The organism is Burkholderia anthina (assembly GCF_902498995.1).
Classification (GTDB): domain Bacteria; phylum Pseudomonadota; class Gammaproteobacteria; order Burkholderiales; family Burkholderiaceae; genus Burkholderia; species Burkholderia anthina.
The window spans coordinates 1-42,272 of the sequence record NZ_CABVLY010000042.1 but is presented as its reverse complement, the minus strand read 5'-3'; the positions used below and the strand labels follow the sequence as shown (position 1 = coordinate 42,272).

Genomic DNA, 42,272 nt, shown 5'->3' with positions numbered 1-42,272 from the left:
ACGGTGAACAAGAACGCGATCCCGAACGATCCGGAAAAGCCGTTCGTCACCAGCGGCATCCGCCTCGGTTCGCCGGCGATGACGACGCGCGGCTTCGGCCCGGCGCAAGCCGAGACGGTCGGCAACCTGATTGCCGACGTGCTGGAAGCGCCGGAAGACGCAGCGACGATCGAGCGCGTGCGCGCGCAAGTGGCCGAGCTGACCAAGCGTTTCCCGGTCTACGGCTGATCGCGTCACACGCGACGCGCGACGCACGCGGCCGGTTTCGAAAGCGCCACCGCGTATCGCGCCGCCTCGTTCGCTGCTTCATCCGGTTGCGGCGCGAGCGCATGAAAAACGGGCTGCCGTTCATTCGGCAGCCCGTTTTTTCATCATCGCGCGAGGTCGAGCCTTGTACGACCCGCACACGCCCGACGCCGCACCGCTACACCGTCACTCCTGCTGTTCCTGCTGCGCCTGCACCTGCCGCTGCTGGATGAACTGCTTCACATCGCTCATCGTCACGCGGCCGGTGTGTTTCGCATCGATCTCGTCGAAGTGCTTCGCGACGAAACCCAGCCCGTTGCTCTGCGCCTGCGCCTTCGTCACGGCCGCGCCGTTGCTCAACACCGTATTGCCGCCGAGCCTGGCGTCGACGCGCTTTTGCGCCTGCTGCTGCAACGTCGCGCCGGTCGACGGCAACACCGGCGCCACGCGGGTCGAAGGGAAGAACGGACCGTCGACGCCGTGCCCGCCGTGCGGCAGCTTCACCGGCGCCACCGCCTGCGGCGGCAATGCGTAGGCGCTGCTCATCACGGCACCGACGACGATCAACGGAGACATACGCCGCATCAATTGGATTAGGGACATGATCGCTCGCATTCAATGGATGAATAGAGGGTTCCTTTGATAAGGAGTCCGTCGTTTACGGCGCCGTTGCCAGCGTCGTCGCAGCCGTCGCGTCCGGAACGCTGCCGGTCGGCGTGCCGGCCGGGTTCTCGTCCGGCCACGGCGGCGGCAGCGTGCGCAGCGTCAGCGCGGTCGGAATCCGGCTGCCCTGGTAGAACGTCTTCAGGTCGCGCTTCATCTGCGGACGCGCCACGTCATCCAGATAAATCATATGCCCGCCCTGGAAGAAGTTCACTTGCAGCTTCGGGTTCAGGCCCTTCACCGTTTGCAGCCGCGCGAGTTGCTTCTCCGTGTTGAAGAACGGCGTCGCCAGATCGTGGAAGCCGTTTTCCGCGAGCACCTGCAGCTTCGGATTCAACTGCAGCGCGCCGAGCAGATCGGGGATCGTGTCGGGCATCGGCTGGCCGTCATGCGAGAAGTCCCACACCTCGATGATGGCGTCGTTCAACGGCATGTACGTGGCGTTCGGCGCGGTGTAGCCGAGGTAATCGGGCATCTGCGTCGCGAGCGCGTTCGTGAACGGCTGCGAGATCAGGATGTCCGACGGGTCGCCGTCCGTTTGCAGCCGCGGATCGGCGTTCGGCAACGACACGCGTCCGTCGTACCGGCCGATCGTCGTGCCGGGCAGCAGGCTCGTGCCGAACGGATTCGCGTTGAAGTAGCCGCGCAGCGCCTGCAGGGTCATGCTCGACGGCAACGACCAGAGCTTCAGCGTCGCATCGCTCGGGAAGACCGGCGTGCCGAGCGCATCCGGAATGCCGAGCTGGCTCAACACCCACGACTGCGAGTACTTCTGCAACTGGTGGTAGATCAGCGTCGTGAACAACTCGGTCTGCAGTGCATACAGATCCTGGTTGACCGGCGCCGGCGACACCTGGTTGAAGTACGCCGCGACCGCCGCATAGCCGGGCAGATAGCCGGCCACGGTATCGGTGTCGAGCAGCAGCCCTTCGGTCGACTGCGTGATCGCCACCGCTTCCGTTGCGTCCGCGAAGTAGTTCAGGATCGACGATTGCAGCACGATCCCCGTCAGATGCACGCCGGCCGATTCGAGCGCCAGCGCGAGCATGTCGGTACGCGGCGTGCCGTACGACTCGCCGTACAGGTAGATCGGCGACGTACCGCGGCTGTTGACGTTCAGGTAGCGCTGGATGAAGTCGCGCATGATGTTGACGTCCGCATCCGTACTCCAGTACTTCTGGTTGGTGTTCGGCGCGACCGCTTCCGACAGCCCGGTGCCCGGCGGGTCGATGAACACCAGGTCGGTCGTGTCGATCAGGCTTTCGGCGTTGTCGACGAGCGGATAGTTCGGCCAGTTGTTGCCGAACAGCGGATCGGGCGTGGCGACGCGCGTCGGCGCGAACGAGCCGAGCCGCAGCCAGATCGACGACGAGCCGGGGCCGCCGTTATAGACGAACGTGACGGGGCGCGGCTTGCCGTTCTTGCCCGGCGCGGTGTACGCGACGTACGACATCGACGCTTCCGCATTGCCGCTCGCGTCCTGCGCGGTCAGGTGGCCCGTGGTCGTCGTGTAGTTGACCGTCGTGCCGCCGGACTTCCACGAGTAATGCATCACGGCCGCCTTCTCCGAGACCTGCGCGGCCGTGAGACTGTCGGCCGCATTCATCGAATAGGCGACGGGATCGACGTAAGGCTGGTTGGCCGACGGCGTCTGGCCGCCGGCCGCCTGCGCGCTCGCCTGCTGGCTGGCGGTGGTCTGCGCGAGACTCGACGCGCCGACGGACGACGAATCGTCGCCGCCGCAGCCCGCGAGCACCAGCGTGACGACGGTCAATGCGCCTAGCCCGGCCAGCCGGCCGCGACGTTCGCGGCGGCTGCCGGTCCTGCTCCTGTCTGGTTTCATGCCTCTATCCTTGTGTTGGGTCGGATACCGCTTCACACAGGCCGCCATCGCCGGCGCGAAACGCGCAGGCGTACCCGCCACTCGCGTTGCACGGTCGGCAGACGGCGGTTGGGGATGGGACTGCTTCGAGAGACCGAACTTGATACAGACACAGCAAACTGCTGGCGGAGAATGATGCGTGGACGCCGCCCCCTTGCAGTTCTGACGATTTTTTTATTACCAAAATTTACGACATGACAAAAATAGGCGGTGCTGCGCCGCGTTGTCAAAGATCATTCCGATATTAAAAATTCTCTTATGATGCAAACGGCGGCCAGTGTATTGAATTTGAAAGAAAACGATAGTTCGAATTAGATACGTGATATCCGTCCCGCTCGCTGGAATCCACGCGCTTTCCCGCATGCCGCGCAATGCTTTGCGAGCCCTGACGCCACGCGTACACCCGTATCGAATCGAATGGCTTTTCTTTCATTTTAATTATCGCAATTCGATTGATGCGTCACGGCGAATAAAACCACCGCCACCCACAAAATACCGACCCGAATAATTCACTGAATCGAAATACGGAATTATTTACATGCACCTCGAATAAATCGGCCGTCCGGTCCGGACGGCATCGATAGGCAATACGCGCGGTATTGCAATGAAGAAGCGATCATTCGTTCCGCGCATGCCGGATTGCGCTCGGGCAATCGTGCGCCGGACACGTGATGCATGGGGAGAGGCGCCGCGCGAGCGGCAGTGCGCGATGCTGCGTCATCGCCACCGCTCGCGCGACGACGTGCGGCTTCGCCGCACGCGTTGCTTCGCGTCGTGTTCGGCCGGCGGTCAGTTCCCGCCGCCCGGCAGCGCGATATCGATCAGCACCGGATCGTGATCCGACGAACGATAAGCGTCCGGCGCGTAGTACGTCTTCTGCTGATCCGCCGACTTGTACGCGAGCGTGTACTGCAGCGCGAGCGGCTCGTCCGCGTTGATGTGCCATTCGTGCACGGCCTTCACGTGCGATGCGAGCGGCAGCGACGCGAGTGCGTGATCGAGATAGCCGGCTTCGCCGTTGTACACGTAGCTGTACGCGTTCGCGCCGATCCAGCGCGACACGAGGTTGCGATAGCCGCGCGATTCGAGCAGGCGGATCGGGTCTTCATGCGTGTAGCTGTTGAAGTCGCCGATCAGCAGCACGCCCTGCCCCGCGACGCCCGTCGGCGTGCCGGCGAGCCAGTCGGCCAGCTTCGCGGCCGCGCGCGTGCGCGTCGGGTTCCAGCAGCCCTGGCCGTCGCCCTGGTCGAGATCGTCGTTCGTCGCGTCCGGGCAGTTCTTCGACTTCAGGTGGTTGACCGCGATCGTCAGCGCCTGCTTGTTGCCGCCGACGCGGCGGAACGACTGCGCGAGCGGCTGGCGGTTCTTGTCGTCGATCGCGAGCGTCGACGCGCGGCCGACGGGTTCGACCGCGCGGCTGTCGTAGATCATCGCGACGGTGATCGCATCGCCGCCGAGACGCGACACGCCCGGATCGACGACGCGCCAGTTGCCGCCGAGCTTCGCCGCGAGCTGGCGCACCGCGCTCAGTTCGCCGTAGCCGTTGTTCTGGATTTCCATCAGGCCGATCACGTCGGCGTTCAGCGCCTTCAGCGCGCTGACGATCTTCGCTTCCTGACGCCGGAATTCTTCGTAGTTCTTCGCACCGCGGTTGTTCGGATCGTCGAAGCCGCCGCCGAGGCCGTTACCGTTGAAGTAGTTCAGCACGTTGAACGACGCGACGCGCAGGTTCGATTTCGGATCGCGCGCGGGCGCGTTGGTGCGCGGGTTCTCGCGCTTGTCGAACGCCGGCACGGCCGCGCCGGGCAGCGGCTGCACGCGCCACGCGCCGTAGCGCACCTCGAGCACGCCTTCGACGTTGCGCACGGTGTAGCCCGAGCGCAGCGTGTTCGCGGCGGACAGCTCCGGCGCCGGATACGGCACGGTTGCCGGGTTCTGCTTGTTCGAGCCGTCGTCGAGGATCAGCTGGTTGCGCGCGTTCGCATCGATCTGCGTCTGCGCCTGCGACGGCAGCACCACGCTCGTCGGCGTGCGCAGACGGCCGTTGCTCAGCATCACGCTGCCGTAGCGGCCGAGCTCGTAGTTGTCGGTGACGGTCAGCGTCTGCGGCAGGCGCACGAGCATCCCTTCATAGGCGGCGAACGCGTTCACATCGTTGACCGGCAGCGCGAGCGTCGCGGGCGTGACCGTCTGGCCGTTCGCGCACACCGCGATCGCGCCGGCCAGCGTGAGCTGCGTCTGCCCGTACTTTTCCTCGACCTTGCCCGTCACGTGCACGAGATCGCCGGCCTTCGCGCGCGCTTTCGGCGCATAGACGAACAGCCCCTCCGATACGCCCGGCTGGTTGCGGCGCTGCGCGTCCGCCTGCTGGACGAAGAAGCCGCCGAAGCCGTCCGTGCCGCCGAAATCGGCGGTGACGACGGCTTCGATCGACGCGTTCTGGCCGGCGAGCGGCGACGGTGCGCCCGGCCCCTGGATGTCGGCGATCGGCGTCGTGCTGCCGCCGCAGTTCGGGCTGACGGGCGCGGCCGTGGCCGCGAATACCGGTGCGGCGAGCGTGGGTAGCAGCAATAGCGGGGCAAACAGGCGGATTGTGGCGCGCATGACGGGAAATCCCGGTTGTGAGGGTGGCGAAAGCTTAGCGGCGCTTAATGACAGTTTCCGGTAATGAACGGACAGTCGGATGTAATTTGCACCGTGCTTGCCGGACGCCGGCGTACCCGCCGCGCCGAGCACGCCGCAGCGTGCCTGTGCGGGTCGCGGCCATCGTGCGGCACATTGCGGCGGCGCGACGCGCGAACGTGGATGCGCATCGCGGCGTCGGCCGCCGCGCCGGATTCGCGATCGCATTCGCATGCTTGCCGAAAGCATCCGGCTCGATTAGACTGCCCTTCGTCTTTGGGGAGTAGCCTGCTTTCCATCCCCGGAAAGCGAACGCGTCAACACACTCGGCCTGCGGCCGTGGCGCGTTCGGCCGAATCGGTCTGGCGAGACCATCGACGCATCGCGTCGTTCCAGGTCGGACGTCGGCAGATGCGTCATGGTTCGTCCACGTCCGACCACGGAGTCCCCATGTTCCTCCCGGTCTTCCCCTCACGTATCGCCCCAGCCCGCGCGCTTGCCTGCGGAGGTGCCGCATGACGTTGATGCTCGTCGAACTGGCGTTCATGCTGATCGTCATCCTGGTCGCCGCCGAACTCTTCACGAATGCGCTCGAACATCTCGGCGAACGGCTGAAGATTTCCGAAGGCGTGACGGGGTCGCTGTTCGCGGCCGTCGGCACTGCGCTGCCCGAAACGATGGTGCCGCTGCTCGCGCTCGCGGGCGGCACGTCGAACGCGGCGGTGAACGAGGAAATCGGCGTCGGCGCGATTCTCGGCGCGCCGCTGATGCTCGCGACGCTGACGACCTTCCTGATGACGCTCGCCGTGATCCGCTCGCGCGGACTGACCGGCGCGATCGCGCCCGAGCGGACCGGCTTCGTGCGCGACCTGAACTACTTCATCGCCGCGTTCGCGCTCGCCACCGTCGCGATGTTCGTCCCGCATCACGTGTGGGCGGTTCGCGCGCTGCTCGGCGCGATGCTGGTCGGCATCTACGTGCTGTACGTCGTGATGACGTTCCGCGCGTCGACGCAACTCGTCGATGCCGGGCACGGCACCGAAGCGCCGCACGCGATGTTCCTGTCGCGCGTCGGGCTGCCGACCAACCTGGCGACCATCGCGCTGCAGCTCGCGCTCGGCGTCGCGCTGCTCGTCGGCGGCGCGAAGGGCTTCATTCACGGCGTCGAAGGCGTGTCGCACCTGCTCGGCATCTCCGCGCTGCTGCTGTCGCTGATCATCGTGCCGATCGCAACCGAATTGCCGGAGAAGGTCAACAGCGTGCTGTGGATCCGCCGCGGCAAGGACACGCTCGCATTCGGCAACATCACCGGCGCGATGGTGTTCCAGGGCACGCTGCTGCCGGCGATCGGCATCATGCTGACGCCGTGGGAGCCGCGCCCCGAAGTGCTGACCGGCGTGGTCATCACGCTCGCGGCGGCGGTCTGGCTGCGCGTCAATGCGCGTGCGCGCGGGCTCGCGATCGGGGCGTTGCTGGCGAACGGGGTTGCGTATGCCGGCTATCTGTTCGTGACGCTGACGCGCTGAATGCGCTGAATCCCGTCGAGCGTGTCCGGCGCATCAGGACGCGTTCGGTCGCGCGTCGGCCTGCAGCACATGCTGCACGGCCGGCCGCGCCCGCACGCGCTCGTACCATGCGCGCAGGTTCGCATGCCGGCTCAGGTCGATATCCGCGTTGTACACCGAGCGCATCCAGTCGGCCTTGCCCCAGCCCGTCAGCGCGAACAGATACGCATCGGCGATCGTGAACGTCTCGCCCGCGAGGTACAGGTTGCCGTCGAGTTGCCGGTCGATCCACACGAAGCGGCCGTCGAGCTTTTGCCGCGCCGGCTCGACGTACTGCCCTGCCTGCACCGCATACAGCAGCGGAATGAAGCCCTTGTGGATTTCGGTGCCGAGGAAGTTCAGCCATTCCATCAGCCGGTAGCGGGCGAGCGTGCCGTACGCGGGCGCGAGCCCCGCTTCCGGGCGCCGATCCGCGAGATACTGCGCGATCACCGGGCCTTCGCGCAGCATCGTGCCGTCGTCGAGTTCGAGCAGCGGCACGTAGCCGAGTGCGTTGACGTCGTAGTAGTCGCGGCCGTCGTCGATCCGATGCTTGCGCGCATCGACCGTGACGATCCGCGCGTCGAGATTCACTTCGCGCAGCACGATGCGAATCGCCTGCGAACAGCTGCCGGGAGCGTGGTAGAGCTTCATGCGTTTCCTTCGTTGGAGGTTCGTATCTCGATTCGCCGCGACGCGGGCGCTAATATCTCGCATCGACGCAGCGATGAGAAGACGGCAGTCGTTTGTGCCGTAGCCACAAAAAAGTTACCGACCAGGGTCAGCAGCATGAAAACGAGTGCGACAGGATGTTCCGTGGAAGAAGCGATGCGCATGCTCGGCGGTCGCTGGCGGCTGCTGCTCGTGTCGTACCTGCTCGACGGGCCGAAGCGCTTCAGCGACCTGCGCCGCGACATGCCGGGCATCTCGCAGCGGATGCTGACACTCGATCTGCGCGCGCTCGAAGACGCCGGCTTCGTGCGGCGCACCGTGTATCCGGAAGTGCCGGTGCGCGTCGAGTACGATCTGACCGCGGACGGCGACCGGCTGCGGCCCGTCGTCGAAGTCATGCGCGAATTCGGGCTGTGGCTGAAGGCGCGCGATGCGCAATGCGATGCGCGCGCGACGCCCGACGCGATCGAAGCCGAAGCCGGCCTGCTCCGATAACCCCCATGCCTGGAGACACATCATGGAACTACACGCCACCGTCGGCGCGGCCACCTCCGACATCGACGACGACGAAAGCTGCGCGAACATCTATTGCCACGACGCGCGGCAAGACTATTGCTTCTCGCTGCTGCGCTTTCCGGAGGAAGCGTCGATCGAGGTGATGGTGCACGACCAGCTCACCGCGCACGTGAAGGATCTGGCGGTACGCCTGACGGGCGACACGATCGAAGTCGAGCTCGATGAGCGCACCGCCGCGCAGCTGGACGGCAATACGCATTACGTGATCCATCTCGCGCCCGGCGAGCACGACCCCGTCGTGCTGCGCGCCGCGCTGAAGGAAATCTTCGACGGCAAGCGCGGCTATCGCGACGACAGCGCAAGCGCGTAAGCCGGCCACTCCCTCCACGCGCCGGCACGCCGCTCATGACACCCATCTTGCGAATCCAACCGCTTCTCCGCCATTGCGCGCTGCTGATCGCGTGCTGCGCGTCGATTGCCGCCGCGCATGCGGCCAAACCGCTGCTCACGTTCAAGGTCGACGACACCGTCACGGCCCGCGTCGAACACGCGGACGGCACGCGCGTCACGATCCGCTTCCTGCCGGGCGGGAAAACGCAGACGCTCGACGTCGGCGTCACCGACGAGGAAGGCCATTACCGGCTCGCGTCGGACGACTACAACTTCGACGGCCACCGCGATCTCGCCGCGCACGCGCTGCTCGGAATGGTCAACGAGCGCTACGGCATCTTTCCGTACGACGCCGCACGCCAGCAGTTCGAGCCGCTGAAAATGCCGGCCGCCGACATGCCGCACGGCAACTGCGACGACCTGATCAACGTGCAGGCGAAACCGAAGGAGCGCACGCTGTACAGTTCGTGCCGCGGCGGCCCGATCTGGTACACCGATGCGTATCGTTTCGACGGCAACGGCAGGATGTATCTCTATCAGGCAAGCGAAGCGATTCCCGACGATCTTCGCGACCTGCTCGACGGCGACTCGGGCCCGTCGTCGATGCTGCTGACCTACGACGAGCACGGCAAGCGCGTCTCGCGCCGCCCCGATGCGTACGGCGGCGGCAAGGTCACGTTCAAGGTGCGCCCGGCGCGCCTGCCGCTGCACGACGCGATGAACGATGCGCCGACGCGCCGCTACGTCGTCGCGGGCGATACGCTGGAACTGGTCGATGCGAGTGCCGATTTCCAGTGGCTGAAGGTGCTGTACCGCAATCCGCGCGGCGGCACGGCGCAGGGGTGGGTCGCGGCGAAGGAGGCAGTCCGCTAGCTTTACGGGCGGGTCCGGACGAGCGCCATCGCCGAAGGCATTCAGGAATTTTCCATGTGGGCTACATCTTCGCTGACGAAGTGGTGCGTCTGCGCCGCCACCATCGCCGTTGCCGCGAGCGCATTCGCCGACACCGACGCGCCTGCGTCGGTCCGGCTATCCAGCGGGCACGAACTGCAACAGGACGGAAAACGCCTGGTGGAGATCGATGCCGCACATCACCGCACGTCCACGGTGCGCTTGCCAACAGCCCTGCGTCGGGCCGTCGCGTCGGCGTCGAGCATCGGCTTCCCGTCGGCGAGCTCGAAAGTCATCGACGGGAAAGAGTTCGTCCTGGTCGTCGTCAATCAATCGTCGAGCGACAACCCGATGGGTTACTGCGGCGCCGGCGAGGAAGGCACGCTGTACGCACTCCAGGTCAGCGGGAACGTCGCGACCTCGCGCTACGCGATGCCGGTGCAAAGCTGCCTGAACGACATATCGCTCGACACCGACGTGAACAACCGGTCGCCGTACGGCGCGATCGCGTGGCGCGACGATCCGCCGGGTTTCAGAATCGCGTGGACTTACATCGGCCATGCGGGCCCCGCGACGCGCGAATATCGCTACGACGGCGCCACGTTCGTCGAACGCGGCAAATAGCGCACGGCAGTCCGGACGGCAAAATCCCACACGCTCACGCGGCTTTCCCACATATTGAGTGCAAAGCGTCCCATTAATAGGGATGCCTGTCCAAATGTTGACGCGCTTCGTTGCACGGCTCTAACGTTCGCCCCAATGCCATTGGATACGGCCGCCCCGCCACGCGGGTGCAGGCCGGCACAGAACACAGGAGACGACCGTGGCCCAATCCGCGTCACGCACCCACGCCAATCCGCCGGAACAGCCGCGCACGCGCGGCGGCGCCGCAGATTCCGCCGCCCGCGCGACCGCTGCCGCCTTTACCGCGCCGCCGAGCCGCAAGCGCCTGCTGATCCTGATCCTGCTGTTCGTCACGGTCGTGATCAACTATCTCGACCGCAGCAACCTGTCGATCGCCGCGCCCGCGCTGTTCAAGGAGCTGAACATCGATCCGGTTCGCGCGGGCCTCGTGTTCTCCGCGTTCGGCTGGACCTATGCATTGATGCAGATCCCCGGCGGCTGGCTCGTCGACAAGGTGTCGCCGCGCGTGCTGTATGCCGGCGCGCTCGCCCTGTGGTCGGCCGCGACGCTGCTGCTCGGCTTCGCCGGTTCGTTCGTCGGGCTGATCGTGTTGCGTCTCGCGGTGGGTGCGCTCGAAGCGCCGGCCTACCCGATCAACAACCGCGTGGTGACGACGTGGTTCCCGACCCGCGAGCGCGCCAGCGCGATCGGCGGCTATACGTCCGGGCAGTTCGTCGGCCTCGCGTTCCTCACGCCCGTGCTCGCGTGGCTGCAGGTGCATCTCGGCTGGCACATGGTGTTCGTCGCGACCGGCATCGTGGGCATCGCGTGGGCCGCGATCTGGTATGCGGTGTATCGCGAGCCACGTGCGTTCCCCGGCGTCAACGCCGCGGAGATCGCGCTGATCCGCGACGGTGGCGGCCTCGTCGATCTCGAGGACCGCATCGCCGCGCGCAGCGAACGCACGCCGTCGACGTGGCGCGACCTCGGCGTCGTGCTCGGCCGGCGCAAGCTGTGGGGCATCTATCTCGGGCAGTTCGCGCTGAACTCGACGCTGTGGTTCTTCCTCACGTGGTTCCCGACCTATCTCGTGAAGTATCGCGGAATGGACTTCATCAAGTCGGGCTTTCTCGCGTCGCTGCCGTTTCTCGCCGCGTTCGTCGGCGTGCTGTGCTCGGGCCTGCTGTCGGACTGGCTGATGCGCCGCGGCGCATCGCAGGGTTTCGCGCGCAAGCTGCCGATCATCTCGGGGCTGCTGATCTCGACCTGCATCATCGGTGCGAACTACGTGAGCTCGACCGGCTGGGTGATCGCGTTCATGACGATCGCGTTCTTCGGCAACGGCTTCGCGTCGATCACGTGGTCGCTCGTGTCGGGGCTCGCGCCCGCGCGGCTGCTCGGCCTCACGGGCGGCATGTTCAACCTGATCGGCAACCTGTCCGCGATCGCGACGCCGATCGTGATCGGGCTGCTCGTCGACGGCGCCGACTTCTCGCGCGCGATCACCTACATCGCCGCGATGGCGCTCGCCGGCAGCCTGTCGTACGGGCTGCTGGTCGGCAAGGTCGAGCGCATCGACGCCTGAGTGCAAACCGGTGCGGCACGCGCGTGCCGCACCGTTCTCCCCACCATCCGCGAATCAGAACCGCTGGAACCCGTCGCGCGCGAGGTCGTGCGGATTGCCCGCCGCGTAGTCGAGCGCGCAGGCGTCGGTATCGATACCGACCGTCAGCAGCGTTTCCCAGCGCTCGGTGTCGGGCATCGACAGGTCCGGATGGAAACACACCACCGCCTGGTCGCCGGCCGCGCCGCACATCGCCGCCGCACGCTCGCGCACGTCGGCGCTCGTCATCCCCGTCACCACATCGTTCAGGTGCGCGAAACGCTCGTGCGTCGTCGAGCTGTCCGGCATGCATTCGCCGCCGCTCAACGCACGATCGAGGAAGTGGTTCGTATGCAGCAGCCAGCCGTCCGGACGCGGCACGACCACACCGACACCCGACGGGCTCAGCTCGATGCTCGCCGCGCGCGGATGCCCGTCCTGTCGCGTGAACACCGTCAGCACCGTCGACGCGCTCACGCGCGCGCTGCGCGCGAGGTCGATCGCGTCCTGTACCGTCGTCGCTTCTTCGAGCATGCGCCGCGCGATCGCGTGCACCGGCACGCCCGCACTGTCGTTGTCGCTCGCGTGGTGCAGGATGTTGAAGTGCAGCCCCAGCCCCGCGCTGTTCACGCCGAGCTTCGCGAGCATCCCGAATTCGGAGAACAGCTTCACGGTGCGGCCGTGCCGCGTGCCGAACTGCATCAGCAAACCTTGCGGCGCGAGGCTGTCGTGCCAGTCCCACGTCTGCAGCGTGCGCGGCGCGTCGGGGCCGGCCGGTGCGTAGACGGTCGTCGAGCATTCGCCTTCGGCCGATGCGGGCGCCGTGGCGAGAATCTCGGTGCGCGCGTTCAGGCACGCGAACTGCCAGCGCGGCAGGTCGACGCCGTCCGCGATCGCATCGATCTCGTCGGCCAGCGCGGGGCACCACGCCCCGAGCGACGCGAGGCTCGCCTCGCCGATCTCCCGCGCGCGCTGCGGCGCGATGCCGAGCTTCGGAAAGAACGCGAGGTAGCGCGCGACCGTCTCGCGGATCTCCGCCGCGAACTGCTCGCCGATGCGGCGGCCGCGCGCGCGCGGATCAGTGAGGTCGGTCGCGAAAGTGTGCAGCTTCAAGATGAATTCTCCTGGATTGAATAGGGTCCGAGCGCATCCGGCCCGGACCGGGTTGCCTCGCGCGGCGACGGCAGGCGCTGGCAGGCGACGGCCTCGATCAGAACGCGTAGATGAACTGCATCCCGGCCAGATCGTTGCTGCGCCCGTAGGTGCCGTTGCTCCTCAGGAACACCGGATGGTTCGCCGCGTCGTGGCGATACTCGACCTTCACGGTGATCTGCTGCGTCGGATAGAACAGCAGGTCGGTCGTGATCGCATAGCGCTGCGCGCCCTTGCACTCGGTGCCGTTCGCCGCCGAGCCCTGGAAGCACGACGGATCGATGCCGAAGCCGCTCGACCCGTTCACCGACGGATTGCCGCCCGCGAGCCCGTACTGGATATTCGTGCCGCCGCCGCCGTTCGCCGTGTTGTTCAGGTAGTCGACGCGCAGCGTCGCGCCCATCCGGCCGACCCACGCCGACGTCCACTTCGTATGGCCGAGCAGCGACATCCCGTACCAGCGCGCGGTGCCGCCGTTCCACGCGCCCTTCTGCAGTTCGCCGTAGTCGACCTGCGCGTTGATCTGCGTCTTGTCGTGCGTGTAGGTCATGTCGGCTTCCACGTACTTGTAGAGGCCCGTCGGCGACGATCCGTTGCACTGGTAGCCGTAGCCGCCCGCATCCGCGCACGGCGAGAACAGCGACTGCCGTCCGAGCATGCCGGAAATCCCGAAGTCGAATGCGGTCGACGTCGCGTTGTCGAAGCGCGCGGTGAGGGTCGGCGTCCAGTTGGTCTTGGTCGTGTTGTTCGCCGCGTTCGCGATCGCGCCGGCCGTGCGCAGCACCTCGTTGCCGACGATCACCTGCCAGAAGCGCGTCATCGCGTCGTTCGAGCCCTTCAGCCCGATGCCGACCAGGTTGCCCGGTTCGCTGAAGTCGTACAGCAAACCATGCGTGAGCGTGAGCATCTGGTTCGACGGCTGCACCTCGTAGCCGGCGAGGCTCGTCATCATCCCGGCCTCGAAGGTCTTCGTCGTGCCGAGCGGCACGTTGACCTGCGCCTGCGTGACGATGTTGTTGCCGATGCCGCCGTGCGCGTTGCTGAACACGTTGCCGAAGCCGCGGTTCGGCTGGATCACGATCTCGGCCGACGGCGCCATCGGGCCGACGCCGAAGGTCTTCTTGATGTCGAGGTAGACGTCGCCGATCGTGCTGTTGAAGTAGTCGTACGCGCCCGGATCGTGGTTCAGGAACTGGAACCCGGACGTGCGTTGCGCGCGGTTGAACAGGTACACCGGATCGATGTAGCCGGTGATGCTCAGGCCCGCAAGCGGGCCGGTCGTCGCGGCTTCCTGCAGCGAGTCGACCTTCAGCGACGCGTTCGCGATCTGCTCGCGCATCTGCTGCAGGTCGTCGTTCGTGAACGCGGGCGCGGCATCCGCTGCCGGGGTGGCGGCCGCCGCCGTGTCGATCGTGCCGATCGGCGCGCCGCCGGCCGATGCCGGGGCAGCGCTTGCGGTCGCCGGCGCCTTCGCCGCGAGCATGCTCGCGCGCAGCTCGCTCACCTGCTGCTGTAGTGCCGTGACCTGCGCCTGCAGTACCTTCATCTTGCTCGAGTCGGTCGCGTCGCGCGGCGTGTGTGCGAATGCCGATGCCGCGTCGAACGCGAGCAGGCACAGCGCCGTCATGTGTTTGATTTTCATGTCGTGTGGGAATCGTCGGGACGAGCGCGCCCCCGCCCGCCGCGAGGGGCGGCGGGGCACGCGCAAACGAAAGCGGGGAACGGGGCCGGCTTACTCGGTCTTCAGCTTGGTCCAGAGCCGGTTCTGCAGGCGCATCAGCTCGGGCGGAACCGGCTTGCTGAGGCTCAGCTTGCGGATCACGTCGGCCGGCGGGAACACGGACGGATCGCTCGTCACTTCCGCACGCACGAGACGCTTCGACGACGGCACCGCGGACGGATACGACGTGTCGTTGGTCAGGTTCGCGCTCTCCTTCTCCGACAGCACGAAGTTGACGAACTTCTGCGCGGCGTCCGGATGCGGCGCGTCCTTCGGGATCGCCATCATGTCGAACCACATCGCGCTGCCTTCGCTCGGGATCACGTACTTGATGTGATACGGCTTCTTCGCGGCGGCGGCCGCGATGCGCGCGGAGTTCACGTCGCCCGACCAGCCGAGCGCGAAACAGATGTCGCCGCCCGCAAGATCGTTGATGTAGCTCGTCGAGTTGAACTGCGTGATGTACGGCCGCACCGTCTTCAGCAGCGCGTACGCGGCCTGGTAGTCGGCCGGGTTCGTCGTGTTCGGATCCTTCTTCAGATAGACGAACGCCATCCCGAACGCGTCGACCGGCGAATCGAGCACCGACACCCCGCAGCTTTTCAGCTTGCTCGCGTACTTCGGATCGAACAGCAGCGACCAGCTATCGAGCGGCGCGTCGTTGCCGAGCACGGCCTTCACCTTCTCGACGTTCATCCCGAGCCCGTCGGTGCCCCACGTCCACGGAATGCCGTACTGGTTGCCCGGATCGTCCTTCGACAGCACCTTCATGATTTCAGGGTCGAGCAGCCCGTAGTTCGGCACCTGGGCCTTGTCGATCTTGCGATAGATGCCGGCCTGCAGCTGCCGCGCCCAGAAGATGTCGGACGGCACGACGACGTCGTAGCCCGACGTGCCCGACAGCAGCTTCGCCTGCAGCGTCTCGTTCGAATCGAACTCCTGGTAGACGACCTTGATGCCGGTCGCCTTCTCGAAGTTCGCGACCGTCTGCTTGCCGATCGAGTTGCCCCAGTTGTACACGTTGACGACATCCGCCGCGTGCGCGGACGGCGCCCCGAGCCCCGCGAGCCCGCCGAGCGCGAGCGCCGCGCAGGCCGTTCGCAGCGTGTGGTTCCAGTCTCCTGCCATGTTTTCCTCCGTCGATATCATGAGCCGTTCATCGCGAACGGTGTTTCGTTCGGTCAGGAAAATGTAGCCAGAGGAAATTGGCCGGTCTGCCCTGCCAACAGGGGGACACGCTACACAATCGGCATGCGGCGCAAGCATTTTGAAAGCGATTCCGTCACCGCTTCGCCGCGCCGCGCCGCTGCCGCTTCGCCCGCTCAGCGAACGCCGATGCCCGTGCGCGCGCCGAACGCCTCGCCCACGTGCGTGACGCCGCCGTCCATCATCGTCAGCGCGACGTCGATGCGGCCGATGTCGTACTGGCCGACTTCGAACAGGTCGTTCTCCAGCACGACCAGATCCGCGCGCTTGCCGGGCGTCAGCGAGCCGACCTCGTGCTCCATCCCGAGCTGGTACGCGCCGTGGATCGTGTACGCGGCGATCAGCTGCGGAATGCTCAGGCGCTCGGCGATGTCCGGGAACACCGGCGCATCGGGCTCGCCCGCGAGCTGGCGCGTGTGGCCCGATTCGATGTGTTCGAGCGGCTTGTGCTGGCAGCGGCACTGGCACGCGAGGCCATCCATCCCGATCGACACCGTCACGCCCGCCTCGACGAACGTGCGGAACTTGTACATGTTGCTCCAGCGTTCATGCCCGTAGTGGTCGCGCAACTGCTCGGTGTATGCGTCGACCACGCCCCATTGCAGCTGCGTGTTCGCCATCACGCCCGCGCGGCGGAAGCGCGGAATGTCGTCCGGATGCGTGAGGAACGCGTGCGTGATCACGTGGCGGCGATCGCGCGGCGGGTTGTCCCGATTGACCGTTTCGAAGCCCTCCAGCGCCATCCGCACGGCCGCGTCGCCCACGCAGTGCACCATCACGTTCGCGTTCGCGCGATCGGCTTCGACGAGGTAGCGGTTGAACGTGTCGGCCGGCATCGTCGGCGCGCCGCAGGTGTCGGGGCGGTCCGCGTACGGCTCCAGCAGATACGCGGTGTGGTTCGCCTCGGTGCCGTCGAGGAACAGCTTCAGCGCGCGCGCCTTCACGAGCGGCGAATCGTATTGCTCGCGATATTTCACCAGCGTGCCGACCGGATCGTCGATCTCGCCGATCACCGCGACGCTGCCGACCACGCGCAGCTTCAGGTCGCCCGCGCGCTCCATCGTCTGCAGCGTCTCGTACAGCAGCGACTGGTCGCCGCTCGCATCGAAGAAGCCCGCATCGAACACGGTTGTCACGCCCGCCGCGCACAGCTTCTTCTGCCACGGCGGAATCGACTTCAGGTACAGGTCGATGCCGGTCGGCAGCAGCCCGGCCGCGCTGATCCGCTGCATCAGGATCGAATACGCGGCGCCGTCGACCACCAGCCCGGTCGGCTCGCCCGTCACCGCGTCCTTCTCGAACCAGCTCGCGCCTTCCTGCACCGGCGGCGTCGACGCGTCGATGCCCGCGATCTCCAGCGCCTTCGAGTTGACCCACATCGAATGGAAGTCGGTCGACAGCAGGCACACCGGGCGATCCGCGCAGATCGCATCGAGCGTTTCCTTGCGCAGCAGCGCGGGCGGAATCGTCGCCTGCACCCAGCCCATTCCGGTGATCGCCGGCTCGTCCGGATGCGACTCGACGTACGCGCGCAGCGCGCCGAGCACCTTCCGCGGATCCTCGTAGTTGACGAACGCCTGGAACGCGAACGCGGTCGTCTCGAAGTGCCAGTGCGACTCGACGAAGCCCGGCAGCACGAGCCGCCCGCCCGCATCGACGACCTGCGTCGCCGCGCCGACATGCGCGTGCACGCCCGCGGTATCGCCGACATAGACGATCCGGCCGTCGCGCACCGCGACGGCCTGCGCCCACGGCCGATGCGGATCGACGGTGTAGACCTTCGCGTGCGTCAGCACGAAATCCGCCGGCGCCGCGGCCGGGTGCGTCGATGGGTTCTGCATTGCCTGTCCTTTCCGGTTTTCGAAGTGCTTTCACTATAGGCAGACGATACGCACGGGTCTGCCCCCCCGGCGCCGGGGCTTGCGCGGAATCGGGCGGTGCGCGGCGGGTTGCTTGTCGTCAATGTGAGGACAACGCGCGACACGGGCTGCAAAATCCGGTGAATTCCCGGCAGACGCGCACGCGGGCTTCGCGTAACGTCGCGCTGTCATCCGCTCGACTCCGCCCACCATGCGACTTCTCCATCCCGATCCCGGCGCGCCAGGCCACTATCTGGTCGGCGTGCGGCCCGGCTCGCTCGGCGCGACGCTGCGCGCGGTCGGCACGCCCGATTTCATCGGCGCGATCACCGCGTTCGTGAACGACAGCATCGCGGCGGACGCCGTGCATCTCGAACGCTGGCGCGCCGACACGGGCAGCGCGTCCGGTCACGTCGTCGAGTGGCTGGGCAGCGGCAGCACGCGTTATGCGTCGGACACGCTGCGCGTGATGGATGCGTACTACCAGGACTACTGCCACGTCGATCCGCTGTTCGCGCCGCTGCGCGGCAAGGCCGGCACGCTGCTCGTGCAGCGTCATATCGACGGGCTCGCGCAGGGCGACTTCCGCCGCCGCATCTTCGACGAGCCCCGCATCGCGCAGGAATGCGTGCTGGTGCACGGCACCGCGCACATGCAGTACGCGCTCGGGCTCGCGCGCACCGACGGGCAGGCCGCGTTCACGACCGACGAGCTGTTCCACTTCCGGCAGATGGTCGACCTGCTGTTCCCGATGTTCGAGCTGCATGCGCGCTCGTGCGCCGCACGGCGGGTCACGTCGATGTCGGCGAGCGCGGTGTCGTATGCGGGTTTCGATGCGCGTCTCGAACGGCAGCAGGTGCAGTTGTCGCGCCGCGAGCGCGAGATCTGCAAGCTGCTGCTGTGCGGACGTTCGGTGCCCGAGGCCGCGCAGCAGCTCGACGTGAAGCTGTCGACCGCCGAGTCGTACGTGAAACGCGCGTTCGCGAAGCTCGGCGTGCGCACGCGCCGCGAGCTGTTCGACTGGGTGATGGTGGACTGCTGACGCGACGCGGCGCGCACGCCGCCCGCGCTATGCGGCCAGCGCGACCGACTTGATGTTGAACGCGCGCAGCAGGTCGTCGCAGAACGCATCGACGATCGGCTTGTCGCTCGTGCTGCGCTTCATCGCGAGATGCAGCGGCACGTCGAAGCTGAACGTCGAGCGGCCGACCGCCTTCACGAGCCCGCGCTGCTCGAACGGCTCCGCGTAGTGCGCGGGCAGATAGCCGAGATGGCCGCCCGACAGGATCAGGATCGTCGCGGCCTCGATGCTGTCCGCGCTCGCGGTCACGCGCCGCTCCGGCAGCGGATACTGCTCCTCCGGCACCGGATAGGTGCGCCATACCCAGTCGTGCGCCTGCAGATCGTCGGCCGACACCGGCCGCGACGCATGAAACAGCGGATGCCCGCGCCCGCAGTAGATCACCTGCTCCTCGGTAAACAGCGGCGTGTAGTCGAGCCCCGGCACGCGATGCCAGAAATAGCCGATCGCGAGATCGAGCTGGTTGTTGACGAGGCTTTCCTCCAGCTCCTGCGGCGACGCGACCTTCATCGCGAACGTGACGGCCTGGTCGCGCTTGCGGAACGCGCCGATCGCGTCGGCGAGGCGCGCATTCTCGACGAGCGGCGCCTGGCCGATCAGCCCGATCGACAGCGTGCCGACCAGCTTGCGGTCGATGTCGCGCACGCGCGCGACGAACTCGGACGTCGCCGCGACCAGCGTGCGCGCGGTCGCCGCGAAGCGCTCGCCCTTCGACGTCAGGCGAAAGCCGCCGCGGCCGCGATCGCACAGCTTGAAGCCGACGCGCGCTTCGAGCGCGGACAGCTGCGTGCTGATGGTCGACTGCCGCACGCCGAGCGACGCCTCGGCGGCCGTGATGCCGCGTGCGTCGACGACGGCCAGAAAGACCCGGATGAGCCGGAGATCGAGATCGGTGGTATTCGAGAACATGCTTCAAGCCGCTGCGCATGCGCGCGTTGCCGGGCCGGCACGGCACGACGCGCATCGCGCGCCCCGCCGGCCGCCTTCGCCGATGAACCGAATCGGTCGCGCGCCGCCATCGGCAGCGACGCGCGCCGCGTCCGTCACTCGGGTGTCGCCACGAGTGCGCGTTCCATGCCGAACACCGCGGGCCGCAGCCGCACGTAGCAGAGGAACGCCACCGCGCACAGCACGATCGCCGCGATCAGCGCCGACTGCGTGCCGACGCGCTCGATCAGCGAGCCGCCCGTGACCGAGCCGACGCCGTAGCCGAGCGCGACACAGCCCGGCGACAACGCGGCCGACTTGCCGATCAGGTCGTACTGCGGAATCGTCGCGTAGATCAGCAGCGCGCCGCCCGTCCAGCAGCCGATGAACACGATCGCGCCGAGCGTGAAGGTCGCGACCGACGCCGGCATCGCGAGCAGCACGGCCGCGACCGCGCAGCCGCCGAGGTTCACGAGCGTCCAGCGGCGCAGCCCCGCGCCGGCGCCGAGCTTCGGCATCGCCGCGCAGATCACGAGGCTCGCGACGTTCGCGATGCCGAGCACGAGCGAGACCGCCTTGCCGCTCAGGCCCGCATCGGTGCCGATCTTCTCGAGGAAGGTCCACACAACGCCCACGCCGCCGTACAGCGCGAGCTGCGCACACAGCACCAGCATCGCGCCGTTGCGGTCGATGCCGCCGCTCGCGCCATCCGGCGTCGGCGCGGCCAGCGTCTCGCCGCGGCGAAACAGCGGCGTCGCGAGCACGAACGCGCCGAGCACCATCGCGACGAAGCCGAACACGCCATGCGCGCCCCACGTGTCGCTCAGCATCGGGAAGATGTAGGCGAGCAGCACCATGCTCCACAGCACCTGCCCCATCAGCATCATCCCGAGATTGCGCTCCGGCGCGCGCGAATACGACAGGTAGCGCAGCGCGATGCCGTTCAGCCCGCCCGAGCCGACGCCCGCGATGAACTGCAGCGCCGAATACGCGACGAGCCCGTGCGTCGCGAGCGTGCCGAGGTTCGCGCCGGCCGCGAGCGCGACCGCCCCCGCGAGCACGAGCCGCACCGGCTGGCGGCCGAGCACGAACGCGACGAGCAGCGTGCCGGTCGATTCGCCGAGCACCTCGACGAAGCTCGACAGCCCGAGCGCCGCTTCGCCGAAGCCCCAATGACGTTCGACCTGCCCGACGATCGCGGGCAGGCCGAGAAATACCGTCGGCCCGAGAATACCGAGCAGCAGCATCACGACGACGAACAGCGCGCTTTCCCGTCGCGCTTCATCCTGCAGATTCACACCAGTCATTCCGTGTCTCTCTCCGTGTCCGCGGTGCGGACCGTCCCCTCGAGGGGTTGTTGTCGTGCGGCGGCCGGACCCGCGCCGCCGCGGCGCTTACATCGGGAAACCCATCGCCTTGATGCCGTTGATCCACGCGCGCTTCCAGCCGCCCTCTTCATCGGCGCCGTCGAACGCATGAAACGTGATCTTCGCGGCGACCCAGCGCATCGGTTCGGGCGGGATGTAGCTCGGGCTCTGGTTCGCGATGTCGAGCTTGCGCTCGGGGCTGTCGCGATCGAACAGGATGTTCAGGCCCATGAACGCGCCGAACCGGCTCGCCGCGACGCCGAAGCCCGTATAGCCGGCGACGAACACGGCCTTGTCGCCGAGATAGCGCTTCGCGAACACCGAGCCGCGCGAACAGTAGTCGATCGGGCCGCCCCACGCGTGCGAAAAGCGCACGTCGCTCAGTTGCGGGAACGTGCGGTAGAACGCCTCCGCGAGCCGGAGGTAGGTGTCGCGCTGGCCGTCCTGATGCGGTTCGGGATCGCCGTCGAAGTGATAGCTGACCAGCCCGCCGAAGATGATGTTGTTGTTCTTCGTCAGCCGGAAATAGTTGAGCTGCGTGCGCGTGTCGTACACGCCCTGGCGATTCTTCCAGCCGATCCGCGCAAGCTGTTCGTCGGTGAGCGGTTCCGTTGCGAGCACGTGGTCGCGCACCTGCATCACGCGGCGGTTGATGTCGGGAATGCCGACCTTCGCGGTGCCGCTGCCGAACACGACGCGCGGTGCGCGTATGCTGCCCTTCGGCGTCTTCACGAACACCGTGCTGCCTTCGTCGGTCACGGTCGTGAGCGGCGTGTGCTCGTACAGCTTCACGCCGAGCTGCAGCGCCGCGCGCTTGAGCCCCCACGCGAGCTTCGCCGGGTGCACGATGCCGCTGCGATTGCGCGACCACAGCGCGCCCGCGAACAGCGGCGAGTTCAGTTGCTCGAGCGTTTCCTCGCGGTTGAGCAGCACGACGTTGTGCCCGTATTCGCGATGCAGGTCGTAGTCGCCTTTCAGGTGCGCGATGTGCTCGGGGTCGACCGCCACCGTCATTTCGCCGTTCCACTCGATGTCGGCGTCGATGTCGTAGCGCTTCAGCGTTTCCTCGAAACCGTCGAGGTTGTGATGGCCGAATTCCTCGAGCTGCGCGATGTCGTTCGGGAACACCCGCACCGCGTTCGGCAGCCCGTGCATCACCGACGTCGAGATGATCCCGCCCGCGCGGCCCGATGCGCCGTGCGCGACCTTGCCGGCCTCGATCAGCACCACGTTCAGGTGCGGCATCTGCTCCTTCGCCTGCACGGCCGTCCACAGCCCGGTGAAGCCGCCGCCGACGATCAGCAGATCGGCCGTCACGTCGCCGACGAGCGCCGGCTCGGTGGCCGGCGCGGCCGGGTTGTCGAGCCAGTACGGGAACAGCTTCGTATTCGCGAGCGCGTCGGCGGCGCTCAGTGCGACCGGTGCGCCGCGCGAGGCGTGCGCGTGAGCCGGTGCGGCTCGTGTTGCTTCGTTGACTTCCATTTCCATGATCCCAGCCATCCCACGTGAACGCGGCCCGCGCCTGTCATGCATGCGCGGCGTGCCGATTTCGCCGATTTCGCCGATCGGCGCAAGCACCGCAAGCCGCGACGCGTTCCGCCGGAACGCGCGCAACGGACGTCGCTTGCGGTCGATCGAAAACACGACCGCCGCCGGGCCCGCGTCAACCTGACGACATCGCCGCGGCGGCGGTGGCTCACATCACGACTTCTCGAGCAGCACGTAGAACTTCTTCGCGTCCTCGATCGTCTCCCAGCGGCCCGCGAAGCCGGCCGGCAGCAGGTAGCCCTGGCCCGGCGTGAATTCCTTGCGGTTGCCTTCGACGTCGGTCAGCGCGATCCGGCCCTCGACCAGCCACACAGCTTCGTCGGCGGCGGTTTCCGGGAATTCCACCGAGCCGACCTTGCCTTCCCACCAGCCGATGAGGTAGTTGCCGCTCTTGCCTTCGGCCGCGCGCCAGTCGCTTTCGTCCATCCCGAAGTCGAGCTTCGTGAATTCGCCGATGCCTGCGCCGAGCGGCAGGATGTCCTTGATCAATTTGGTCATTTGAATCTTTCGTCTCTCGATTGAAAAAAGCAGAGACAAAGTTACTCATTTACACTGCCCCGGTATGCCCCCCTTCGGGGGGGACAAACCGCGTTTTCCGAGTACGCAGGGGTGGCAGGACTCCGTACCGTATTTCTCCTTAATGACGTTTTCGGCGTTGAACGCTAAAATCGCGCCGCTTTTTACCCGGGGAACCGCATGCTGCTCAACGTGAACCCCTTCCACCGCGACACCGACCGCTTCAACGTGTCGTTCAAGGCGCTGGGCGAGCTGATCGAGACGGTCGGCACGCCGCACTTCGTGCCGCGCCTCACGCAATTGCTGAACGACGTGGTGCCGCTCGACGTCGCGCACGTCGAACGTTCGCGCGTCGACGGCTCGATGCCCACCGGCTACCGCTGCGAATGGATCGGCAGCAGCGGCATCGGCACCGAGGCCGCCGAAATCTCCGACGTGATGACGCTCTACTACGAGCGCTTTCTCGACAGTGACCCGCTGTTCGCGGGGCTGCGCGGCAAGACGGGCACGATGCTGGTCGTGCGCGACATCGCGGCGATTCCACCCGGCGAATTCCGCCAGCGAATCTACGACGACGTGCATATCGGCCACGAATGCGTGCTCGCGCGCGGCACCCGCTATGCGCAGCATTCGATCGCGCTGGAGCGCGGCCGCGACCGCCCGCCGTTCACGCTCGCCGAGATGAACCGCTTTCGCAGCATCAGCGACGTGCTGTTCCCGCTGCTCGAACTGCACGCGTCCACCACCGCCGCGCGGCGCGTCGCGCATCCGACGCCTGAAGTGCATCCGCTCGCGCAGTTCGATGCGCGGATCGCGGCCGACGGCGTGAAGCTGTCCAGGCGCGAATACGAGACCTGCAAGCACCTGATCTCCGGCAAGACCGTGCCGGAAGCCGCCGACATCCTCGGCGTGCGCGTCGCGACGGCCGAGTCGTACGTGAAGCGCGCATTCCAGAAGCTCGGCGTGCGCACCAAGCGCGAGCTCGCCGCATGGGGCTCGGCCGTGCCGGCGTTCCCCGCCTCCGCTTCGCACCACGCCGCCACCGACGACGACGCGCCGCCCGCGATCGCCGGCTGATCGCTCGCGCCCCCAAATCGCTTACGGTTGCGCCGCGTCGATGCGGCAGCGCCGCTCGCATCGAGACCCGTCGATGTAAACGTTGCGACTTCAAAATCTTCGGGCCTGCGTTCTCCTCTACCATCGGCCGATCGTTTTTCACCAGAAAGAGGAGACGGCCCCATGCACCGCGAACTGAACCAACCGATGGGCGGCAACGAGATGCCGCGCTTTGGCGGCATCGCCACGATGATGCGCCTGCCGCAGGCCGACACGACCGACGGCCTCGACGTGTGCTTCGTCGGCGTGCCGCTCGATCTCGGCACGTCGAACCGCTCGGGCTCGCGCTTCGGCCCGCGCCAGATCCGCACCGAATCCGTGCTGCTGCGCCCGTACAACATGGCCACCCGCGCAGCACCCTTCGATTCGCTGCAGGTCGCCGACATCGGCGACGTCGCGACCAACCCGTACGACCTGAAGGATTCGGTCCGCCGCATCGAAGAGGCGTACGACGAGATCGTCGCGACCGGCTGCCGGCCGATCACGCTCGGCGGCGACCACACGATCGCATGGCCGATCCTGCGCGCGCTGCACAAGAAATACGGCAAGGTCGCCGTGGTCCACATCGACGCGCACGCGGACGTGAACGACACGATGTTCGGCGAGAAGATCGCGCACGGCACGCCGTTCCGCCGCGCGGTGGAAGACGGCCTGCTGCAATGCGACAAGGTCACGCAGATCGGCCTGCGCGGCACCGGCTACCACGCCGAAGACTTCGACTGGTGCCGCCAGCAGGGCTTCACCGTCGTGCAGGCGGAGGAATGCTGGAACAAGTCGCTCGCGCCGCTGATGGCGCACGTGCGCGAACGCGTCGGCGACACGCCGGTGTATCTCAGCTTCGACATCGACGGGCTCGATCCGTCGTTCGCGCCCGGCACCGGCACGCCGGAAATCGGCGGGCTGTCGGTGCAGCAAGGGCTGGAGATCATTCGCGGGATGAAGGGGCTGAACATCGTCGGCGCGGATCTCGTCGAAGTGTCGCCGCCGTACGATCCGACCGGCACCACCGCGCTCGTCGGCGCGAACCTCGCGTTCGAAATGCTCTGCGTGATGCCGGGCGTCGCCTACCGCTGATCCGCCCATCCGACCGACAGGAAAACCGTCATGTCCACCGCTGAGCTTTCCCCTTCCGCCGCGACGCGCGTGCTGCCCGCCGCGCATATCGCCGGCCGGCCCGTGCGCACGCATTCCGACGAAGCCGGGGCGCCGATCTTCAACGCATCGACCGGCGAGACGATCGGCTGGCAGGAATTCGCGACGGCCGCGCACGTCGACGCCGCGGTTCGCGCCGCGCATGACGCGTTCGCCGGCTGGCGCGACACGCCGCCCGCCGAGCGCGGCCGCCTGCTCGCGAAAATCGCCGAGCGCGTCGAAGCCGGCCGCGAGCGCCTCGCGGCGCTGCAGATGCAGGTGAGCGGCAAGCCGCCGTTCGAAGCCGACGCCGACGTCGGCGATGTCGTCGCGACGTTCGCGTATTACGCGCAGCTGTGCGACAACCCGGCGCTGTTCGCCGCCGAGCCCGTCGCGCTGCCGAGCGATGCCGTCGAAGCCGAGCGCTTCCACGACGCGGTCGGCGTCGCCGCGCTGATCATGCCGTGGAACTTCCCGATGGTCACGACCGCGTGGAAGCTCGCGCCCGCGCTCGCGGCCGGCTGCACGGTCGTGCTGAAGCCGTCCGAGCTGACGTCGCCGGCCGAGCACGCGTTGATCGACCTGATCGCCGAAGCCGGCGTGCCGGACGGCGTCGTCAACGTCGTGAACGGCGGCGCCGACGTCGGCGCGGCGCTGACCACGCATCCGCTGATCGACAAGATCTCGTTTACCGGCAGCACGGCCGCCGGCCGCAAGGTCATGCAGGCCGCGGCCGAGGACATGAAGCGCGTGACGCTCGAGCTCGGCGGCAAGTCGTCGCTGATCGTGCGCGACGACGCCGATCTCGACGTCGCGGTGTCGCTCGCCGTCGCGGGCGCATTCACCAACGCGGGCCAGATGTGCTCGGCCACCGCGCGCATCCTCGTGCACGACAGCCTCTATCGCAGCTTCATGGCCGCGTTCGAGACGGCCGTGCGCGCGCTCGTCGTCGCGCCGCCGGATACCGGACAGGTCGCGATGGGGCCGATGATCTCGGCCGCGCAGCGCACCCGCGTCGACGCGATGCTCGAACGCGGCATCGCCGCGGGCGCGCGCGTCGCGTTCAGCGGCCGCGTGGCCGATAGCGGCGGCGACGGCTTCTTCATGGCACCCGTCGTGATCGCGGAACCGGCCGCCGACAACCTGCTGTGGACCGACGAGGTGTTCGGCCCGGTCGCGTGCGTGAAGTCGTTCCGCACCGACGACGAGGCGATCGCGCTCGCGAACGACACCCGCTACGGGCTCGTCGCAACGATCGTCACGCAAGACGCGGACGTCGCGAAGCAGTTCCAGGCGCGCGTGCGTGCCGGGCTCGTGTGGATCAACGCGCCGCAGCTCATCTATCCGCACGTGTGCTGGGGCGGCTTCGGGTTGAGCGGGATCGGCCGCGAACTCGGCGTCACGGGCCTGCGCAGCTATCAGGAACTGCGCCACGCGATGCGCGCGACCGGTTGACCAGGGCGGCCTTTCGGGCCATTGGCGGCGCCGTGCCCGGTGGGGCTGCGCCGCTTTTTTTGCACTATCGATATATTCCGTAGAATATATCGCTATCAGCACCACCGGAGAACCGCCATGCCCCGCCCGCCGACGGATCGCGCCCTGTTGCGCGCCGCGCGCGCCCACGCGCCCGCGTCGCCCCTGACGCGCAGCATCAGCACGCTCAGACCGTTGCCGAGCGACGGACGCGCGCAGCAAGTCACGGACGTCGTCGACGCGTTCCGGCGCCTGCGCGGCAGCGTCATGCGCTTCATCCGGCTGTTTTCGGCCGCGACGGACGAAACGCTGTCCGTGCTGAGCCTGCGCGAACTGCTGGCGATGCTCGAAAGCGACGCGCGCGCCGCGCGCTTCACGCGCCTGTCCGCCCTCGAACGGGCGATCGGGCAGGCCCGCAGCCTGGAGCGCACCCGCGACGACGTGTTCTCCGACGCGTTCAGCAACGACCCGGCCGCGATGCGCAACGCAGTGGCCGCGCTGGAGCGCGTCGACGTGCTGCTGGTCGGACTGTGCGTCGAACACGTGATGGAACGCCATATGCAGCAGCCGTCGCCCGGCACGCGCCACGCATCGCACCACGAATCCGCCGTGCCCTGCTGAGCCGCAAACCCGGCGTTTCCCCGGAATTTCGTTCGTTATATTCCGTGGTATATTTCGCCAACCTTTCGCGCATCCGTCTCCGGCCCACCGGGCCCGGATCGAGGTCCACATGCACGCTCCGCCCTTTCGCCTGGCCCGCACGGCGGGCCTGCCGTCGTCCGGCGGCGTTTCGCCCGCCGACGCGGGGCGGATCGACGCCTGCTGCGCGCCGTCCCGTGCGCAACAAGCCGAACTGAAGCGCCGCACGCGCCTGTCCGAGCTCGATTCGAACCTGCACTGCTCGATCATCGGCACCTGCCTGAGCACGCACGAACTGCGCAAGCTCGTGCCGAAATTCACCGATCTGGACCGTCAGCGCGCCACCGACCTGGAAATCCACCACGCGGCCGTCGAGCTTGCGATGGAGGGCGCGGCCGGCGGCAAGGCACTGCACAAGGCGCTCGACGAGCGCTATGCGGGTGCGATCCGTGCGTTCGACAAGGCAAAGGACGCGGACGCACTCCTCGCGCTGTGGCAGGACGCGCTGAAAAGCGGCGACATCCCGCCTGCGTACTGGGCGCTGATGACGCATCCGCGCACGACGATGATCGTGCGCCAGGCCGCGTTCGGCGACCTGCACATGCTGTCGCATCTGGTCGGCGCGGCGAATCGCGCGGATATCCGCCGGCTGGTCGCGTTCGAGGAAGAGCATGCGGTGCTGCACGCGAAGATCGAACGGCAGCAGGCACGCCTGCACGAGATGAGCGTCGAGCGCGACGCCGCGCTGAAGGAACTGGATGCGTACCGCGCACGCGAGAGCGCGCAGCCGATGAGCGCCGAAAGCGTGTTGCGCGACGAAGTGCGCGAGTTGCGCGAAGCGCTGGCTGCGCGCGACGAACGTCTTGCGCTGCACACGAGCCGCCGCGAGGCGGCGGAACAACGGATCGCCGCCGAACAGGCGAGCGCCCGCGCGATGCGCGCGCGGCTCGACGACCTGACGGCGATGGTGAAGACGTTGCGCGCCGAAGCGAGCGCGATCGAACAGGCCGTGCAGGCGTCGACCGACGATCCGGCCGCCCCCGCGGTGGAATCGCTGTCGATCCTGCGGCACAAGCGTGTCGTCTATGTCGGCGGCCGGCCCGGCTCGAATCGTGCGATCCGGCGAATCGTCGAGACGGCGGGCGGCGAAATGACGTTGCACGACGGCGGCATCGAGGACCGCAAGGGCCTGCTGGCTGCAGCGCTGCCGGGTGCGAACCTGGTCGTGTTTCCGGTCGACTGCATCGACCATGATTCGATGAACCTGCTCAAGCGGATGTGCGAGCGTCACCAGATCGCGTACTACCCGCTACGCACTGCGAGCGTCGCCAGTTTCGTCGAATTGATCGGGCGGCTCGATGCGCATGCGCACGAGGTCATGCCGCCGGATGCGCAGACGGGCGAAGCATCGCGCTTCTGCCTGCGGCACGGCTAGGGCGCCGGCACCGCCGACAGTGCGATCGCGCAATCCTCAGCGGCGCACCATCTTCGTGAGCGCGGTGATTTCGTCCGCGCAGGCCGCGTAAGCGCGCGCCTCGATCTCGCGATAGAGCCGGATGATTTCTTCGCCGACCGGCGTGAGCACGCTGCCGCCGCCACTCTGCCCGCCGTGCTCGGACATGGTCGCCGGCGACTTCAGCGACCGGTTCAACTCGTCCATCAGCAGCCACGCGCGCCGGTACGACATCTCCAGACTGCGCGCCGCCGCCGAAATCGACCCGTGCTCGCGCACGGCCTCGAGCAGCGCAACCTTGCCCGGCCCGAGCGCGATCGTGTCGCCCTGCTGGATGCGCATTCTGAACCGCACCGCTGGCTTGGGGTGTGCCGAAGTCTTCATGTTGTCCGCCGGTTGAACGATGCGGCCAAGCATACACGAAGGCAGGCCCCGCGCAGCGCCGGCTCAGAGTTCGAGCACGCGTGCGACGATCCCCGCCAGCCGCTTCACGTGACGCGGCGCGGGCATGACGTCCGCGCCGGAAAACAACAGCGGCGCGCCGTCGTCGATCGACAGCGGCGTGTCGCCGCACTCGAACGCGACGATCACGCGTTCGCCGACCGGCGTGTTGAACAGTTCGTGCCAGGAAAACGTGACCGCGTAGCCGTCGTGCGCATGCGCGATGAACACCATGCGTTTGAAGTCGCCCGGCATGTCGTTGCGCAGCCCGGCCGCTTCGATCAGATCCGTCAGCCGCGCGCCGCGATACGGCTCGACCGAGCGGATGAAACGGTTCGTCGTGAAGCAGCGCAGGTCGAACGGCTCGGCGCTCACGCACGCGTGGCGCCGCAAGTCGTCGAGCGTGACCGTCATCGGCCGCTCGAAGGCGCCGGCCAGCGCGATCGAACCCGCCGTCGCCTCATGCGCCGAAGGCGCCGTCGTGCCTGCCATCTCCATCGCCCGCCTCCGTGCCGGCGCCGCCGGGCGGCGCCATCGTTGTATCGACGAATATATTACGCCGGGAAACGGCCGCGCAGCAGGATGCGTGCCGCATAGGCGGGATAACGGCGCCGGATCACGACAGCACGATCTGCTTGATGGCCTTCCTGAGATGCTTGTAGCTGTCGACCGACTCCGCCTTCTGGTCCGTCACCAGCGTGCCGATCCGCGCGGGTTCGCAAAAGCCGATCCGGCTCGTCGTGCCGAGCTTGCTGAAATCGGCGAGGATCGCGACGTCCGCCGCGTTGGTCACCATCGCGCGCGCGACTTCCGTTTCCATCCGGTCGTAGTTCGTCGCGCCGCGCACGTGATCGACGCCGACCGGCGACAGCAACGCGAGATCGGCCCGGTAGCGGAAGATCTCGGCGACCGTCCCGTCGCCGACCGTCGCGGCCGCGCGGCTGCCGATCATCCCGCCGAGCAGGATCGTTTCGTTCTTCGCCTGCCCGGGGTCGCTCGAGCGCATCTTCAGCGCGACGTCGATCGAGTTCGTGACGATCGTGAGGCCGGACAGTTTCGACAGTTCCTCGGCCAGCAGCGTGGTGGTCGTGCCCGCGTCGATGAAGAGCGTCTGCGAGCCGGCAACGAGCCGGGCCGCGGCGCGCGCGATCGCCAGTTTCGCCTTCACGTGGGTTTGCGCACGCTCGGCGATCGGCGCTTCGTCGCCCACCTGCACCGCGCCGCCGTGCACGCGCTTCAGTTCCCCCATCGCCTCGAGATCGACGAGATCGCGGCGCACGGTTTCCCGCGACACGTTCAGGTCGGCCATGATCCGGTCGGTGGAAACGCGCTGCATCTTCGATAACAGAAGCCGGATCCTCTGATATCGCTCTTCTTGCCACATGAAATGTCCTCGGAAATGAACGTCAATGTTATTCGAACCGGGTCTATGCGGCGCTTTCCTCCATCTTTTTGATGCCGACGAGGGTCTGCAGGGATTGACGGACCGCCTGGAACTCGCTGCTCGTCATCTTCGAAAACACCACGTGGATCCGGTCGTCGTCCGGCGTCACGTCGTCCTGCTCGATGATGAACTGGACGATGCGCGCCTGGTCGATCCCGGGCATCGCCTGCAGCGACGTCAGCTTTACCGCGCCACGGCTCGCGAGGATGCGCACGCCCCAGCGCTGCCGCGCGGCGAAAAAGCGTTTCTCGATCGGCTTCAGGCCCGCGAGGATCGCCAGCACGATCGCCGTCGCGGCGATCGCGGCGACGTACATCCCGCCGCCCACCGCGAGCCCGACCGCCGCCACGACCCACAGGCTCGCCGCCGTCGTCAGGCCGCGGATGATCTCGCCGCGCAACATGATCGACCCGGCGCCGAGAAAGCCGATGCCCGACACGACCTGCGCGGCGACCCGCGACGGATCGAGCGACACGTTCTTCGCGTTCTGGATGTCCGCGAAGCCGAATGCGGACACCACCATCACGAGCGCGGCGCCGACGGCCACCAGCATGTGCGTGCGCAGCCCGGCCGCCCACGACAGCCGCTCGCGCTCGATGCCGATGATGCTGCCAAGCAATGCGGCCAGCAGCAGCCGGGAAATGATTTCCATCTGACTGATCATTCGAGTTCTCCTTCCTTGACCCAACCTAAATGAACCGCGGGCCGCGCGGCGTGCCGCACGACTTCGCCTGCTTTCGTTTTCCTGACGATCCGACTTCGTCGCAAGTTGTATTTTTGTGTGAACTTGCGATTTTGTGCGTTCTAATATACGGTACGAAACACAACACGGCTAGACCCAGATGCGTTTGTTTCATCCGATCAATACGATCGACGTCGGCCCCCGCCGGCCCCACCACGCAGCACGATCCGGAATACTTGCTTAGGAGACCAACATGACGAAAAAGGTATGGATGCTGGCCGCAACGCTGGTCGCGTCGATCGCGACGGCACCCGTTCACGCATCCGAAGGCGACGTCTGCAAGAAGGTGACGCTCGGTGATGTGGGCTGGAGCGACATCGCGGCCACCACCGGTGTCGCGATGATGCTGCTCGACGGGCTCGGCTACGAAACCAGCAAGACGATCGCGTCGCCGCCGATCGTGCTGGCCGGCGTGAAGAAGGCGCAGATCGATGCGTTCCTCGGCTACTGGGATCCGAGCATGACGCCGACGGTGAAGCCGTTCGTCGATGCCGGCGCCGTGCACCTGCTGCCGCAGCCGAACCTGGTCGGCGCGCGCTACACGCTGGCCGTGCCGCAATACGCATCGGACAAGGGCCTGAAGAGCTTCGCCGACATCGCCAGATTCCGCGACCAGCTCGACGGCAAGATCTACGGGATCGGCGCCGGCAACAACGGCAACGCGCTGATCCAGCGGATGATCGACAAGAACGAATTCGGCCTCGGCGGCTTCAAGCTCGTCGAATCGAGCGAGGCCGGGATGCTGGTCCAGGTGACGCGCGCCGTGCAGGAACACCGGATGATCGTGTTCCTCGCGTGGGAGCCGCATCCGATGAACATCAACTACAGGATTTCCTATCTGGAAGGCGGCGACAACGTGTTCGGCCCGAACTACGGATCGGCGAAGGTCTACACGGTGGTCACGCCGGGCTACCTCGAACACTGCCCGAACGTCGGCCGGCTGCTGACCAACCTTAAGTTCACGACCGACGAAGAAAACCAGCTGATGGTGCCGATCATGAACCACGCGGATCCGGTCGCGGTCGCGAAGGACTGGGTGAAGAAGAACCCCGGCGTGCTGTCGAAGTGGCTCGACGGTGTCACGACCATCGACGGAAAGAACGCCAAGGACGCGATCGACAAGCTGATCGGCGCGTAAGCACGCAATACAAGGACTTTTACATGCACAAGCATCTCGCGCTGTTCGATCTCGATCACACGCTGCTGCCGCTCGACAGCGATCAGGCCTGGAGCCGCTTCATCACCCGGGTCGGCTGGCGGGAAGACGACGAGCACGCTGCGTTGATCGACGAGCACTACGGCCACTACGCGGCAGGCACGCTCGACATGGACGCGTATCTGGCCGTGACGCTCGCGCCGCTCACCCGCTATCCGCGGGAACAGCTCGAGCGCTGGCACGCGCAGTTCATGGACGAGGTGATCCGGCCGGCCATCACGCCGCAGGCGCGCGCGCTGGTCGAGCGCCATCTCGGGAACGGCGATCTCTGCTGCATCGTCACCGCGACCAACGTGTTCGTGACGGGGCCGATCGCGGCCGAGTTCGGGATCGAGCATCTGCTCGGCATCGAGCTCGACACCGACGACGGCACGCCCGGCGGGCAGTTCACGGGGCGCAGCACCGGCGTGCCGAGCTTCCGCGAAGGGAAGATCGTACGCACCACCGAATGGCTGAAATCGCTCGGCTACACGCCGTCGGATTTCGAGCGGACCTACTTCTACAGCGATTCGATCAACGACGTGCCGTTGCTGGACTACGTCACGCATCCGGTCGCGACCAATCCCGATGCGCGACTGTCGGACGTCGCCGGCACGCGCGGATGGCCTGTCATGAAGTTGTTCTGATTCGGGCGATATTCTCGGCTGTTCATTTCATGTCAGGAGGGGCAATGAAATCAGGAACAGGCAAGACGACTTTCAATCACTCAGGAATCCGACTCGATTCGGGTCGGCACGACACCGCGCCGCTGCCACGTACGGAACACCGCCTTCCGTACTGGCGCGGTGTCTTCATGATCGCGCTCGTTTGCACGCTGGCCGGATGCGGCGATGGCGACGCCGGCGCGCCCGGCAATCTCGCCGCGAACCGCGCGTCGGTGTCGAGCCCGGCCGCCGCGCCGGTCCTGCACTGCGCCACCGCATGCCACTGACGGGCGCATGCCCACGTCCGCACGACGGCCGTCGCAATGCGCCGCCCACGATGCACGGCGGCGCCCGGCCAGTCCGAGCGGCCACTCACGACAGAGAGCGATCATGCAAAACAAATCCACGACACGACGTCAGTTCCTCGCCGATGCGCTGAAGCTCGCGGGCGCCACCGCGGTCACCGGCATGCTGCCCGAAAGCATCCTGCGCGCGCAGTCGATCCCGGCGGCCACCGTCACCGGCACCCTTCAGGACGTGAAGCACGTCGTGATCCTGATGCAGGAAAACCGGTCGTTCGACCACTACCTCGGCACGCTGCGCAGCACGCGCGGCTTCGGCGACCCGCGCCCGGTCGTGATTTCGAGCGGCTATCCGGTCTGGCGCCAGCCGTGGCTGCTGTCCTACGCGTTCCCGTTCAACCCGTCGTCGCCGGCCGGCGTCGCGAACGGCGACACCTACTACGGCGACCTCGACCACAGCTGGAGCGGCACGCACAGCGCCTGGAACAACGGCCGCTACGACAACTGGGCCGACGCCAAAACCAGCGGCACGATGTACTACTTCACGCAGAACGACATCCCGTTCTATTACGCGCTGGCGAGCGCGTTCACCGTGTGCGACGGCTACCACTGCTCGATGCTCGGCCCGACGGACCCGAACCGCCTGTATCTGTGGACCGGCTGCTGCGGCAACGTGCCCGGCTATGCGCCGTACACGACCAACACGATGACCGGCACCGGCTGGACCACGATGCCGGAACGGCTGAACGCGGCCGGCGTCACGTGGAAGTTCTACCAGGACAAGGGCAACGGGCTGGATTCGGGCCACGGCTACGGCGAATACAACGGCTCGAGCAAGGATCTCTGGTGGAACGGGAATTACGGCGACAACGTGATTCTCAACTTCAGGCAGTACCAGAACCTCGGCGCGAACGATCCGCTCGCGCCCGCGCTCAACGGCACGCAGATCGACCCGAGCGGCGGCGGCACCGAATACGACACGCGTCTCTTCAGCCAGCTGCAGGCCGACGTCACGAACGACACGCTGCCGCAGGTATCGTGGATCGCCGCGCCGTATGCGTACTGCGAGCATCCGTCGTGGGCCGCGAGCGGCGGCGAATGGTATGTGAGCAACGTGCTCAATGCGCTGACGTCGAACCCGAAGGTATGGGCCAGCACCGTGCTGCTCGTGATGTACGACGAGAACGACGGGTTGTTCGATCACGTGCCGCCGGCCGTGCCGTCGAGCGCGTATGCGGGCACCGGCCAGTCGACGGTGTCGACGGCGGCGGAATTCGTCGGCAGCAGCGGCGCCGCGTCCGACGGCTCGGCGAGCGGCGACGTGCCGATCGGTCTCGGCCCGCGCGTGCCGATGTTCGTGATCTCGCCCTGGTCGAAAGGCGGCAAGGTCAACTCGCAGGTCTTCGATCACACGTCGGTGATCCGCTTTCTGGAAGCGCGCTTCGGGCTGCAGGAAACGAACATCACGCCGTGGCGGCGCACCGTGTGCGGCGATCTCACATCGGCGTTCGACTTCACGAACCCCGACCAGACGATTCCGGCAATCCCGAGCCCGGCCAGCAACATGAACCCGAACGGCTCGACCGTCATCATCCCGCCGGCCACCACCACCGCGGTGCCGGCTCAGGCAGTCGGCCGCAACGCCGCATGCCGGCTGCCGTACGAGTTCTTCGTGCAGGGCAAGGTCAACCGGTCCGGCAAGACGCTCGCGCTGACGATGACCAACACCGGCGCGGCAGGCGTGCATCTGCAGGCATGGGTCGACGGCACCGGCACGATTCCGCGCCAATACACGATCGGCGCCGGCGCGAACGCGTGCACGAACCTGTCGGACGCGCTCGCGCTGAATTCGGCCGGCGGCTACGACTATTCGGTCTACGGCCCGAACGGATTCCTGCAGACGTTGCGCGGCAGTATCGGCGCGTCGGGAAATACGGGGTCGCCGGCCGAAGTGAGCCTCTGCTACGACGTACAGAACGGCAACGTGCAGATCACGCTCGACAATACCGCGGGCTCGAGCGCGACGACGTTCCAGCTCGTCGACAACGCGTACGGAATGAACGCCGCCCAGTCGGTCAGCGTGCCGGCCGGCGCGACGCGGGCCGTCACGTGGTACGGCGACGCCGGCTGGTACGACGCGAGCATCCGCGACGCGAACGATCCGAACTTCCTGCGTCGCGTGGCCGGCTGCGTGCAGGCGCAATCCGGCGCGCTGCTGACCGATCCGGCGATCGGCAATACGAACGGCAAGTTCGTCCCGGTGCTGTCGTCGCAGGGGGCGTCGTACGGCACGCTGCGGTTCGACTACGTCGCGCCGCCGTGGCGCCACAGCCCGAAGAACTGGGTCGGCATCTACGCACGCGGCGCGCAGCCGACCAAGGGCGGCTACAAGTCGTGGGCGTATCTGCCCAAGAGCACCGGCTCGCTGCTGTTTTCATCGACGGCCAACAGTTCGCTCGCGTCGGGCCAGTACGATGCGTGGTTCCTGTTCGACGACGGGTATACGCCGTTGGCGGGCCCCGTCGCGATCGGCATCTGAGGTGCGCTGCGCGCCCGGCGACGCGTTCGCGGCGCGTCGCCGGGCGCCCTGTTCACGCTTATACGAGCAGGTCTTCGTAGAACGCGCCGAACGGGCGGGTCGGGTGCGCGATCTGGATTTCCAGGATCCACAGCCCGGCGGCGGGCGCGCCGTCGAAATCGCCGAGATTGCCGGCCTTGTAGATCGCGTGCGGGAAATCGCTGACGCGATGGCCCTTGATGTCGACGTTCAACCGGAAGCCGTGCGCGTCGGCGCGCCGCGCCGCGAATTCGTACAGTGCGATGCCCGCGCATCCGGTGCTGCGCCAGTGGTGCTCGACTTCGTCGTAAATGACGCGCGCGGCCTGCGCGCAGGCCTGCATGTCCGGATCGTCGCCGCAGACGAAGGTCGCGCCCGCGTCGCCCTCGTGCTTGTTCCACACGGCGCCGAGGTCGATGAAGAAGATGTCGTCGGCCGCGAGTACCGGGTCGTCGATCGAGCGTTCCTTGAAGGTGCGCAGCGTGTTCTCGCCGAAGCGCACGAGGATCGGATGCCAGATGCGGTCCATCCCGAGTTCCTTGAGCACGCGCAGCCCGAGCGCGTTGGCCTCCGATTCCCGCATGCCGGGCCGAATACCGGCCGCGATCGCGTCGACGGCCCGCCACGTCATGGTTCTTGCATGCTGCATCGCATCGAGCGAAAAGGCTTCGCCGACGGCTTCCCGGTGCGTCGAATTCACAATGGTGCTCCCGTGCTGATGAATGTGGGTCGGTGCGTTCGAATATCGTTTCGATATGCACAATCGAATATATCGTGTTCCGCGCCGATGCGTCGTGTGGTTGCGGCGTTGCGTGCCGTCACAGCGAAACGGGCGCTCCGCACTGGAGCGCCCGCTCGGCGGACGTCGCCGGCCTCGGCGACGTCCGTGCTGCCCGTCGATCAGAACTTGTGACGCAGGCCGATACGCGTGACGAACTGCGTGTTCGCGCCCGCGTTGCCGATGAACGACGTCGACGAACCGATTTCCGCCTGCACCGGCACCGCGCGGCCGTTGACCGTGTTGCTGCCCGACGCCTTCTGGTAGGCCGCGCTCACGTACACGTCGGTGCGCTTCGACAGCGCGTAGTCGACGGCCGCGTTGACCTGGTGCCACTTGCCTTCGAAGCGGTCGTCGAGCTTCGAGAACGTGTAGCCGAGGCCCGCGCTCCATGCCGGCGTGAACGCGTAGCGGCCGCCGATTTCGTAGTTGTTCAGCTTCGACGAATCGCCCGACAGCGGCTTGAACGTCGTATGCGTCCAGTTCGCCCACACGAGGCCCGCCGCGATCGCGTAGCGCGCGCCGATGCCGAACGTTTCGAGGTCGCGCAACCCGAGCGTGTTGATGTTCGCGATGCTCACGCCGAAGGCCGGCGACGCGCCGTTCGGGAAGCGGATGTTCGTGTACGCGGCGCCGATGCCGAACGGCCCCTGCGCATAGTTCGCACCGAAGCTGTACGTGCTCGACGCGCCCTGCGTGGCGTTCGTGCCGGTGGTGGTCGGCGTGCCGGCGAACTGGGTCGAGTTCGAGAAGCCGTACATCGCGCCGAACGTCAGGCCCGAGAAATTCGCGCTCTGGAACTTCACCGCGTTGTTGATGCGGCTCGACGTCAGCTGGTCGAGGTCGTTGATGTGATACGCATAGTTGCCGGCCGGCGTCTGGCTGCCCATCGTGTAGTTGCCGCCGATGTAGTCGGTCGAGAACGAGTACTGACGACCGAACGTCAGCGAGCCGATGCCGTTCTTCGACAGACCGACGAACGCCTGACGGCCGAATATCGCGCCGCCCTGGCCGATCGTGCCGTCGCCGCTGCTGAAACCGCTTTCCAGCACGAACAATGCCTTCAGCCCGCCGCCGAGATCCTCGGTGCCGCGGATGCCCCAGCGGCTGCCCGACGCGACGCCGTCGCCATACTTGACGAGCTTGTCGTGCCCCGTCGACGTCGCCACCTTGTTCGAATACGTGACACCCGCGTCGATCAGCCCGTAGAGCGTGACGCTGCTTTGCGCGTGTGCGGCGCCGAACATCCCGAGTGCGGCCGCGGCCGCAATGGTCTTCTTCATGGTGCTTCCTTTTGTTGTGAGCGCACGCGTTTGCATCGCTGCTGAACGCGCGGCGTGTTGACGAAAAACGATGACGAACGGGGGCAAGCCGCGCCGGATCGGCCGGACGTGCGTACGCCTCATGCGCGCTGCACGATGTTCGGAAACGATGCCGGTATGGACTTGCTGAAGCGGCATGCCGCAAGGACAGCCGCTCGACTTGCAGCGCCGCGGCGCGTGCGCATCGATACGCACGCGATCACGACGCGTTGCCCCGGCGATGCCGGCCAGAATCTCTTCCGGCTTTCGTGGAGCGGATGGACGGCGCGATGCCTGTCGGCATCACGACCTTCGATATATTTTTCAAAATATATCGAGTTGTCATCAAGCGGTAAACAATTATTCGGGCTCCTGTCGCCTTTCTTCCACAGGCGTCGCGCAACGTGCCGGGAGCGGCGAGCCGGCGGCGGCGGCCGAACGCGGCCGGGCATGCGCCGGCATCCCGCATAATCGGGCGTTGAACGAAGTCGCGACGAGCGCATTGTGCGCGCGCAGCAATCCGAAACAGGAACGAGGGGGTGCGCTGGCTCGCCGCACGATGGCGGCGCCCGCTCCGGGGAATACCGGGCAATCCCGCTGAAGACAGGACACCGACATATGGACCGAGCCGAGCACATCAGCATCGAACAGGTGGTCGACCTTCCCGCCGATGAACTGAATAGGTGCGACTTCTCGTTCGAGATCGCGTGGGAACTGAATGCGCCGTATCAGGATCTGCTCGATCTGCGCGCGCTGCCCGTGCAGCGCAAGGATTACGGCTTCGACCCGACCGGCGGGGCACGCGACGGATCCGGCGGCACCGCGCTGTTTCGGGCGACCGCGGGCGGGCGCCTCGCAGGATTCCTCGCCATGACGGAAAGCTGGAACGGGATGGCCGAGATCGCGGAACTCGCAGTCGACCGGACCTGCCGGCGGCAAGGTATCAGCCAGTTCCTGCTGGCCGCGGCGGAAGCGTGGGCGCGCAGCCGCGGGTTCGGCTTCATGCGGCTGGAGACGCAGGCGAACAACGTCGCAGCCTGCTGCACGTATGCCCGTGCGGGTTTCGTCGTGGGCGGGCACGACCGCTTCCTGTACGCCGACGGCGCGAACGACGGCGAAGTCGCCCTCTTCTGGTACAAGGATCTGCGCGACGGGCAGCGCGCGACAAGCCGGACGGTCGACCCGGAATCGGTGCTGCCGCCGGCCTGACCGGATTCCGGCCGCCGCCCCGCTTCGGAACTACCTGTCGGTTACTTCCGCGTCGCGACGATGAACAGGCGCGGAAACGGCAGCAGCACGGTGCCGTCGTCGAGCAGCGGATAGCCGTTCGGCCCCGCGACGGCTTCGCGGTAGCGCGCGACGAACGCAGCGCGCTCGCCTTCGTCCAGCGCCGCGAGGAACGGCCGCAATGCGCTGCCCTTGAACCATTCGACGACCGCATCGGCGCCGCCGCTCAGCGGGTGGTAGTACGTCGTGCGCCACACGTCCACCCGCGAACACAACGGCGACAGCAGCGCGTAGTAGTGCCGCGCATCGAACCGCTCGGTGCGCGCGGCCTGCTTCAGCTTCTCCGCCCACGGCCCGGCCGCGGCGACTTCGCGCATCAACCGGTGTGCCGGTTCGTCGAGGTTGTCCGGCATCTGCACCGCGAGATGGCCGCCCGGCGCGAGCCGGCCAACCAGCGACGGAAACAGCGTGTCGTGCGCGGGCACCCATTGCAGCACCGCGTTCGACAGGATCAGGTCGTAGCCGCCCGGATCGTCCCACGTGGCGACATCGGCCAGATCGAAACGCAGCGCAGGCAGGCGCTTGCGCGCGGCCGCGATCATGTCCGGCGACGCGTCGATCCCGCGCACCGTCGCGTCCGGTGCGCGTGCGATCAGCGCCTCGGTCGAGTTGCCGGGCCCGCAGCCAATGTCGATCGCGGTGCGGATCGGCGTGTCCGGCACGGCAGCCAGCAGATCGCGCACGGGCCGCGTGCGTTCGCGCTCGAATTGCATGTACTGGTTCGCGTATGGGTCGAGTGGGGTCGTCACGATAGTCCTCCGGGTCGGCGTGGACGGTGCCGGGATATGGGCAGCCGTCGATACAATGCATTCTGCGATCCCGACGATCGTCAGTAAAATGAATTTAATATCGCTATTGATTCAAAATTCTGATGAAAATAGATACGCTGGGTGTGCAGGCCTTCGTCGCGATCGCCGACGGCGGCAGCTTCAGGCAGGCCGCCGAGACGCTGCACGTGACGCAAACGGCCATCACGCAACGGTTGCGCAAGCTCGAAGCGTTTCTCGGCGTCGCGCTGGTCGAGCGCACGACGCGCCGCACGGCGCTCACCGAGATCGGCCGGCGTTTCCTGCCGCAAGCGCGCCGGTTGCTGAGCGAGCTGTCGGATGCACTGACCGAAATCCGCGAAACCGGCCTGAGCCAGCGCGGCGACGTGACGATCGCGTGCGTGCCGACCGTCGGCGTGCAATATCTGCCCCGCATTCTGCGCGCGTTCTCCGAACGCCGGCCGCACGATCGCGTGAAGATCCTCGATCACGCATCGGCGTCGGTGCTGCAGGCCGTATTGCGACGCGAAGCGGAATTCGGGATCGGCATCGCCGGCGATCAGCACCCCGAACTCGTCAGCGTGTCGCTGACCGATGACCCTTACGTGCTCGTGTGCCGCAACGATCATCCGTTCGCGAAACGGCGGCGGATTCGCTGGGCGGCGCTGCAGCCGCATCCGCTGATCTTCGCCGGCGAAGTGAGCGGCAATCGCGGGTTGCTCGAAGGTGCGCTGAAGACGAGCGGCGTGTCGCTGCATTCGTTCTACGAAGTGCAGCGCAGTTCGACCGCGCTCGGGCTCGTCGCCGAAGGGCTCGGCGCGGCCGTGGTGCCGAAGCTCGCGATTCAGAAGAATGCGTATCCGATGATCCGCACGATCGCGCTCGTCGAACCGTCGGTATCGCGCACGCTCGTGCTGGTGACGCGCAGGGCCGCGCAGTTGTCGCCCGCAGCGCGGGCGTTGTACGACATGATCGTGGAGCGCGCGGCGCCGGGACGTTGATCGGGAATGCGGCGAAGATGCTGCCGGAACGGCAGCCGTTGCGGACAGTCAACCGCGGCGCATGCTTCGTTGCCCTGCCGCGCGATGTCGGTGGATGTCAGGAGGATGCCGCTATCCGACGGTGCGTACCCCCTGCCACCACCGCGCAATCCCGCTCACAGCGCCTTGACCATGAACACGCGCGCCGTGCCTTCCGGTTCGCACGGCACTTCGCCGAACGCCTCGTAACCCTGCTTGCGGTAGAAATCCGGTGCCTGGAACGTAATCGTGTAGAGCACCGCACGGGCGCATCCGCGCCGCTTCGCTTCCGCTTCGGCCTCGCGCAGCAGCCGGCTGCCGAAGCCGCCGCCACGCAGCGATTCCGGCAGGTAGAAAAGGTCGATGAAGAACAACCCGAGCGACGTCCGGCCAGTGAGGCCGCCCAATACCTCGCCGGTCGCGGGATCGGTCACGTACACATCGAGCGCCGCCGTGTCGGATCGCCCCGTCATCGCGTGGTTGAATTCGCCGAGCTTGCTGCTGATGAAGTCGCGTGCGGCCGGTTGTTCGGTGTCGGTCAGCTGGAAGGAAACGTCGGGATGTGCGGTCATGTAGTCAAGGCGGGCGTGAACGGGCGTCGCACGACTATAGCGCGTCCGCATGCTGCATGACGGGCGCCGAACGAGACGCCTGACGCACTTCATGACAAAAGCGCAAACGGCGGGCGCATCGCGCGCCCGCCGCTACGACACCCGCCGTACCCGCCGCGCCCGCTCAGGCCGCCGCGAACGCCGCCTTCATGTCGGCCACCCGGCGCCGCTCGCGCGCGATCATCGCCTGGTTCACCACGATCACGCCGATCGTCACGGCCGAGATGAACAGCGTCGCCAGCGCATTCATCTCCGGGTTCAGCCCCAGCCGCACGCGCGAGAACACCACCAGCGGCAGCGTCGTCGACCCCGGCCCGGAGAG

Annotated in this window: 38 protein-coding genes, 2 pseudogenes and 1 riboswitch; of the genes and pseudogenes, 19 read left to right on the top strand and 21 right to left on the bottom strand. The window is 66.9% G+C overall.

Annotated elements, in window-relative coordinates:
• Positions 1-228 (top strand): annotated as a pseudogene (gene glyA, locus BME24068_RS33360) (serine hydroxymethyltransferase); the annotation flags it as partial.
• Positions 229-432: 204 nt separating this feature from the next.
• On the opposite strand, the gene BME24068_RS33355 reads toward glyA, so the two are convergent.
• From BME24068_RS33355 to BME24068_RS33345, 3 genes are all read right to left on the bottom strand, one after another.
• Positions 433-822 carry a 2-oxoglutarate dehydrogenase gene (locus BME24068_RS33355; RefSeq protein WP_239008050.1) on the bottom strand — a complete coding sequence of 130 codons (390 nt, stop codon included), beginning with the start codon at positions 820-822 and terminating at the stop codon, positions 433-435.
• An 82-nt stretch (positions 823-904) separates the two neighbouring features.
• Positions 905-2,752 carry a S10 family serine carboxypeptidase-like protein gene (locus BME24068_RS33350; RefSeq protein WP_174928639.1) on the bottom strand — a complete coding sequence of 616 codons (1,848 nt, stop codon included), beginning with the start codon at positions 2,750-2,752 and terminating at the stop codon, positions 905-907.
• Positions 2,753-3,580: 828 nt separating this feature from the next.
• Entirely contained in the window at positions 3,581-5,395 is a 1,815-nt protein-coding gene (locus BME24068_RS33345; protein ID WP_174928638.1) for an ExeM/NucH family extracellular endonuclease, read from the bottom strand.
• 284 nt (positions 5,396-5,679) lie between these two features.
• A riboswitch (yybP-ykoY riboswitch) is annotated at positions 5,680-5,855 on the top strand.
• A 73-nt stretch (positions 5,856-5,928) separates the two neighbouring features.
• Between BME24068_RS33345 and BME24068_RS33340 the strand changes: the two genes are divergently transcribed.
• Complete coding sequence (locus BME24068_RS33340; protein ID WP_096507890.1) at positions 5,929-6,939, top strand: sodium:calcium antiporter; 1,011 nt, start codon at positions 5,929-5,931, stop codon at positions 6,937-6,939.
• A 33-nt stretch (positions 6,940-6,972) separates the two neighbouring features.
• On the opposite strand, the gene gstA is transcribed toward BME24068_RS33340, so the two are convergent.
• Positions 6,973-7,611 (bottom strand): glutathione transferase GstA, encoded by a 639-nt coding sequence (gstA, locus tag BME24068_RS33335; RefSeq protein WP_174928637.1) that lies wholly within the window; start codon positions 7,609-7,611, stop codon positions 6,973-6,975.
• Positions 7,612-7,746: 135 nt separating this feature from the next.
• Between gstA and BME24068_RS33330 the strand changes: the two genes are divergently transcribed.
• The 5 genes from BME24068_RS33330 (at position 7,747) to BME24068_RS33310 (ending at position 11,635) form a co-directional block, all read left to right on the top strand.
• Complete coding sequence (locus tag BME24068_RS33330) at positions 7,747-8,124, top strand: winged helix-turn-helix transcriptional regulator (RefSeq protein WP_174928636.1); 378 nt, start codon at positions 7,747-7,749, stop codon at positions 8,122-8,124.
• Positions 8,125-8,146: 22 nt separating this feature from the next.
• Positions 8,147-8,515, top strand: a complete 369-nt coding sequence (locus tag BME24068_RS33325; RefSeq protein ID WP_174928635.1) for a hypothetical protein — start codon at positions 8,147-8,149, stop codon at positions 8,513-8,515.
• 35 nt (positions 8,516-8,550) lie between these two features.
• On the top strand, positions 8,551-9,408 hold the full coding sequence (locus BME24068_RS33320; RefSeq protein ID WP_174928634.1) for an XAC2610-related protein: 858 nt from the start codon (positions 8,551-8,553) through the stop codon (positions 9,406-9,408).
• A 54-nt stretch (positions 9,409-9,462) separates the two neighbouring features.
• Positions 9,463-10,050: a hypothetical protein gene (locus BME24068_RS33315; RefSeq protein ID WP_174928633.1), complete on the top strand. Its 588-nt coding sequence runs from the start codon at positions 9,463-9,465 to the stop codon at positions 10,048-10,050.
• Positions 10,051-10,249: 199 nt separating this feature from the next.
• Positions 10,250-11,635, top strand: coding sequence for an MFS transporter (locus BME24068_RS33310; protein ID WP_174928632.1), 1,386 nt, complete (start codon positions 10,250-10,252; stop codon positions 11,633-11,635).
• A 54-nt stretch (positions 11,636-11,689) separates the two neighbouring features.
• Here BME24068_RS33310 and BME24068_RS33305 read toward each other — a convergent pair whose 3' ends face one another.
• From BME24068_RS33305 to BME24068_RS33290, 4 genes are all read right to left on the bottom strand, one after another.
• Positions 11,690-12,766, bottom strand: a complete 1,077-nt coding sequence (locus BME24068_RS33305; RefSeq protein ID WP_174928631.1) for a C45 family autoproteolytic acyltransferase/hydrolase — start codon at positions 12,764-12,766, stop codon at positions 11,690-11,692.
• Between the two features lie 97 nt (positions 12,767-12,863).
• A complete protein-coding gene (locus tag BME24068_RS33300; RefSeq protein ID WP_174928630.1) occupies positions 12,864-14,447 on the bottom strand; it encodes a DUF3138 family protein in 1,584 nt (527 codons plus the stop codon).
• Positions 14,448-14,537: 90 nt separating this feature from the next.
• Positions 14,538-15,653: a polyamine ABC transporter substrate-binding protein gene (locus tag BME24068_RS33295; protein ID WP_174928629.1), complete on the bottom strand. Its 1,116-nt coding sequence runs from the start codon at positions 15,651-15,653 to the stop codon at positions 14,538-14,540.
• A gap of 194 nt (positions 15,654-15,847) precedes the next feature.
• Positions 15,848-17,572, bottom strand: a complete 1,725-nt coding sequence (locus tag BME24068_RS33290; RefSeq protein ID WP_174928628.1) for an amidohydrolase — start codon at positions 17,570-17,572, stop codon at positions 15,848-15,850.
• A 229-nt stretch (positions 17,573-17,801) separates the two neighbouring features.
• Here BME24068_RS33290 and BME24068_RS33285 point away from each other — a divergent pair, with 229 nt between their 5' ends.
• Entirely contained in the window at positions 17,802-18,632 is an 831-nt protein-coding gene (locus BME24068_RS33285; RefSeq protein WP_174928627.1) for a helix-turn-helix transcriptional regulator, read from the top strand.
• Between the two features lie 27 nt (positions 18,633-18,659).
• Here BME24068_RS33285 and BME24068_RS33280 read toward each other — a convergent pair whose 3' ends face one another.
• From BME24068_RS33280 to BME24068_RS33265, 4 genes are all read right to left on the bottom strand, one after another.
• Complete coding sequence (locus BME24068_RS33280; protein WP_096507902.1) at positions 18,660-19,580, bottom strand: LysR family transcriptional regulator; 921 nt, start codon at positions 19,578-19,580, stop codon at positions 18,660-18,662.
• Positions 19,581-19,714: 134 nt separating this feature from the next.
• A complete protein-coding gene (locus BME24068_RS33275; protein WP_174928626.1) occupies positions 19,715-20,905 on the bottom strand; it encodes an MFS transporter in 1,191 nt (396 codons plus the stop codon).
• Positions 20,906-20,992: 87 nt separating this feature from the next.
• Complete coding sequence (locus tag BME24068_RS33270; protein ID WP_174928624.1) at positions 20,993-22,453, bottom strand: NAD(P)/FAD-dependent oxidoreductase; 1,461 nt, start codon at positions 22,451-22,453, stop codon at positions 20,993-20,995.
• Between the two features lie 213 nt (positions 22,454-22,666).
• Positions 22,667-23,011, bottom strand: coding sequence for a cupin domain-containing protein (locus BME24068_RS33265; protein ID WP_027789860.1), 345 nt, complete (start codon positions 23,009-23,011; stop codon positions 22,667-22,669).
• A gap of 198 nt (positions 23,012-23,209) precedes the next feature.
• Here BME24068_RS33265 and BME24068_RS33260 point away from each other — a divergent pair, with 198 nt between their 5' ends.
• The 5 genes from BME24068_RS33260 (at position 23,210) to BME24068_RS33240 (ending at position 28,823) form a co-directional block, all read left to right on the top strand.
• Positions 23,210-24,106, top strand: a complete 897-nt coding sequence (locus BME24068_RS33260) for a helix-turn-helix transcriptional regulator (protein ID WP_096507904.1) — start codon at positions 23,210-23,212, stop codon at positions 24,104-24,106.
• A gap of 162 nt (positions 24,107-24,268) precedes the next feature.
• Positions 24,269-25,219 (top strand): agmatinase, encoded by a 951-nt coding sequence (gene speB, locus BME24068_RS33255; RefSeq protein WP_174928623.1) that lies wholly within the window; start codon positions 24,269-24,271, stop codon positions 25,217-25,219.
• Positions 25,220-25,249: 30 nt separating this feature from the next.
• Positions 25,250-26,731 (top strand): aldehyde dehydrogenase family protein, encoded by a 1,482-nt coding sequence (locus tag BME24068_RS33250; protein ID WP_174928622.1) that lies wholly within the window; start codon positions 25,250-25,252, stop codon positions 26,729-26,731.
• A gap of 117 nt (positions 26,732-26,848) precedes the next feature.
• Positions 26,849-27,370, top strand: a complete 522-nt coding sequence (locus BME24068_RS33245) for a hypothetical protein (protein ID WP_239008052.1) — start codon at positions 26,849-26,851, stop codon at positions 27,368-27,370.
• 109 nt (positions 27,371-27,479) lie between these two features.
• The gene (locus tag BME24068_RS33240) at positions 27,480-28,823 is read left to right on the top strand and encodes a DUF2325 domain-containing protein (RefSeq protein ID WP_174928621.1); all 1,344 of its coding nucleotides are present in this window, start codon (positions 27,480-27,482) and stop codon (positions 28,821-28,823) included.
• A 36-nt stretch (positions 28,824-28,859) separates the two neighbouring features.
• Here BME24068_RS33240 and BME24068_RS33235 read toward each other — a convergent pair whose 3' ends face one another.
• The 4 genes from BME24068_RS33235 to BME24068_RS33220 all read right to left on the bottom strand — a co-directional run bounded on the left by BME24068_RS33235 (position 28,860) and on the right by BME24068_RS33220 (position 31,390).
• Positions 28,860-29,183, bottom strand: a complete 324-nt coding sequence (locus BME24068_RS33235) for a winged helix-turn-helix domain-containing protein (RefSeq protein WP_096507908.1) — start codon at positions 29,181-29,183, stop codon at positions 28,860-28,862.
• Positions 29,184-29,288: 105 nt separating this feature from the next.
• Positions 29,289-29,780: a molybdopterin-dependent oxidoreductase gene (locus BME24068_RS33230; protein WP_174928620.1), complete on the bottom strand. Its 492-nt coding sequence runs from the start codon at positions 29,778-29,780 to the stop codon at positions 29,289-29,291.
• A gap of 118 nt (positions 29,781-29,898) precedes the next feature.
• Positions 29,899-30,666: a DeoR/GlpR family DNA-binding transcription regulator gene (locus tag BME24068_RS33225; RefSeq protein ID WP_174928619.1), complete on the bottom strand. Its 768-nt coding sequence runs from the start codon at positions 30,664-30,666 to the stop codon at positions 29,899-29,901.
• A gap of 43 nt (positions 30,667-30,709) precedes the next feature.
• Positions 30,710-31,390, bottom strand: coding sequence for an MgtC/SapB family protein (locus BME24068_RS33220; protein WP_174928618.1), 681 nt, complete (start codon positions 31,388-31,390; stop codon positions 30,710-30,712).
• Between the two features lie 271 nt (positions 31,391-31,661).
• Here BME24068_RS33220 and BME24068_RS33215 point away from each other — a divergent pair, with 271 nt between their 5' ends.
• The 4 genes from BME24068_RS33215 to BME24068_RS33200 all read left to right on the top strand — a co-directional run bounded on the left by BME24068_RS33215 (position 31,662) and on the right by BME24068_RS33200 (position 36,169).
• Complete coding sequence (locus BME24068_RS33215; RefSeq protein WP_096507912.1) at positions 31,662-32,606, top strand: choline ABC transporter substrate-binding protein; 945 nt, start codon at positions 31,662-31,664, stop codon at positions 32,604-32,606.
• Between the two features lie 23 nt (positions 32,607-32,629).
• The gene (locus BME24068_RS33210; RefSeq protein WP_096507913.1) at positions 32,630-33,310 is read left to right on the top strand and encodes an HAD family hydrolase; all 681 of its coding nucleotides are present in this window, start codon (positions 32,630-32,632) and stop codon (positions 33,308-33,310) included.
• Between the two features lie 167 nt (positions 33,311-33,477).
• Positions 33,478-33,615, top strand: a complete 138-nt coding sequence (locus BME24068_RS35210) for a hypothetical protein (RefSeq protein ID WP_239008054.1) — start codon at positions 33,478-33,480, stop codon at positions 33,613-33,615.
• Between the two features lie 103 nt (positions 33,616-33,718).
• Positions 33,719-36,169: a phosphocholine-specific phospholipase C gene (locus BME24068_RS33200; protein ID WP_174928617.1), complete on the top strand. Its 2,451-nt coding sequence runs from the start codon at positions 33,719-33,721 to the stop codon at positions 36,167-36,169.
• Between the two features lie 58 nt (positions 36,170-36,227).
• Here BME24068_RS33200 and BME24068_RS33195 read toward each other — a convergent pair whose 3' ends face one another.
• Both BME24068_RS33195 and BME24068_RS33190 read right to left on the bottom strand, forming a co-directional pair.
• Complete coding sequence (locus tag BME24068_RS33195; protein WP_174928616.1) at positions 36,228-36,887, bottom strand: M24 family metallopeptidase; 660 nt, start codon at positions 36,885-36,887, stop codon at positions 36,228-36,230.
• A gap of 200 nt (positions 36,888-37,087) precedes the next feature.
• A complete protein-coding gene (locus BME24068_RS33190) occupies positions 37,088-38,248 on the bottom strand; it encodes a porin (RefSeq protein WP_174928615.1) in 1,161 nt (386 codons plus the stop codon).
• A gap of 636 nt (positions 38,249-38,884) precedes the next feature.
• Here BME24068_RS33190 and BME24068_RS33185 point away from each other — a divergent pair.
• Complete coding sequence (locus BME24068_RS33185; RefSeq protein ID WP_174928614.1) at positions 38,885-39,475, top strand: GNAT family N-acetyltransferase; 591 nt, start codon at positions 38,885-38,887, stop codon at positions 39,473-39,475.
• Positions 39,476-39,516: 41 nt separating this feature from the next.
• Here the strand turns inward: BME24068_RS33185 and tam are convergent, their stop codons facing one another.
• On the bottom strand, positions 39,517-40,302 hold the full coding sequence (gene tam, locus BME24068_RS33180) for a trans-aconitate 2-methyltransferase (protein WP_174928613.1): 786 nt from the start codon (positions 40,300-40,302) through the stop codon (positions 39,517-39,519).
• A 122-nt stretch (positions 40,303-40,424) separates the two neighbouring features.
• Between tam and BME24068_RS33175 the strand changes: the two genes are divergently transcribed.
• Positions 40,425-41,321 carry a LysR family transcriptional regulator gene (locus BME24068_RS33175; protein WP_174928612.1) on the top strand — a complete coding sequence of 299 codons (897 nt, stop codon included), beginning with the start codon at positions 40,425-40,427 and terminating at the stop codon, positions 41,319-41,321.
• Between the two features lie 155 nt (positions 41,322-41,476).
• Here the strand turns inward: BME24068_RS33175 and BME24068_RS33170 are convergent, their stop codons facing one another.
• Positions 41,477-41,911, bottom strand: a complete 435-nt coding sequence (locus BME24068_RS33170; RefSeq protein ID WP_096507980.1) for a GNAT family N-acetyltransferase — start codon at positions 41,909-41,911, stop codon at positions 41,477-41,479.
• Between the two features lie 163 nt (positions 41,912-42,074).
• Positions 42,075-42,272 (bottom strand): annotated as a pseudogene (locus BME24068_RS33165) (putrescine ABC transporter permease PotI); the annotation flags it as partial.

Excerpts from the sequence above, each read along its gene's own strand:
- BME24068_RS33225 (WP_174928619.1), bottom strand. The coding sequence starts at position 30,666 with ATGTGGCAAGAAGAGCGATATCAGAGGATCCGGCTTCTGTTATCGAAG.
- BME24068_RS33285 (WP_174928627.1), top strand. The coding sequence starts at position 17,802 with ATGCGACTTCTCCATCCCGATCCCGGCGCGCCAGGCCACTATCTGGTC.
- BME24068_RS33340 (WP_096507890.1), top strand. The coding sequence starts at position 5,929 with ATGACGTTGATGCTCGTCGAACTGGCGTTCATGCTGATCGTCATCCTG.
- BME24068_RS33260 (WP_096507904.1), top strand. The coding sequence starts at position 23,210 with ATGCTGCTCAACGTGAACCCCTTCCACCGCGACACCGACCGCTTCAAC.
- BME24068_RS33250 (WP_174928622.1), top strand. The coding sequence starts at position 25,250 with ATGTCCACCGCTGAGCTTTCCCCTTCCGCCGCGACGCGCGTGCTGCCC.
- BME24068_RS33235 (WP_096507908.1), bottom strand. The coding sequence starts at position 29,183 with ATGCGCATCCAGCAGGGCGACACGATCGCGCTCGGGCCGGGCAAGGTT.
- BME24068_RS33350 (WP_174928639.1), bottom strand. The coding sequence starts at position 2,752 with ATGAAACCAGACAGGAGCAGGACCGGCAGCCGCCGCGAACGTCGCGGC.
- BME24068_RS33280 (WP_096507902.1), bottom strand. The coding sequence starts at position 19,580 with ATGTTCTCGAATACCACCGATCTCGATCTCCGGCTCATCCGGGTCTTT.
- BME24068_RS33345 (WP_174928638.1), bottom strand. The coding sequence starts at position 5,395 with ATGCGCGCCACAATCCGCCTGTTTGCCCCGCTATTGCTGCTACCCACG.
- BME24068_RS33185 (WP_174928614.1), top strand. The coding sequence starts at position 38,885 with ATGGACCGAGCCGAGCACATCAGCATCGAACAGGTGGTCGACCTTCCC.
- BME24068_RS33295 (WP_174928629.1), bottom strand. The coding sequence starts at position 15,653 with ATGGCAGGAGACTGGAACCACACGCTGCGAACGGCCTGCGCGGCGCTC.
- BME24068_RS33270 (WP_174928624.1), bottom strand. The coding sequence starts at position 22,453 with ATGGAAATGGAAGTCAACGAAGCAACACGAGCCGCACCGGCTCACGCG.
- BME24068_RS33275 (WP_174928626.1), bottom strand. The coding sequence starts at position 20,905 with ATGACTGGTGTGAATCTGCAGGATGAAGCGCGACGGGAAAGCGCGCTG.
- BME24068_RS33230 (WP_174928620.1), bottom strand. The coding sequence starts at position 29,780 with ATGGAGATGGCAGGCACGACGGCGCCTTCGGCGCATGAGGCGACGGCG.
- BME24068_RS33215 (WP_096507912.1), top strand. The coding sequence starts at position 31,662 with ATGACGAAAAAGGTATGGATGCTGGCCGCAACGCTGGTCGCGTCGATC.
- BME24068_RS33290 (WP_174928628.1), bottom strand. The coding sequence starts at position 17,572 with ATGCAGAACCCATCGACGCACCCGGCCGCGGCGCCGGCGGATTTCGTG.
- BME24068_RS33240 (WP_174928621.1), top strand. The coding sequence starts at position 27,480 with ATGCACGCTCCGCCCTTTCGCCTGGCCCGCACGGCGGGCCTGCCGTCG.
- BME24068_RS33300 (WP_174928630.1), bottom strand. The coding sequence starts at position 14,447 with ATGAAAATCAAACACATGACGGCGCTGTGCCTGCTCGCGTTCGACGCG.
- gstA (WP_174928637.1), bottom strand. The coding sequence starts at position 7,611 with ATGAAGCTCTACCACGCTCCCGGCAGCTGTTCGCAGGCGATTCGCATC.
- BME24068_RS35210 (WP_239008054.1), top strand. The coding sequence starts at position 33,478 with ATGATCGCGCTCGTTTGCACGCTGGCCGGATGCGGCGATGGCGACGCC.
- BME24068_RS33320 (WP_174928634.1), top strand. The coding sequence starts at position 8,551 with ATGACACCCATCTTGCGAATCCAACCGCTTCTCCGCCATTGCGCGCTG.
- BME24068_RS33175 (WP_174928612.1), top strand. The coding sequence starts at position 40,425 with ATGAAAATAGATACGCTGGGTGTGCAGGCCTTCGTCGCGATCGCCGAC.
- BME24068_RS33330 (WP_174928636.1), top strand. The coding sequence starts at position 7,747 with ATGAAAACGAGTGCGACAGGATGTTCCGTGGAAGAAGCGATGCGCATG.
- BME24068_RS33325 (WP_174928635.1), top strand. The coding sequence starts at position 8,147 with ATGGAACTACACGCCACCGTCGGCGCGGCCACCTCCGACATCGACGAC.
- BME24068_RS33200 (WP_174928617.1), top strand. The coding sequence starts at position 33,719 with ATGCAAAACAAATCCACGACACGACGTCAGTTCCTCGCCGATGCGCTG.
- BME24068_RS33210 (WP_096507913.1), top strand. The coding sequence starts at position 32,630 with ATGCACAAGCATCTCGCGCTGTTCGATCTCGATCACACGCTGCTGCCG.
- BME24068_RS33245 (WP_239008052.1), top strand. The coding sequence starts at position 26,849 with ATGCCCCGCCCGCCGACGGATCGCGCCCTGTTGCGCGCCGCGCGCGCC.
- BME24068_RS33170 (WP_096507980.1), bottom strand. The coding sequence starts at position 41,911 with ATGACCGCACATCCCGACGTTTCCTTCCAGCTGACCGACACCGAACAA.
- BME24068_RS33355 (WP_239008050.1), bottom strand. The coding sequence starts at position 822 with ATGTCTCCGTTGATCGTCGTCGGTGCCGTGATGAGCAGCGCCTACGCA.
- BME24068_RS33190 (WP_174928615.1), bottom strand. The coding sequence starts at position 38,248 with ATGAAGAAGACCATTGCGGCCGCGGCCGCACTCGGGATGTTCGGCGCC.
- BME24068_RS33220 (WP_174928618.1), bottom strand. The coding sequence starts at position 31,390 with ATGATCAGTCAGATGGAAATCATTTCCCGGCTGCTGCTGGCCGCATTG.
- BME24068_RS33265 (WP_027789860.1), bottom strand. The coding sequence starts at position 23,011 with ATGACCAAATTGATCAAGGACATCCTGCCGCTCGGCGCAGGCATCGGC.
- BME24068_RS33315 (WP_174928633.1), top strand. The coding sequence starts at position 9,463 with ATGTGGGCTACATCTTCGCTGACGAAGTGGTGCGTCTGCGCCGCCACC.
- speB (WP_174928623.1), top strand. The coding sequence starts at position 24,269 with ATGCACCGCGAACTGAACCAACCGATGGGCGGCAACGAGATGCCGCGC.